The following is a 57,671-nucleotide window of genomic DNA, read 5'->3' on the forward strand; positions in this document are numbered from 1 at the left end:
CTCCGACGCCCACGTCGGGCCCCGACGCCTGGTCCCCACGGCCCCCGCAGCCACCGCGGTCCCAGCGGCCCCCGCGGCCCCCGCGCGCCGGCTATGCCACGAACGCCCGCTGCGCCTCGACGCCCGCTCCCGCGCCCGACTCCACCAGCCGGGCCGCGGCCGCCAGCCGGGCCGCCGCCTCCTCGGCGACGGGGCCGCCGACGGTGAAGGGCAGGCGGATGTACCCCTCGAAGGCACCGTCCACACCGAAGCGCGGACCGGAGGGGACCCGCACCCCCACCCGCTCTCCGACCTCCGCGATCCGCGAGCCCGACAGGCCGCCCGTGCGGACCCAGAGCGTCAGACCACCGCGGGGGACGTCGAACTCCCACTCGGGAAGCTCGGCGCGCACCGCCGCCACCAGCGCGTCGCGGTTCTCCCGGGCCTGAGCGCGGCGGATCGAGACGGCCTGCTCCCAGCCGCCGGTCCGCATCAGCCAGTCGACACCGAGCTGCTCCAGGACCGGGGTTCCGAGGTCCGCGTAGGCCCGCGCCGCCACCAGCGAGCGGATCACGTCGGGCGCGGCCCGGACCCAGCCGATCCGCATGCCCGCCCAGAACGCCTTGCTCGCCGAGCCGACCGTGAGCACCGTGGAGCCCGCCGGGTCGAAGGCACAGACCGGGCGGGGCATCCGCAGGTCGTCCTCCAGATAGAGCTCCGACATGGTCTCGTCGACGACGAGGACCGTGCCGGCCGAACGGGCCGCGTCCACCAGCTGCCGCCGCTGGTCCTCGTCGGCCAGGGCGCCGGTCGGGTTGTGGAAGTCGGCGACGACGTACGCGAGGCGCGGAGCGGCGTCCCGCAGCACCTGCCGCCAGAGGTTCAGGTCCCAGCCGGCCAGGCCCTCGGCCATCGCGATCGGTACGAGCCGGGCGCCCGCCGCCCGCATGAGCTGGAGGATGTTGGCGTACGACGGCGACTCGACGGCGATCCGCTCGCCGCGCCCCGCGAAGAGGTGACAGATGGCGTCGATGGCGCCCATCGCGCCGGTGGTGACCATGATCTGTTCGGGCATGGTCGGGATGCCGCGCTCGGTGTACCGGTCGGCGAGCATCTGCCGCAGCGCGGGCAGGCCGGCCGGGTAGTCCCCGTGCGTATGGGCGTACGGCGGGAGCTCCTCCAGGGCGCCCTGGACGCCGCGGGTCAGCCATGGCTCGGGAGCGGGCAGGGCGGCGCAGCCGAGGTCGATCATGGAGCCGAGCGACTCCGGCGGCAGCGGTTCGAGTCCGCGTGAGGGCAGCGGGTTCCCCGCGGGTACGGCCGTCCAGCTGCCGGCTCCGCGCCGCGACTCCAGGAAGCCCTCGGCGCGTAGCGCCTCGTAGGCGGCGGCCACCGTCGTACGGCTCACGGTGAGCGCCACGGCGAGCTCGCGCTCGGCGGGCAGCCGGGCGGCGACGGGGACCCGGCCCTCCAGGACGAGGAGACGGATGCCGTCGGCCAGCGCGCGGTAGGCGGGCGGCTTGCGCGCGCCCGGCCCGGCGGGGCGGGGCTGCTGCGCCTTGAGTTGGCGGGCCAGCTGCGCCGGCCCGACGGCCGAAGTCCACTGAGCCATGGAATTCAGTCCACCTTCCTCGAATTGGCCATGGTTGGCATCCGATCCCCCGCCACAGAGTGTCATGAGTCAGTCCACCACCACCACACAGGGGGCAGTCCTTTGTCCATGGCCTCCGGTCTTCGCGGCCGGCATCTGACCCGTCGGCTCGCTCAGCTCTATATCGGTCTCGCGCTGTACGGGATCAGTTCGGCGCTGCTGGTACGCGGCGGGCTCGGTCTCGAGCCCTGGGGTGTTCTCCACCAGGGTCTCGCCGAGAAGACCGGACTGACCATCGGAGTGGTCTCGATCGTCGTCGGCGCGGTCGTGCTGCTGCTGTGGATCCCGATCCGGCAGCGGCCCGGCCTGGGCACGGTCTCGAACGTCTTCGTCATCGGCGTGGCCATGGACGGGACGCTGGCCGTGGTCCCCGACGCCCACGGGCTGCTCGCGCGGAGCGCGCTGCTCGTCCTCGGCATCGTCCTGAACGGGATGGCGACCGGTCTGTACATCGCCGCCCGGTTCGGCCCGGGCCCGCGCGACGGGCTGATGACGGGTCTGCACCGGCTCACCGGCCGCTCGATCCGCCTGGTCCGTACGGGCATCGAGGTCGCCGTGGTCGCCGCCGGCTTCCTCCTGGGCGGCACGGTCGGCGTGGGCACGGTGCTGTACGCGCTGGCCATCGGGCCGCTCGCGCAGTTCTTCCTGCGCCGGTTCGCCGTCCCGGAGCGGGCCGAAGGCAGCACCGTGGTCGCCTCCGCGACACCGGAGCAGGCCATACTGCGGCGGTGAATCGCGTACGCCACCCCTATCTGGACCACCCCTCCCCCATCCCGTTCGCCCATCGGGGCGGCACGGCGGACGGCCTGGAGAACACGGCGGCGGCCTTCCGGGCCGCCGCCGCGGCCGGTTACCGCTACTTCGAGACCGATGTGCACACCACCGCGGACGGCGTTCTGGTCGCCTTCCACGACTCCACGCTCGACCGGGTCACGGACGCCACCGGCCGGATCCGCGATCTGCCGTGGGACGCCGTCCGTGAGGCGCGGGTGGCCGGCAAGGAGCCGCTGCCGCTCTTCGAGGAGCTCCTGGAGGAGTTCCCGCGGGCCCGCTGGAACGTGGACCTGAAGGCGGAGTCGTCGCTGGTCCCGCTCGTCGACCTGATCCGAAGGACCGGAGCGTGGGACCGGATCTGCGTCGGATCCTTCACCGAGGGCCGGGTGGCCCGCGCCCAGCGTCTGGCGGGGGCGCGCCTGGCCACCTCGTACGGCGTGAAGGGCGTCCTCGGGCTGCGGCTGCGCTCGCTCGGCATACCGGCGGCGCTGCGCGCGGGGGCGGTGGCGGCGCAGGTCCCGGAGAGCCAGGGCGGCATCCCGGTGGTCGACCGCCGCTTCGTGAGGGAGGCCCATGCGCGCGGGCTGCAGGTCCATGTGTGGACGGTGAACGATCCGGAGCGGATGAACTCTCTCCTCGACCTGGGGGTGGATGGCATCATGACCGATCATCTGGAGACGCTGCGTACGGTGCTGACCGACCGGGGAGTGTGGGTCTGAGCGCGCGTCCCGCCACGGGGACCAACGAGGGGGCCGCGGCCTTGACCGCCAACACTGCCGAGCCGGAGGAGCACACCGCCGATCCCGCCGACCGCCGTCGCGAACAGCGCGGCTGGTACTTCTACGACTTCGCCTGCTCGGTCTACTCGACGAGCGTGCTGACGGTGTTCCTCGGGCCCTATCTGACGTCGGTGGCCAAGGCGGCGGCGGACGCGGAGGGGTTCGTCCACCCCCTGGGCATCCCCGTGCGGGCGGGTTCCCTGTTCGCCTACTCCGTCTCGGTCTCGATCGTGGTGGCGGTCGTGGTGATGCCGCTGGTGGGCGCGGCCGCGGACCGTACGGGCCGGAAGAAGCCCCTGCTCGCCGTCTCCGCGTACATCGGCGCCGCGGCCACGGCGGGGATGTTCTTCCTCAGCGGTGACCGGTACCTGCTCGGGGCGTTCCTGCTCATCGTGGCGAACGCCTCGCTGGCGGTCTCGATGGTGCTCTACAACGCCTATCTGCCGCAGATCGCCGAGCCCGACGAGCGGGACGCGGTCTCCTCGCGCGGCTGGGCCTTCGGCTACGGCTCCGGCGCCCTCGTCCTGGTCCTCAATCTGGTCCTGTACTCGGGCCACGACTCCTTCGGACTCTCGGAGGGGGCTGCGGTGCGGATCTGTCTGGCCTCGGCGGGGCTGTGGTGGGGCGCGTTCACGCTCGTACCGCTGCGGCGGCTGCGCGACCGCCGGGTCCCGCCGCACGGCGAGGGGTCCGTCGGCAGCGGCTGGCGGCAGTTGCGGGCGACGCTGCGGGACATGCGCCGCCATCCGCTGACGCTCTCCTTCCTGCTGGCCTATCTCGTCTACAACGACGGGGTGCAGACGGTGATCTCACAGGCGTCGATCTACGGCTCGGAGGAGCTGGGCCTGGAACAGACGACGCTGATCACGGCGGTGCTCCTGGTCCAGGTCCTCGCGGTCGTGGGAGCTCTGGGCATGGGGCGGATGGCCCGTTCGTACGGTGCCAAGCGGACGATCCTGGCGTCCCTGGCCGTCTGGACGCTGATCCTGGCCGCCGGGTACTTCCTGCCGGCCGGCGCGCCGGTGGCGTTCTTCTGTCTGGCGGCGGCGATCGGTCTCGTCCTCGGCGGCAGCCAGGCGCTGTCGCGTTCGCTGTTCTCACATCTGGTGCCGCGGGGCAAGGAGGCGGAGTACTTCTCGGCCTACGAGATGAGCGACCGGGGTCTGAGCTGGCTGGGGCCATTGGTGTTCGGTCTCGCCTATCAGCTGACCGGCAGCTATCGGGATGCCATCATCTCTCTGGTGATCTTCTTCGCGGTGGGTTTCGTGCTTCTCGCGCGGGTGCCGGTCCGGGCCGCTGTGGCCGCCGCGGGCAACCCGGTTCCGGACCGGATTTAGACGCGGAAGTGAAAGGCCGGTAGTGTACGCCTTTGGCCTGCCAGGCGGACCGTTACTGCGTGCTGCTTTGGTGAAAACGCTGGGTGACATCTGCTGTCAGATGTGACAAACCGGGCACTGGTGGGTAGAACAAGGGCGGCACGACGGGCGACGCATGACCCGGAACGGGAATCTTTACCGCCGACCGGACGTTGACCGGATGACGACGACAGCGACACCTGTCCTGTGGGCGACAAGCCCGGGAGGCACGATTCATGAGTGAGCGAGCTCTTCGCGGCACGCGCCTCGTGGTGACCAGCTACGAGACCGACCGCGGCATCGATCTGGCCCCGCGCCAGGCCGTGGAGTACGCATGCGAGAAGGGCCATCGTTTTGAGATGCCCTTCTCTGTGGAAGCGGAAATTCCGCCGGAGTGGGAGTGCAAGGTCTGCGGAAGCCAGGCTCTGCTGGTGGACGGGGACGGCCCCGAGGAGAAGAAGGGCAAGCCGGCGCGTACGCACTGGGACATGCTGATGGAGCGGCGTACGCGTGAGGAGCTGGAGGAGGTGCTGGCCGAGAGGCTGGCGGTCCTGCGGTCCGGCGCCATGAACATCGCCGTACATCCGCGAGACAGCCGCAAGTCCGCGTAGCGGACACAGCGGCCCTACAACGCCGCGGGGCCCGGTACACCTTGTGTGTACCGGGCCCCGCGGCGTTGTCACGTCAGCGCGACGCCGCCGCACGGCGTCGCGCCGTGGCTCACGGCGTCAGCGGCGGGCGAGGGTCCTGGGGGTCCCGCGGGCCACGGGGCGCGTCCTCCCGCACGACCTCACCCTGCACGACCTTGCCGTCCGGCCGGTGCATACGAGCTTGCTGGAAGGCGTCCTGGAGGCTTCCCCGAGGGGCGGCGCTCATCCGGCGCTCCACGGCCTTCTCCGCGTACCGTCCGAGCATCGAGCGGACGGGCGGCACGAGCAGCAGCAGACCCAGCGCGTCGGAGACGAGGCCCGGGAGCATCAGCAGCAGCCCGCCGAGCATCAGGAAGCCGTTGCGGTCCTCCGCGCCGATCCGGTCGGCGGGGGCCGGCGCGACGCCGGACTGCGCCGCCGCCTGCGCCTGCTGGAAGGTCTCCGTGAGGTTCCTGAAGGCCCGTCGGCCCGCCCGCTTGATCACCACGGCACCGAGGACGGCGCCGCCGACCAGCAGGCCGAGGACGGTCAGTCCGCCGGCCGCGCCCGCCACCACCGTGAGCAGCCAGATCTCGAGGACCAGCCAGGCGACGAGGGCCAGGGGGAGGAACGTGCGCGCGCGGGAGCGCTTGGGGGCGAGGGGAGGCGGTGCGCCGGTCGTCATGCCCACCAGTGTGCCTGCCGCCCCGCAGGAACGTCGTAAAGGACGGATCAGTTCGCGGGCCTGCGGCCGAGCAGCTTGCCGACCTTGTGCGCACGGGCCGTCAGACCCCAGCCCGTGACCCGCCACAGTGCCTCGACGAGGATGTCCCTGCTCATCTTGGAGTCGCCGACCTCTCGCTCCACGAAGGTGATGGGGACCTCCACGACGTGGAAGCCGGCCGCGACCGCGCGGCGGGCGAGGTCGACCTGGAAGCAGTAGCCGGCCGAGGCCACGTCGTCCAGGCCCAGGCCCTCCAGGGTCTCCTTGCGGAAGGCCCGGTAGCCGCCGGTGACGTCACGGATCGGTACGTCCAGCAGGAGGCGCGAGTACAGGCTGCCGCCGCGGGAGATGAACTCGCGCGACCTGGGCCAGTTCACGATCCGGCCGCCGGGGACCCAGCGGGAGCCGAGCACCAGGTCGGCGCCCTTGAGCGCGGTCAGCAGCCGGGGCAGCTCCTCGGGCTGGTGGGAGCCGTCGGCGTCCATCTCCACGAGGACGTCGTAGCCGTGCTCGACACCCCAGCGGAAGCCGGCGAGGTAGGCGGCGCCGAGCCCTTCCTTGCCCGCGCGGTGCAGGACGTGGACGTGGTCGTCCCCGGCGGAGAGCTCGTCGGCGAACTTGCCCGTACCGTCGGGACTGTTGTCGTCGGCGACCAGGATGTGCGCCTCGGGCACGGCTTTCCGTACGCGCGAGACGATCGGCTTGATGTTCTCCGCCTCGTTGTAGGTCGGGATGATCACCAAGGCACTGCCGAGCGGGCCGTACCGCCTCTGGCCACCGTCGTTCACTACTGCCCCTTCGGATGCCTGCGCGGACCCCCACCATAGCGAGCCGGCGGTGCGGATCGGGGCCCGGCGCCCTTCGGGCCGACCTGGAACCCGCTGGCTGCGGGTCGACCGAGAGCCGTTGTCTACTGAACGTCCGGGCCCCACCCGGGTCGCACCCTCCGCCGGAAAAAACCTTCCCTCGCCCCCGAGGCGCGGGCGCTGAACCTGGTTCCCGGTGATGGTGAGCCGGTGCGGCACACCATTGCCTGACCCAGCGGCGTTCGACGACTGCGTGGAGGTTTGCCTACCGGTCGGACGTCCTTGGTGGACGCGCCGAACCTACCGGCCGGTGGCGGCTCGCTGTCAATACCCCTTTGACCTGCGGAGATGACCGATACTGCCAGGTCAGTGGGGAAGATCCGCAGGTCGCGAACAAGCCGGTTGATCATCGATCGGCGGTACGGAATGCCCCTACGTCACTCGCCTGGCCGTACGAAGACCGTTTGTCCGAATACCACCGTCCGCAGGCAGACGGGGAGTTCACGCCCCGGGGTCAGATCGGGCAGACCGGGCGTTCCGGAGCGCGGGTCGGTCGACCAGCGGGCCACCCGGTCGTCGGGCGCCTGGACCACCAGCTCGTCGGTGCGCCAGACCGCGTAGTCGGCGGGGGCGCCGGGCACGAGCGTGCCGGCGTCGTCGCGGCCGGCGGCCCGCCAGCCGCCCCGGGTGTGCGCGGTGAAGGCGGCACGGACGGAGATCCGGTGCTCGGGGGTGCGGTGGAAGGCGGCGGCGCGGACCGTGCCCCAGGGGTCGAGCGGGGTGACCGGGCTGTCCGAGCCGAAGGCCAGCGGCACTCCGGCCCGGAGCAGGGCGGCGTACGGGTTGAGGGTGCGGGCGCGCTCGGCGCCGAGGCGTTCCGCGTACATGCCCTCCTCGCCGCCCCAGGCCGCGTCGAAGGCGGGCTGGACGGAGGCGGTGAGGCCGAGTTCGGCGAAGGCCGCGATCGTCTCGGGGGTGAGCATCTCGGCGTGCTCGACGCGGTGTCGGGCGGCCCGGATCCGGGCGAGGCCGAGCTTCTCGGATGCGGCCCGGACGCCGTCGATGACGGCGGTGACGGCCGCGTCGCCGATGGCGTGGAAGCCGGCCTGGAGTCCGGCCTCGGTGCAGGCGACGACATGGCTCGCCACGGTCGGGGCGTCGAGGTGGGCGACTCCGGTGTGCGCGGCGTCGGCGTGGTCGGCGTAGGCCTCGTGGAGGCAGGCGGTGTGCGAGCCGAGGGAGCCGTCGGCGAAGAGGTCGCCGGCCGCGCCCACCGCGCCGAGCGCGCGGGCGCGTGCGACGTCGAGGTCGGCCCAGTAGCCGACGACGCGCGGGCCGGGCTCCTCGCGGGCGAGGTCGAGCAGGCCGGTGAAGTCGTCCTCGGAGGAGATCTCGGGCCCGCCGCACTCGTGGAGCGTGCCGATGCCGAGCGACGCGGCCCTGGCGCGGGCCGCGCGCTGGGCCTCGGTGCGCTGCGCGGGCGAGATCGCCGCGTAGGCGGCGGCGCGGACGGCGTGGTGCGCGTCGCCGGTCAGCGGTTCGCCGTCACGGAAACCGGCGAGGTCCCGGACGCCCGGCACGAGGTCGAGCAGCGCGGTGGTGACGACGGCCGAGTGGACGTCGATCCGGGTGAGGTAGAGGGGGCGGCCGCCGGTCAGCGCGTCCAGTTCGTCGCGGCGCGGAGCGCGGCGCTCGGGCCAGCGGGAGGCGTCCCAGCCGTGCCCGATCAGGATCCGGTCGTCGGGGCGGGCGGCGGCGTGGGCGCGGATCCGCTCCGCCGCCTCGGCGAGCGAGGCGGCGGCGGAGAGGTCGAGGCCGGTCAGGGCGAGTCCGGTCGCGGTGGTGTGCACATGCGCGTCGACGAACGCGGGGGTGACCAGGGCCCCTTCGAGGTCGATCACCTCGTCCACACCGGAGGCGAAGGCGTCGGCCGCTCCCTCCGAACCCACCCAGGCGACATGCCCGCGCTCCACCACCATGGCGGTGGCGAAGGGGTCGGCGGGGCTGTGGACGTCTCCACCGCGCAGCAGCACGGTGCGGTGTTCGTACTCGGTGGTCATGGTGACCAGCCTAGATACGCGGCGGCCGGGCTTCGTACGGGGTCGACAGGACGACCGTGGTCCGGCTGGAGACGCCCGCCTGCGAGCGGATGCGGCTGAGCAGGTGCTCCAGCTCCAGCGGGGTGGCGACGCGGACCTTGAGGATGTAGTTCTCGTCGCCGGCGACGCTGTGGCAGGCCTCGATCTCCGGGATGTCCGCGAGCCGGTCCGGGGTGTCGTCCGGGGCGCTGGGATCGAAGGGTTTGACCGAGATGAAGGCGGTCAGCGGCAACCCGACGGCCTCCGGGTCGACGACGGCGGCATAGCCGCGGATGACCCCGCGCTGCTCCAGACGGCGGACGCGCTGATGCACCGCCGACGTGGACAGGCCGGTGGCCTTGCCCAGGTCGGTGTAGCTCATGCGCCCGTCCCTGACGAGCAACTCGACGATCTGACGATCCAGCTCCTCCATGCGGTCAACCTATTGCCCAGGAGGTCCATCGGCACAGCCGGGAAGCGGCCTCTTTGGGCGTCTATGGTCATCCTCGGGGCACCTGCGAACGGCATGTGACGAACGCCACAGGTTTGCGGCAAGGGTCGAACGAGACCTCACGGTTATACGGCGGGCCGTATGGGAATTGCTTGCTGTGGTCGACGCCATACGTATTCGGCCGACCCACCCGAGGGGGAGATTCTCCATGCAGGAGCCTGTTGATTCGGTCGAGACGGCCGACGAGCTCGACGCCTACGACACTTTCGAGATGTACCGGGTGATCTGCCCGGACTGCGTGCAGCCGATCGCGCTGCTCGCCGACGAGGACGTACTGCCGGAGCACGCGCTGTGCCCGACCCCGTGGAACCCGTTCGTCCTCACGGTCTGCCCCGGCACCGGCCGGGCGGCCTCCGACGCGAGCCCGGCGGACGCGACCCTGGAGGTACAGGAGCAGGACACCGCGCTCCTGCTGACCCTGCCTCAGGGCCTCGACTGGCGGACGCAGCCCTTCTCGCACGTCGGCGGCCCGGGCTCGCGTCCGATCAAGGTGCCGCAGATGCGGCGCGCCGCGTAAGGCCCCGGCTACCAGTACTCCCCCCGCACCATCGCCGCGAGCGTGGCGTGGTGCAGGATCAGGCTGTCCGGGTTCGCCGGCACCTCGACCTCTCCGAAATGCGCCTGGCGGTACGCGACCCTGAGCATCACGATCGCGTGCCGCAGCGCCGCGTAGAGGGTGTGGAACTCCATGTCGCGCGGCGTGTGCCCGGTGAGGGCGGCGTAGCGCCGCTCGACCGCGTCGCGGCGGAGGAAACGGGGCAGCCCGGGCTGGCCGAAGCTCACCGTCAGGTCCTGGAAGAAGCGGTGCAGGTAGACGGTCCAGCCGAGGTCGACCTCGCGCGGTGCGTACGCGGCCATCTCCCAGTCGAGGACGGCCGCGGGTTCGAATCCGTCGTAGACGATGTTTCCGATGCGCGCGTCGCCCCAGGTGAGGACGGCGGGCCCTTCGTCCGTGGGCCAGTGGGCCGCCAGCCACTCGAAGGCGGACTCGATCAGCGGCGAGGGCGCGAACCCCTTCACCACCCAGGCGTAGTAGGCACGTTGGGCGTCGACATGGCGGCGCAGGGGGCTGCCCGTCCCCTCGGGGAGAAAAAACTCGGCCTCCTTCGGCGGGAACTGGTCGTGCAGCCGGGCGAGTACGGAGACGGACGCGGCCTCCAGACGGGCGCGTTGGGCGTCGGTGGCGGCGTGCAGCCAGTTCCCCTCGTACGTGTAGGGCATGACGTCCGGGGGGACGCGGCCCTCGGCGCGGGCCATCACGAAGAAGGGCGCGCCGAGCGGTGCGGGGTCGCGCTCCAGCCACAGGACGCGGGGGACGGGGATGTCGGTGTGCTCCCCGACGAGGCTCATGACCCGGTGCTGCCGCTCCATGTCGTAGACGGGGAAGATCGTGTACGCCGCGGGGTCGGCGGCCAGCCGTAGGGCGCAGCCGCGCACGGGCGCCTCGGGGTGGTCGATGTCGAAGAGCAGGGTCTCGCTGGACATGCCGTTGGAGGCGGGGACGGCGAGGTCGGTGACGCGCGCGCCGGGCAGGCGGGTGTCGAGCCAGCCGGTCAGGCGCCGGCCGAGCTCCTCGGGGTCGCGGGTGGAGGTGCGGGGGCGGGGCGCGGTGGCCATGACGCTCCTCGTCAGTCGGCGGTGGAGGTGTGGTCGGCGAAGCCGCTCGGGTCGTGGCGGCCGAAGGAGCCGTGCTCGAAGATCCCGTAGCCGGTGCGGCCGTCGAGGGTGAAGCGGGCGGCGTGGTCGGTGACGCCGTAGGCGGCCATGGGGTGGGCAGCGGGGTCCGAGAGGTCGTAGACCCGGCGGTCGGTCCAGTCCCGGCCCTGCCAGGTGCCGTGCTGCCAGTCGGTGGCGGGCGGGTAGCCGGCGCCGACGGCGAGCGGGGAGGAGGCGAGGATCTCGACGCCGACCTCCAGGGGCTTTCCGGCCGGGTCGGTGAGGTGGACGACGGCCCGCTCGGGCCTGCGGGTGCCGGGGGCGTAGGTGATGTCGGTGCGGGGCCAGCCGAGCTGGGTGTCGCGCCGCCCGTTCCGTACGAGCAGGGCCTCGTTGAGGGTGCGGTAGCCGTCGGCGTCCTCCTGGGTGACGACCATGAGGAAGCGGTCGTCGAAGCGCATCGGTATCCAGAGCCAGTGGAAGCCCTCGGGCCGGAACTCCTCGCCACGGCCGGGCTCTTCGCCCGGGAGGGGGCGCACGCCCCAGCTGCGGTCGCGGGTGCCGGTCCACTCCCCCGTGGTCACGGCGAACCTCGCCGCCGGCGCGGATCGTGCCGGTGCACCGCCCGGCCTGGACGAACCGGCGCCCCTCGAGGGTGAGCCGGTCGCCGCGGCGCTGGATGTGGTGCGGTTCCCAGACGGCGGGGAAGTCCCCGGTCCAGGTGAGGTCGAAGGAGAGCCCGGCGGGGTCGTGGGGGTCGGGGTCGCAGTGCAGGGTGAGCGATTTCAGGGGGGTGTCGACGGTGATGCGCAGGGGTCCGACGGCGAGGTTCGTCCGGTCGTCGCCGAGGGCGTCGGAGGCCCGGACGGCGTGGAGCCGGTCGCCGGTGCGCAGGGTGGCGTAGGCGTCGATGACGCCGGTGTTGGGGTACACGCCGAGCCCGGCGATCAGCAGGGCGCGACCGTGGTGGTCGAAGACGTGGAAGATGCAGCGGTCGTAGACGTTGCGGTCTCCGCTGACGTGGTGCTTCATCGAGAGCGGTGCCTGGTGCACGGGGTATTCGTCCAGCGCGACGGGCCGGTCGTCGACGTGCCGATCTGCGGACATGGCTGACCTCCTGGTCGTCGAACGGGTCGTCGAACCGCTCGACGGACCTCGGCGAACGGAAGGTGACGGTACGTCAGAAACGGCGCGGGAGACCAGAGCCGTGCGAGGACACCCGGGGCGTCCCGTGCCGGCGGCCGCCGCCGAGCCGGTCGGCGCACGGACCGGGGCGGGACCGGGCACGGACGGCCGCCTCCGGGTAGCCCTCGAACTCCCGCTCGAATCCGTCCGGCGGTGACCCTCCCCCGGCGGGGCGCGTTGGAGGAGGCATGACCTCGCTGTACACCACCCCCATCGGCAGCGGACGGCGACGGCTCGCCGAACCGCGGCTTGAAGAATCGGTTCCGCACCAGGCGCCGCCGCCCCACCCCGCCGACCCGCCCATCTACAAGGCGCTGCTCAGCCAGTGGGCGAGCCACGGCCGGTTCCTGCCCGGCCGCAGCGACCACGAGTGGAACCGCCTGTCCGCGGCCCCCGTGTGGGCCGACCGCACCGTACGGGTGAGCGGCGTCAGCGGGACTCTGGTCCGACAAGGTGGCGAGCGATGACCATGCGCTGGATCTGATTGGTGCCCTCGACGATCTGCAGCATCTTCGCCTCGCGCATGTAGCGTTCGACGGGGAAGTCCGCGGTGTACCCGTATCCGCCGAGCACCTGGACCGCGTCCGTCGTGATCTGCATGGCCGCGTCCGTGCAGAAGAGCTTCGCCATCGCCGCCTGCCGCCCGAACGGCCGGCCCTCGTCGCGCAGTCGCGCCGCCTCCAGGTACAGCGCACGGCCCGCCTCGATCCGGGTCGCCATGTCCGCGAGCAGGAAGCGCAGCCCCTGGAAGTCGGCGATCGGCCGTCCGAACTGGCGACGCTCACGGGCGTATCCGACGGCCTGGTCCAGGGCCGCCTGCGCGAGCCCCACCGCGCACGCCGCGATCCCGAGCCGCCCGGAGTCCAGGGCGGAGAGCGCGATGGCGAACCCCTGCCCCTCCTCACCGATGCGGCGCGTGTCGGGGGTCCGGACCCCGTCGAAGTGGAGTTGTGCGGTGGGCGAGCCTTTCATGCCCATCTTCCGCTCGGGCGCGGCCGCGCTCAGGCCCGGCGCGTCTCCCGGGACGAGGAAGGCGGTGATCCCCTTGGCTCCTTCGCCGCCCGTCCGGGCCATGACCGTGCAGAAGTCGGCGATGCCGCCGTGCGTGATCCACGCCTTGGTGCCGGTGAGCACCCATGCGTCGCCCTCCCGCACCGCCTTCGTGCGCAGCGAGGCCGCGTCGGATCCGGCGGCCGGTTCGGAGAGGCAGTAGGCGCCGAGGAGGCCGCCGCCCAGCATCGCCGGCAGATGGGCAGCCCGCTGCTCCTTGGTCCCGAAGCCGGCCAGCGCGTGGCAGGACAGCGTGTGGACGCTGACCCCGAGGCCGACGGTGAGGCGGGCGGCGGCGAGTTCTTCGAGGACCTGGAGGTAGACGGCGTAGGGCTGGTCGCCGCCGCCGTACTCGGAGTCGTACGGCAGGCCGAGCAGACCGGAGGAGGAGAGCAGCGAGAACAGTTCGCGGGGGAAGCGGCCCGCGTCCTCCTCCTCGGCGGCGCGGGGGGCGATCTCCCGCTCGGCGATGTCGCGGACCAGGGCGAGCAGTTCCCCGGCCTCCTCGGTGGGCAGCCGGCGTTCCACGGTCTGCGGGGCGCGGTCGGGCATGGCGGCGCACTCCTTCCCTGTCGGGCGCTGCGGCGGCGCGCGCGAGGGGTCGGACGGCACCGCCGGTACTCACACGCTGCGCCGATGCTCCCCCGGCGGATCACGCGAGGGGGCGCCCGGCGCCCGTGGCGCAAGGAGTATGCCCATTCGGCGGGCCCCGGTCACACGTCCGCCGGTCAGGGGGCGGGGACCCGCCGCCCGGTCAGGTGTCCTGCGCCTTCGGGGCCGGACAGTCCGAGCCGGTCATGCTCGGTATCCGGTTCGTGGCGTCGGAGTACGCGACTGGTCCGGGGCATCGGGGGCGGATCGACATACTCGGGCTGGACGAGAACGGCAGCCCGGTCGTGATCGAGTTCAAGAAGGGCTCCGACAGCGGGGTGCTGTCGCAGGCCGTCTCATATCTGTCCTGGCTGCGTTCGGCGCAGCACGAGTTCGAGGCGCTCGTCCGGAAGGTGTTGGGCGCGGAGGTCGCCGAGTCGATCGACTGGCGCCGTCCGCGGATGGTCTGCATCGCGGCCGGCTTCTCCCACCACGACCGTGTGGCCGTGCAGTGGCTGCCCGAGCGGATCGACCTGGTGCGCTACCGGGTCTTCGAGGGAGGCCTGCTGAGTCTGCTGCTCGTTGATTCCTCGCCAGGCTCAGCGAGCGCCGCTTCGTCTCGGCGGAGCCGGGAGCGGGACGCGGTGGTCGGCAGCGCGCCGGCAGCGCCGGCTACACCTTCGCCGACGGGTGCCGGCCTCGTGCCGGAGTGCTTGCGGGACCTGTATGCGGAGCTGGACGAGGCGCTCACGGCGTGGGGCGAGGTCGAGGTGGCGCCGCTTCGGCACTACATCGTCTATAGGCGTCTGGTGAACGTCGCGTCGGTGATCTTCCGTCCGAAGCACGAGGCGATCCTGGTCTATCTCAGACTCGACCCGGACACGGTCGCGCTAGAGGAGGGCTTCACCCGGGACATGCGCGGCGTCAGGCACCTTGGGACCGGGGACCTGGAGGTACGTCTCGCCTCGGCGGCCGATCTTGAGAAGGCGGCGCCGTTGATCCGGCGGGCGTTCGAGGCAGCCTGACGCAACGAGAAGGGCGGCTGGAGCATCGGATTCTCGATGCACCAGCCGCCCTTCGGCGTCTGCGGCCCGCCGGCTCCGGGTCCTTCGTTCTCATGATCAGTTCTCCGGTCCGGCCAGGTCGAAGTCGTCCTTTGTCAGCTCGGCGCGGAGCCGCTGCTCGGCCACGTCGGCGTAGTGCGAGGACAGCTCGACGCCCACGAAGCGCCGTCCCTCGCGAAGGGCCGCGACACCCGTGGAGCCGCTGCCGGTGAACGGGTCGAGGACGGTGCCGCCCTCGGGGCAGACCTGGACGAGCTGCTGCATGATCTCGACGGGCTTCTGGGTGATGTGCACCCGGTCCTTGCGCGGCTGGGAGGCGATGTAGTTGCCGGGCAGGTAGAGGTCGCGGGTGTTGTCGAGGGATCCCTTGACGCCCCAGATGATGAACTCGGAGCCCTGCTTCGGCCCGCCCTTGCGGGGCCGGCTGGCGGGCTTGATCCACGGGATGGTGCCGCTCCAGGTCCACCCGGCCATCTGCAGGGCGTCGGGCGTTGCCGGTTCCTGGCGCCAGTCGGAGAAGACCATGGCCACCGCGTGCTCGGTCGAGGCTCGGTACGCCTCGGTGAGCAGTTCGGTCAGCCAGGAGCGGTAGGAGCGCTGGTCGCGGTTCTCGCCGGGGAAGTTGGCGAGGTCGTGGGCGCTGTTGCTGGTGACGTACTTGGCGCGCGGTCCGGGCGGTGCGTTCCGAGCTCGTACGGCCGCCGGAGTTGTACGGCGGGTCGGTGATCACGGCGTTGACGCTCTCGTCCGGAAGGGACTTCAGCACGGTCAGGGCGTCGCCTCGGTGCAGCGTGTAGCTCATGGGAAGGGCCTCTCTCAGGGCATGGCGGGGCTGGGCCCGCTCCAGGCAGCGCTCAACGGCGTTCTTCCGGGGCGGGTTGTGCTGGACGTTAGTGGCGATCTCCGGCCGTACCTAACGAGCGGGCCCTGCTGCGGGCCCCGATCCGGGAGCCGTTTGGTGCGGCCGGAATCCCGGTCCTGACCGACGGACAGCGGGTCTTCGTCAAGCAGTACCGGGTCTCCGCCGACTTGGAACACGCCCAAGCGTCGTGGGACATGTCGGCGTACTGCCGTACGGCCCGGGTTCCCGTCCCCCGGGTCTGGACCGACCGACAGGGGGCCACCCTCACCCGGTTCGAGGACGCGGCCTGGGTGGTGATGGACGAGGCACCCGGACGGGTCGCTACCGCCCCGTTGACGGTGCCCCGCGCACAGCACACCGGTTTGCTGCTTGGCCGTATGCACCGCGTCCTGGCCTCTTACCCACGGCCCACACGTGTCCGTCAGACCCGGTGGCGTACCGCGGACGCCGACGAGGTGGCGGCCACGACCGAGACGGTGCTCGCTCGCGCCTCCGCGCAGGGGGACCCGCGGCTGGAACACCTTCACATCGAGCTCGCGCAACGTCGGGAAGACCTGCACACTCACGCGGCTCGGCTGCGTGCCGGACTGCCCGATCACCTCGTTGCCCAAGCCGGGCATGCGGACTTCACCCGCACCAACCTGCTGGTCCAAGAGGACGTGATCACCGCGATCCTGGACTTCCAGGGGGAGACGTGCCTGCAGGCTTGGGAGCTGGGGCGAGCGGCCTTCGACCCCCGCACGGTGGCGAACAGCCCGTCCTGGATGTCGTGCGCCCTTCGCCTGATCGACGCCTACCGCGCCGAGAACCCCGGACTGCCACTCACCGACGTACGGGCCAGCGCTCGGATCGCGCTGCTGTCATGCTGTTCAGCTTCTACGGCGCCACGACCGCTGAGTACGGACTTCCTGCGGCAGCAGCAGCCGACCTGCGGCAGCTCTGGATCGAGCGCCAGGTAGCCATCCGCCGACTGCTCAGCAGCCTCGACGAACTCGAATCGGCTCTCGACGCGATCGGGCGGAGTCATTGATCGACCAGGTGTCGCCCCTCAGGCGTCCCGGCGAACAACGTAAAGGACAGAGGAGATCGTCTGTGGCATCGAAGCCGCTGTTCCGATTCGGTACGTACAACCTGTTGGACCTGGAGATACCCAAGACCGCCGAGCACAAGCAGCGGTACGACCGCCTGGTGGCCGGCATCACCGCCACCTACAGGGGCCGCACCGGCATGCTCGGCGTGCAGGAGCTGCTCGGCGACACCAGGCAGGACGCGAGGCGACTGCTGCGGATGCTCGCCGAGGACACCGGCATGCGCTGCGAAGCCACTCCGGCCGGGCGTGAGAAGCCGGTGCCGGCGCTCGCCAGCCAGGCACTCGGGGCGAGCGTGCACCGCTACCACGTCGGGCTGCTGTGGACCGAGGATGTCGAACCGATCGCTGGCACCATGCGCGCCTACGAGGGTGGAACCGACTTCTGGCACGCCATGGTCAGCCTCGATGTCTGCACCGACGGCGTGGAACGCTCGCGGTGGTGCTCCTACCATGGCAACCCCTTCAGTCCCGACCGGCGTCTTCACGAGGCGTACCGTGTCCTGGGCGTGTTTCAGGACCCGAAGGTTCCGGGTGGCGTGGCCGCGGACTGGAACGCCTTGTCCGCCGCTCGCCGCGCGGACGGTTCGTACTACGACGCCGAGCCGTACCTGGATCAACACCACCGAAAGGTGCGCTACCAGGCCGTGTTCGACCTGGACCGTCCGAACGCACCGCAGCTCGCCGACCGGCGGTCTTCCGAGTTCCTGCAGCGCGGCCCCGGCGGGCTGATGGACCCCGTCGCCGCCCTCGACGCGCCCTGGGAAGCCTCGTGCGGGTATTGGGTCAACGGGCAGGGGCGAAGCGATGACTTCGGTCTGCGGCGCATCGATGTCCCCAAGGTCACCGAGGATCTCGTGCGTACCTGCGGACCTGCGCAACGCACAGTGGGCCGGAAGCAGACCTCGCCTCCGACCACCGGATGGTCACCTGCGACATGGTTCTGGAGGAATGGGGCACCGCGTCGTGAGGCAGTTCATGCACCCCGGGCGGTTGTGGGGCACGACCGACGGCCTGGCCGAGGACTGGGTCCGCCCCCACGTGCTGTGGCTGCCGCACGACCAACCGCACGTGCTCGCCTACCTCCGGCAGGTCGCGAACATCGTCGCCCCGTACGACGACATCGTGGCGCCGGTCGCCGAGGCCGACTGGCACTGGACCGTCCAGGCCATCCGTTCCCACGACGCGGGTAGACGGCGTGTGGACCGCGGGCAGCTGGACGAGGCCGCAAGGCAGATCCAGCGTCGGCTGCAGGAGCTGGAGCCGTTCGAGGTCGCGATCGGTCCGGTCGCCGCCAGCCGCTCGGCGGTGATCACGCGGATCCTTCCCGTCGACACCTCTCGGGACGTCGACCCGGCGACCATGCTCAACCGCCACGTACGCGTAGGGGCGGAGGCCGCGGGGCTCAGCATGCCGCCGGCCGCGGAGACCCACTGGGCTCACCACAGTGCCGCGTACGGCCGGATCGACACAGACGCCCCTGGGCTCGCTGCCCGCTCGGACAACCTGGCCTCGGCGTTGATCCATCTGGCCGGCCATCACATCACTGCCGTCGTCTCCTCTGTATGGCTTGTCTGGGAGCAGCAGCATCCCGAGCGCGGCACGTACACCTTCGAGCGCGTCCAGCAGCTGTATCTCGCAGGGGCCGCACTCCGTCCACGGCCGGCTCGAGCATGCGGTCCTGACAGTCCCGAACAGCTCGCCCGACACTGCCGCCCAGCTCCCCGTCAGTGCATGGTCGCGCTGTCGGGGAGGTGGTGCGTCTCCAGGACGCCGGTTGCCCATTCCGCTCCCCATTCCATCTGAGTGCCGCTTCGTGGTTGCTCGAAGGAGGGGAGTTCCAGGGGGCTGACCGGGTCCGCTCCGTGTTTCACGGTGCAGCCGTGAAAGAGCCGGCTGAGTCGGTCTTCGGAATCCGTCAGGTCGTGCCCTCGCTGCGGGAGCCCCGCACGGATCACGTCTTCGGCTCGTCGTCCCGGATGCCGCGAACGCAGGGTGGCGATCAGCTCTTCGATCGGGACGTCTCTGGGCGTGGACTGGAAGTGGAGGTCAGTGGGCTCGACGTAGAGGAGCAACGCAAGGGTCGGCAGGGCGAAGGTGAACGGGCCGGACGACCAGTGCTTCGGCCAGCCCGGTTCGAGAAGGTGCGCGGCGAGCCTCAACGCCTCATGCCAGCGGTTGTCTAACGGCGAGTTGCCGTCAGGTACGTAGTGCGCCATCCGCCCAGCCGCCCACCACAGTTCCCGTGCGTCGCTCATGCCAACAGACTAGGGCCGCCCCACCCCGGTGTTCAGAGGAATCGACCCGGCGACCGGTTCACACCTGGTCGGGTTCACTACAACTCCTCCGTGCCGAGCCAGGCCGGAGGCGTTCTCGGCGGTGGGCTCGGCCACGAGGTTCGCTGACAGTCCTCCAAGCGCACCGAATGAACACGCCCCTCCTCCACAAGGTCGAGCCGAGGCGGCGGCAGAGGAAGATCCCTGGGCCTGCCCTGCAGGGCGGCCACGCAGAGGCGCCACCAACACGACCACCCGAGCAACAAGGAGGGAAAGAGCTCCACCGGTGCGCCGACCGTGTCTGCGGCCATCATGACGAGGAAGCCGCGCCCGTACCCGCTGATCCCCGCTCGTTCCCGAAGCCCGACGCGGCACGTCCGGTGATCCACGATGGCGCCGGCGGCCTTCGCGGAGGGAAGGCTGATCATGAGGCGGTCTACGACCAAGTCCGGCACTTCGTCAGGTCGCATCCAGGCGGCGACCGCCGCTGAGGACTGCGAGGAGCGGAAGAACTGTGGGAAGTTGTCGGCATGAGGCCCGCCGTCACGATGAGTAATTCTCACGCTAAGCGGTGGCTCCGACGTCTCCCCTCCGTCGGCGTGCACCTCGATGACCGCGGTACCGACACACGGACGTCCATCGCGAGGAGCTCCCTGCGCCATCCCTGGCTGCGCATCATCCTGGCTCTGATGCCGCCAACCGCCAGCACTTCTCCTCCAGCGGACCACAAGCCGCGCAGCCGAATAGGGCTCGTGGCGCAAACGGTCGCACCGTTCCACGAGGGAGCTTAGCGGCACGGCAAAGGGTCCACTGCTCATCCGCAGGGGTGGTCGCACTGCCGCTTCTAGGCGGCGCGCAAGCTGCCCGGGCTCAACCGAGCGCGACCAGATTTCCACAGAAGCCGACGACCACCCCTACGAACAACGCGACAGGCCCCCAATAGCTAACCGTTGCCGACTGCAATCCCCCTTCCAGGTACTCGCTGACCTCCATGAGCCGCGCCTGCACGGACCGCCGCGTGGCATCGAGGTCACCTTGGAGACGGGCATCCAGACGAGCCGTCACTTCGCGGTCGCGACGACTGAGTTCCTCGGGAACCCCGACCTTCCACTTCTCCAGGTCCTCCACGCGCCGCTCGAGCGTCTTCGGCTCGCTCGTGACGACGCTGGCGTTGTACGCCTCGGCAGCGACTGCCGCGTTCGAGGCATACACGTGGACGGGGCGCCTGATGTAGTCGCGCAAGTGCTGGCGCGCAGCACGGATGTCCCAAACTGTCTTGATGATGCCGCCCACTTCCAGCACCGCCGACACCACGTAGAGGGTCGCTGCCGCAGACATGCCCGGAGGGTACTGCGCACGATAGGGGTGGAATCCCCGTCGCGGGCTCATGTTGGGTGGGAGTTCAACCATCCGGAGGCTCCGGCTTCGGCAGCGAGGCCTCCGTCTACCGCCGCGGGGAAGAGCAGGCAGAGTAGGCCTCCACGGCCCGGCGCCGTCACCCGGGATGTCTTGGTCCCGTGTAAGCCCTGGTGGTCACGCTTCTTGGTGTCGTTGGTGTGTTACTGGTTGTCGATGACGCGGTCGCCGCTGAAGTCGGCGCACCGCATGCTGGAAGCGGTCGCCGTCGGCCGCCGGTCGGCAGCGAGCCGGCGGCCCGCCAGCTAGCGCCTTGGGGCTCCAACCGATTCATCCAGGCACTCGTTCCCATGTTGAGAACACCTTTCGGCACATGAGCATCGCCTTGGGCGACGGGCAGTCGATCTTCTATCCGGTCGTTGGGCTTCCGAAGCGCAAGATCGCGGACACGCATTCCTGCCCTGTCACTCGTTCCGGTGAGCAGAATCCTTCAGTCACGCGATAGACCGCCGCTGTGAGGTTCATGCTGGGTCTCACCGCACCACCACCTGGTCCAACGCTGTACACATCCTTGGAGACAGAGCACGTGGCATCCGTGGAGACCCAAGATGTGGTCGAGGGCGTCGTCGATCACCTGCTGCACATCAACTACGACGAGACCACAGTGCTCCGGCTGACCACGGCCGACGCCGCAGAAGCCATCACCGCACTCGGCAAGGCCCTCTTCGGTGTGCGGCCAGGGGAGAGCCTGCGTCTGCGCGGTTCGTGGACCCAGCACCCCCGCCACGGAAGACAGCTCAGGGTCGAGCAATGCGAACGGACCATGCCCGCCGACGAACGGGCGATTCGCCTCTATCTCGCCTCCGGCATGATCCGCGGCATCGGCCCGGCCCTCGCCTCCGCGATCGTGGACACGTTCCGCGAGCACACACTGAAGGTCATCGACTCCGAGCCGACACGGCTGCTGGAGGTGCACAACATCGGCGCGATCCGGCTCGGAAGGATCACGGCCGCCTGGCAGGAACAGAAGACCATCGCCGAGATCATGCTGTTCCTGCAGAACCTAGGAATCACCCCACGTCTCGCGGTGAAGATCTACACGACGTACGTCGACACCGACGACGATCCGATCGACATCGTGCGCCGCACCCCCTACCAGCTGTGCCGGGACGTGCACGGCGTCGGGTTCCACAACGCTGACAGGATCGCGCTCGCCGTGGGCGTGCCCAAGCACAGCGCCGAACGCCTCCAAGCCGCGCTCCTTCACGAGCTCGACAAGGCCGGCGGCCAAGGCCACTGCCACCTGCCCGTACGCGTGCTGCTCGCCCACACCCGGCACCTGCTGTCCGACGACGACCCCGCCACCGCCGAAATCATCGACGACGTGGTCCTACGGCATGCCTTGGATACGCTGCGCGAGCAGGGGGATGTGGTCACCGAGACACTTCCACTGGCCGTGATGGACGGCACCGACGCAGTGGCGGACACTGAGATCGCTCAGCTCGCGCGCTGCCATCGCGATGAGACCCAGCTTGCCTGGCACGTACGCCGACTACTCGCCTCCTCGCCCGCGCTGGCCGAACTCGCTCCGTGGGACGAACGGTTGACCGCACTCGCCTCGACGGAGACGGCAGGGCTGACCGGCGAACAGCGCCAGGCGATCCACAACGCGCTGACCCAGCCTCTGTCCATCCTGACGGGCGGTCCGGGCTGCGGAAAGACCCACACCCTGCGCACCCTGGTCGAGATCGCCGACCAGGCCGGTGCCGCCGTCGCGCTTGCCGCACCGACGGGCAAGGCGGCCAAGCGCATGGAGGAGACCTGCGGACAGGAGGCGATGACCGTTCACCGCCTGATCCGTCCGCCCGACGGTGACTCCCTCTTCGACCACGCCGGCGTGCTGGAAACAGCGGACGTGGTGGTCATCGACGAGGCGTCCATGATCGACCTCTCACTCGCCCGCAGACTCCTCGCCGCTGTCCGCGACGGCTGTCATCTCCTGCTGGTCGGAGATGTCGACCAACTGCCCAGTGTCGGCCCTGGTCGCGTCCTGCGCGATCTGCTGGACGTCGAGGACATCCCACGCACCCGGCTCACCAAGGTCTTCCGCCAGCACGACGACAGCGCCGCGATCGTGACCAACGCCCACCGCATCCTGCATGGCGAACTGCCACGTGACGACCCCAGAGCATTCTGGAACCGGTGTGTCCCCACCCCTGAGGACATCGCCCAGCGCGTGGTCGAGCTGGTCTGCGAGCTCATGCCCAAGCACTTCGAAGCCCACCCGGAAGACGTCCAGGTCCTGTGCCCGGGCAAGAAGAACATCGCCGGCATGAGCGATCTCAACCTGCGCCTTCAGGAGCGTCTCAACCCGCCGGCGCCGGACAAGCCGCAGCACTACCACGATGGAAAGGCCTTCCGGCTCGGTGACCGCGTACAGCAGGTCCGCAACAACCCCCATCGAGGCGAGTCGGGGGTCTTCAACGGCAGCAGTGGCACAGTCACCGCTGTCGATGGCGAGGCCCACCAGCTCACGGTCACCTTCACGGACGCGGAGACGGCCGCGTACCCCTTCGCCGATCTCGACGAACTCGTCCATGCATACGCGCTGACCGTCCACCGCTCCCAGGGCAGCGAGTACCCGTACGTCGTCGTCCCCGTGATCAACGCGGCCGGGATGATGCTGCTGCAACGGAACCTGCTGTACACCGCCGTCACCCGCGCCCGCCGGGGTGTCATGCTCATCGGCCAGACCGAGGCTGTCGAGCGAGCGGTCTCCAACAACCGGACCCAGCGCCGCAACACAGCTCTGCCCCACCGCATCACACACCCGACGTCCGCCGTACCGATCCCGCGAGGCCAGGCACCCACCGGGCAGCTCACCTTGGGTTGAGGGGTCCCCCCTCTCCCGTCAGTGTGACGATGGCGCCTCGCGTGCCTGAGCCACCTCGTGGGCGGCACACAGCATCTCCTGTTGCTCCTGGTCCAGGCTCCGCGGTTGGTAACTGCGCGGCCCGACGGCGAAGAAGGAGATGGCGCCGAAGAACGGACCGTCGTGGCAGCCCAGCAACCGGAGCATCTCCGTGGCCACCGGATTGGCGTTCTCCCGCGTCGTGGGCACCATTTCGCCGACATAGGCGTGCACCGTACGCGGCTCGTCGAGGATGATCCGGTCCACCAGACCCGCCCCGGCCGCGCCCACGTTCTCCCGCATGTCCTCGGGGCTCTCTGAGCGGAACTCCAGGGATCCGTCCGAGACCACCAACGCGTACGTGAGCGGGGGCGACGGCTCACGGACCCGTGCATCGCTACGCAGGTCCGCGAGGTACTCGCAGAACGACGAGTCCTTCGTCGTCGCTCCACCGCTGTCCGCCGCCTCGGCGAGGTCTCCGTCAAGCTCAAGAGCTTCCAGGTCCCGAGAGCCGAGGCGCTGTTGCAGGGACCGGAACCGGAGCAGGGCCTCGCTCTCGGCCCTGTGTTGCTCCAACAGCCGCAGCAAGGTCGCTCGTGTCGCCGGAGGTGTCACCCAGTTCGGCAGGTCGTACTCGGGTACCGGACGATCCTTGGCGTAACCGAGGCGCCGGCCCAGGTTGGTCACTGCGGCCGAGGACACGCTCCCAGGCTTGAGCCCGGGGGTGCGCTGTCCCCAAGCCACGGAACTGGCCGTGGCACTCCAGGCGACCGCGAGGAGCTGACCAAGGGTGAAGCCACCGCGCAGCCCCTCCCGGAACGTGTCGTACGCCTCCTGCATCCGGTGCTCGGGGACCGGCTCCTCCGCGTACTTCCGCGTCAAGAGGTTGTCCAGGTACATCAGGGCGGTCACCGCATCGAGGTCCTGCCCGATCTCTTTCAGCTCAGGCGCACGATCGAGCAGAATCCGCCGCGTGTCATCGGCAGTGTCCCGGCGAGCCTGCGGCGCCTCAGCACCAAGGCTGTGGGCGAGCCGCCACGGCACCTGATCGACGTACACGCCGCGGACCGCGTCGTCGCCGTTGAATGCGAAGTCCCCGATCGTCGCAGGCAAGGTGGGCGCGATCCACCGCTGCCGGTGCAGGTTCTTCAGCGTCTCCACGTCGGCGCTTACTGACGTGCCAAGGAGATAGTCGACCTTCTTGAGCGGCCCGAACGACTCACTGTCCTTGCGCTCCATGATGTCGATCACTGTGAGCAGTGCGAGGGCGTCCTGGACCGACGGTGGCTCCTCAGGGAGCGGGTGGCCGCTGTGATCGGCGACCCACGCGCTGGCGTTCGACGCCTGCGTCTCGGACTTCCTGCGGCGCTCCTCGCCGGCACGCTGTTCTGCCTGCCGACGCGCCTCGGCAGCGACCTCACGGCAGGCGTCGCAGGGCACCTTGGCGTTCTGTTCCTCGATGGGAAAGACTTCCGGCCGCCACCGCCCCGTGCTCGCAAGATCGGAACGGGTCCTCACCGTGATCGGGCTAGCGCATTGCGGGCACAGCAGCGTCAGCACACTGGCGTGACAGGACTCCTTCACGATCCGCAGGACCAGAGTGCTGGAGCCGAGGTCGGCGACCTTCCGGCTCCACGTGCCCGGCTCGTAGAACTCCCAGTACGCCAGGCACAGCGCCTTGTGCTCCTCGGACACCCCGTCCTCGAAGCACACCTCCAACAGTGGCCTCTGCGCACTGGGAAACAGATACCGGCGTACTGCCGACCGCTGCTGCTTGCGCCCGTTCCGCTGCTGACGTTGGCGTCGACGCTGACGCTTACCCATGGAGCCCCCTCGGTATCTGGGCCCCCAACGCTAGGCCAGTGCGGTGACGGCGTCACGCCCAGCAGACTTCCGGCCACGCAGAGTTGACGTCCACGGTGCGAATCACCACTTGGTCACTTGGCGGGTCATCGAGAGCTGTGGACGTGCCGGATTCGCTCTTGCGAGCGAACGCTCGACCCTGCTGAGTGTGTTGATCACACGCCGAGAGGCAGGTGCCTATGGCCGCGCCGAAGCACAGAGTTTCGGCCAGACATGTGCCGAGCGTAAGGCCGGTGGCGTGAATCGCCCGCTCGGCTTGAGGACCGCTGCCTATCATCGTTGTCACGTGTGCAGAGTTGCGGGGGGAATCGGTCATGGATCCTGAAGTGTTGGCGCAGACCGCGGGAACCACCGTCGTCGCGCTGATGGCCACTGACGCATGGCAGCGGACACGCGAGGGCGTCGTATCGCTGTGGCGGCGGGTGCGCCCGCTACAGGCGGACGAGGTCGACACTGCTTTGGAGGAGACCCGTGAGGAGATCCTCGTGGCTCACCGCGAGGGCGACTCGGCCGGCGCCGAGGATCTGGCGCGGGACTGGCGCCGCAGGTTGACGCGTCTGTTGGCCTCCGATCCCTCCATCGCCCAGGAGTTGGAGGAGGTCCTGGCCGAGGCACGCGCCTCTCTGCCCGAGGCCGAGCGCCCCCTTGCTCCTTCGGTCCACATGCACGCTCACGCGTCTGGGCACGCGCGGGTCTACCAGGCCGGCCGCGACCAGCACATCGTGGAGCGATGAGAGGACAGGCCGGTCCTCCTCACGGAGATCACGTGCTGCGGGCTTTCGCGGACGGACACAGCCGCGTATACCAAGCAGCCGGTGACCAGATCATCGTGGAGTACGCCGTCCAGCAGTCCGAACCGCCTGTTCCAGGGGCCGGTCTGGGGTGGGCGAGTCCGGAGTCGGTCCGTACTCCTCTGGTCGCACCGCTGAGTTCGCCGCTGCGCGACCGGCTCGATATCCGTGCCGTCCTTCTGGAGGCCGTCCGCGATCCGGCCGCCGCGGCGAACGGCGTACACGTCGTCCACGGCATGGCAGGCAGCGGCAAGACCGCGCTTGCCCAGACAGTGTTCGACGAGGCAGTGGCCGGCCATGGAGTCGTCGGGCTCTGGGTCAACGCCTCCGACCGTTCGTCGTTCCGTTCCGGGATGCTGGCCGTGGCTCACGATCGCGGGGCCACGCAGCGGGAGGTCGACGCCGCTCGGGAGGGCCGCCGCGCGGAAGCGGACTTCGTCTGGCAGTACCTGGAGCGGTCGCCGGAGCCCTGGCTACTCGTCCTGGACAACGCGGACGATCCGTCGGTGTTCGGGCACGGCGCCTGGCTGCGGTCGAGCAGTCGCGGCATCGTCCTGATCACGAGCCGGCTCCGGGACGCCGTCGCGTGGCGTCGGGCCGCCAGACATCCGCTGGACGTCCTCGACCTCACCTACGCCGTCGACGTGCTGCGCGACCTGGCGGTCAGCAACGAGGACGTCGCCAAGCTGGAGCTGCTGGCGCGGCGGCTTGGCTGTCACCCGTTGGCGCTGTCACACGCCGGCGCCTACCTCGGCCGACAATTTCTGGAGCCGGTCTCCGTGGACGAATACCTGAGGCGCCTTGACGCCGACCCGTCGCTGCTCGACCGCGGTGCTGCGCCTGGGGAGCAGGAACTGCGGCGGCTGATCACCGGTACCTGGCAGATCTCCCTGGACGCCCTCACCGAAGAGGGCGTTCCCGAGGCGACGACACTGCTCAGGCTGCTGTCGTGCTTCGCCAGCGCGCCGCTGCCCGTCGGAGTCCTCGCTCCGACGGGGCTCGACGGCACCGGACTGCTCCACGCGGATCCGCCACTCATCGGCGAACGCGCCAACCTCGCCCTCGAAGGGCTGATGACCCACTCCCTGGTCTCGCTCATCGAGGCGTCCGCCGGCGCCGAGCGTGCCGCCGTGCGCAGCGTGCAGGCGCACCCGCTACTCCTTGAAACGGTGGCATCCCGCGTGCCGGTCGCCCAGCGGGCGCTGCTGCTTGAATCCGCCGCCGGCCTTCTGCGCCGGCTCCTGTCGACGGACTCGGGCCGCTACGTCGACCCGCACACCCTGCGGCTGTTCACGCCCCACGCCTCGGCCCTGCTGGGGCAGGCCGCCGCGCACCGCGCCGAGGCGGCGACCGTATCGGCGCTGGCGGTCGTACGTGATCTGCGCGACCAGTCGTACGCGCGCGGCGACTACGCCACGACGCGGGCGCTCGCGGACGACGCTGCCCACGTCACCCAAGGGCAGGGCTCCGCTGAGGCCCTAGCCGACCGGCACGAGCGCGGCCGGGCACTGACAGCCCTGGGTTTCTTCGACGAGGCCGCCTCGGTGCACGAGTCCACGCTGGAGGCCCGCGAGGCGCTGCTCGGCCCTGAGCACCCGGACACGCTCGCCAGCGCCCATGCCCTCGGCATCTCCCTGTACGGTCTCGGCCGCTGGGCGGAGGACGAGCGGTGCATGCGCCGGGCCGCCGAAGGGCGCGTACGCGTCCTGGGCGCCACGCATCCGGACGCGATCGACAGCCGGGGCCGGCTCGCCGAGGCCATCGGGCAGCAGCGGCGCTGGGACGAGGCACGCGAACTGGCGGCCGACAACCTGGTGGTGAGCGAGCAGGCCCTCGGCGATGACCACCCGCACACCCTCCTGAGCCGCATCGCCCTCGCCTGGGTTCTCGCCGGCATCGGGGAGTGGGAAGAGGCCGCCGTCCACACCCGTGCCACGCTGGAGGGCAGCGAGCGGGTGCTCGGCATGGACCATCCGCGGACGCTCGCCGCGCGGCAGCGCCTGGCGGACGTGTCGTCCCGTATCGGTCAATGGGAACAGGCGCTGGAGGCCGCCGAGGCCGTGCGTACCACCCGACAGCGTGTCCTCGGTCCAGAGCATCCGCACACGCTGTCCATCGAGATCATGCTGGCCCGCATCCTGCGCGGCCTCGGACGCGATGCGGAGGCCCGGGAGACGGCCGCGCGCACGCTCGAGCTCTGCGCGCGCGTCCTTGGTGATCACCATCCGGATACCCTGGCATGCCGCGCCGAGCACGAGGCCGCGCTCGGCACCGCCGAATGAACGCCGGTTTATCGCAGAGAAGTTGACGAGGAGGACTGCACGTCGTGACCGAGCCGATACGGGTGTGGCGGAAGAGCAGCTACAGCGGCGCCGACAACGGGTGCGTGGAACTACTCACCCCCCCCCCGCTGCCCAGGGTCCCGATTCGCGACTCAAAGCTCGCGCACGGGCCGGTGATCAACTTCTCGGACCGTTCCTGGGAGCCCTTCGTCCACGCCGTGCAGCAAGGTGAATTCGCCAATCATGACTTCCACTGACAGGCCCATGCACAGCCGTTCACGATGCTCGGGCGCAACGCCGGGCGCGGCGGCACGGCGGTAGCCCCCATGGCGGACATGCCTACGCCGTCACCGACAGGCCCGGTCGGTGCTGACGTCTCCGTACGGGATCACGCCCGCTGGGTCAGCGCCGAGCGGGACCAGTACATCGTGGAGATCGGCCAGTACGTCGCCCAGCACAGCGCGAGTCCCGCTCGCGACGCGTCGGAGCGCTCAGGACCGGACTCGGTCCGTGTGCCACTCGCCGCGCGGTCCCCGTCGCCTGTTCGGGACCGGTATGACGTGCGGCGCGACCTGCTGCACGCCATCGGCCATCCCGAGGCGTCCCCGCACGTTCCGTTTCGGTCTCTATCGCTGCGCCGGTCTCGGTCTTGGGCAGCGTCGGGGCTCATCCAAGTCAGGCACGCATTGCGGCGTATTCTCCGATCCACCCTGCCGCCAGCCTGTCACCGCGGGTGAAGACGGCCGCGCCGCGGCGCCCCGCCGACGAGTCGGCCGGGTCGGCGCGCGGCAGGAGCAACGTGGTCTCCTCGCCGTGGGCGACGTGCAGAGTGGTGGTCGCACCGTTCCACAGGCGGATCACGGCTCCTGGCGGGGCCCATACGTGGACCGCGTCGTCCTGGAGGGTGAGGCGTGTGCCGGTGGCGCGCTCCGCGAGGAGGGCGCGGTAGCGGTCGGGGGTCAAGGCGCAGTCGCTCGGCGGGGTCGTGCCATTCCAGTCGGGCGCGTCGATGCCGCGTGCCCGTGCCGCATTCCACATACGTGGGACGAGCCCGGGCGCGAGCGGGGCGGTGGCCATGCGCTCGCACATCCAGAGCAGTCGTCCGGCCCCTCGGCCGGCCCCCAGGGTGCGCCAGCGGATGCGCAGCGCGAGGTCGCCGGCGACGACGGCCACCCAGGGATGAACCGTGCCGAGGGGGCCCTGCGCGCCGAGCCAGGCCAGATAGCGCTGGGCCTCCTCCAGGATGCCGGTCATGGAGTCCACGGGGATACCGAGGACGTAAGCGGGGCGGCCACGGAAGAGGCGCGAACGAGTCGCCGCAAGGAGCAGGACCGCGCGGGCCAGGTCTCCGGCCTGTGGCCGCTGCCCGTCGTCCTGCGCCGCCTCCTCCGCCGGACCAAGGCCCCAGGGGTCCTCCTGCTCGTCGTCCGCGTGCTCGGTCTCACGCAGGACCCGGCGCAGGGCAGCCTTCGCCCGCTCGGTGAACGGCGCCTGTTCGAGTACGGGAAGGCGGGTACTGAGCAGGGCCGCGAGCAACTGCTCGGCGGCGAGCGGGTCTTCGGGTACCGGGGCCTGCCGCAGCGCCGTCGCCAGGTCGTCGGCGAGCGTGGCATCGACCATGAAGCGACTGGTGAGCCGGCCCAAAGCACTGGGCTCCAGGCGGTCCTCGTCGGCGGCAGGCCGCAGACAGCCCACGTCGGCGAGGAACTGTGCAGCCTCGTGCAGCGGCTCGACGCTGTCATGGCCCTGATAGGCCGCGAACGTTCCGGCCCACCAGCGCTCCGCCTCCTCCAGGGTCGACAGCCGCTCCTGCACGGCCTCGGCGAGGAGGTGGTCGGCCAGGTGCTCGTCCAGACGCGACCGTACGGTGTACCCGGCGGCCAACCGGGCCTGCCAGTGGGCCCGTTCCGCCGGGTCGGTGAGCAGGAACGCCCAGCCCTCGCGCTCTCCGGCACCGATCCGCCCGGCACGGCCGAACATCTGCTGGACCATCGACACCTCGATACGGTCCAGGCCGATGGTGGTGTCGCCGACGATCACAGCGCGGGCGGGCAGGTTGACGCCGGCCGCCACGGTGGACGTCGCGACCAGGATCTCCGCCTCGCGGGCGCGGAAGGCCTGCTCGGCCTCCCGCTTGTACGGCCAGTCCCGGTAGTGCAGCCGTACCCCGGCCTTGGTGCACAGCCGCTCCACGGCTTCGGCATCGTCGGCGTCCACACCGGCGGTGGGCACGCCCCGATCGGCGGCCAGGGCGAGCGCCGTGGACCGCACCCGGCGTTTGCTGCCGCAGAAGACGAGGACGCTGCCGCCGTCCTCGGTGACCTGCCGGGCGATGCGGACGGCGGCCTCTGTGCGGACGGCGGCCCGCTTCGACCAGTCTGACTCGTCGACCGGGGGCAGCAGGGGCAGTTGCCAGGTGAGCCGCGTGGGCCGCCAGGTGGTGCGGATCAGGCGGGCGCCCAGCCACTGGGCGACCTCGTCGGCGTTGGCGACCGTCGCGGACAGGCCGACGATCCGGGTGGCCGCGCTGTCCTCCCGTACGCGGGCGAGCAGCGCCTCCAGTACGGCTCCGCGCGTCGGGTCGCCGAGCAGATGGATCTCGTCGACCACCAGGCAGCCGACCTCCGCGAGCGCGTCCCGCAGCGAGCCCGCACGGCAGATCGCCTCGAACTTCTCGGTGGTGGCCACCCACACGTCCGCCGACCGGATCAGCTCCGTGTCCACCGCGGCCTCACCGGTCAGGCGCACCACCCGCAGCCCGCGGCGGCGCCACAGCTGGAGCTCGCGGTCGAGTTCGTCGGTGAGCGAGCGCTGCGGCACCAGCCAGGCCGCCTTCCGTCCGCGTGCGTGCGCCTCCAGCGCCGCGACCATCCCGATCGGAGTCTTCCCCGCCCCTGTCGGCGCCACCACGACCAGATGCCCGGAGCCTTCAAGCACCCCCGGAACGGCGGCGGCCTGCACCGGGTTGAACGACGGGTGCGGCAGCAACCCGGCCCACTCGGCAGGCACCAGCTCGCCGACGGGCACGTAGGTGTCCCCGTCGCCGTCCGGCAGCTCCTCCAACGCGTCCCACTGGGCGGCGAAGGCGTCCCGGGCCGCCACCGCCCAGGGCCCGGCGGCAGCGGCCGCGCCATCCGGACCGACCGCGAGCAGCTCCATACGGCCGCCGGTGTCGTTGACCGTGCCGACCTGTCCGGGCTCCTCCCAGTAGCGGCTGACGCGGTACGGGACGTCCCGCTCCTGTAGCCAGGTCCGCAGCGCCTCGTACTCCGGGGCTTCGGGGAGGATCACCCGCACGTCCTCGGCAGCCGTGAGCGCCGCGTCGGCCGGGCGCCATGCGGGATCGACCACCTTGCACCACAACAACGCGCGCTGCTCGGTCTCGTCGGGCACGGCCAGGTCATCCGGCCACGCCGGGCCACGGCCCGCGCCCACCCCCGGACGCGGCTGCGCTGGCACCCTGACAATCGCGGTCACGGTGATCCCCGGCCCGTCCGGGCACGCCCCGAGCGTCACGGGTGCCGGACGGTCCCGGGTCGCCTGGCCGGTGACCTGGCGGGGCACGGCGTCGGTCAGCTGGTCGTATCGCTTCACCCCGAGATCCGCGAGCGTGAAGGCGGTGGGACAGGCAGGGCAGACGAGCGCCGTGTACTGATAGGTCCGGCCCTGGGACTCGTACGGTCTGCGCAGGGCGTGCAGTTCGCCGCCGCACGCGGGACAACGGCGGCCGACGCTCTCCTCATAGTTCCACCCCGGCTCCGCGAACCGCGCCGGGAACTCTCCACCGAGCGTGACTCCCCACCGCTCCCGTGCCAGGTCGGTGACGGATCCCTGCACGTCGGCCTCGTCACTACGCATGACCCGACTGTGGCATCCCGTGATCACCGCGCGCATGCGATTCGCACGGTTTTCCCCCGATGAAGCGGCCCCCGCCGGTGGAGTGGTCGCGGCAGGCGGCGGACGTCGCCGCGCCGCCGTACCGCCTTCACCACACGAGTGCCATGTACGCGGTTGGCGCGCTATGACGTCCTCAACGCAGTCTCTGGGCGGTACGGGCAGGGCGCCATGAGCTGGTTGTAGCGCTTGGCGAAGCGGGTGTGCGGTGAGGCTGCGGCGACGAGCGCGGCGTCGACGTCCCTCAACTCAGGAAGCGTGCGAACGCGCAGGCCGGCGCTGGTCAAACGCTCGTACTGCACGGTCATGGTGTCCGCGGTGGGCAGGGGGACGTCGCGCAGGACGCGTGGGTCGGAGCGTGCAAGCCCCAGGGACCAGAAGCCGCCGTCGGTGGCCGGCCCGGTCCAGGCGTCGCAGTCGGTCCACGCGCCTGGGGCGAGGGCGGGCGCGAGGATGTCCGTGGTGACCTGGGGAGTGTCCATTCCCATCGCAAGGACGGGGCCAGGGCCAAGGTCGTAGGCGGCGGCGATGCGCTCGGCCGGTGTGTCGGACAGGCTTGGTATCACTTCGGCGCCGGGCGGCAGCCAGGAGCCGATGTCTCCGTTGAGGAGGAGAACGTGCCGCTCGGCTGGCGCGGCGGGATCGCGATCTGGGTGTCGTGCAGGCACGCTTCGGCGAGGCTGGCAGCCTCGGCCGGGGTGAAGGGTGGTGTCAGCCGGGTTTTGACCCGGCCGGCGACAGGTGCAAGGACGAGCAGTGCGGTCACAGGACTGGGGTCTCTCCGTTCAGCGGCGGTGGTGAGGCAGGTCGCTTCGCCGCATCGCGGGTCCCGTTCGCATACACCTCTCGCTCAGGCGATCTGATGGCCGAGACGGGTCACTCGCGCGGGCTGACCGCAGAGTGCGGCGGAGTAACGCCTGACACCGCGTGCAGACTCACGTCTTGCCCCTTCCTTCGTGTCATCGCCGAGGAGGGAGGCGCATCTGCACGCCGCGTGGGACTCGACCCCACAGCCAACTGATTAGCAGCCTTGAGGAAGCAGATCGGCGTCAGCCGCCCGAGCCCCTCCTTCTTGACTTCCTCCACGCGCTCTTGGAGACGGCCCCTGATTCGGGGGCCCTGCTCATGCAACACCTCGGCGCACTCACCGCTCGGCCGCATGCGATGACGCGAGTCGTCAAATCTTCACGTGCTGAGAAATTTGGCGCGGCCGGAAACATCGACTACAACACCACCCACACCGAAAAACACGGCCAACGACCGTGTGAGCAGAGATGGGTGAACAGGTTGGCTCAAATCATCGACAACGGTTCTGCCGCGTCGGGCAAGCGGTGGACCGTCCGCTACAGGGGGCCAGGCGGACGCACCGGGCGTCAGCGGGAGAAATCGTTCGCCCGGAAGAAGGACGCGGTCGACTTCGCACCAAGATGGAAGGCGACAAACGCGAGAACATCTACGTCGACCCCGACGCCGGCAAGGTGTCGCTCCGCCGGTACGCGGACGACTGGCTCGCGAAGAAGACCGCTTCCGCCGGCACCCTCGAGTCGTACGAGCGCATCGTCCGCCTCCACGTGGTCCCCCACCTGGGGAGCAAGATGATCTCGCAGGTCACCGCAGCGGACATCGAGGGTCTGTACGCACGCTGGCGCCGGGATGGGGCGGCCCTCAACACCATCGAGTCCCGGCACATAGCCCTCTCGGCGCTGTTCTCCCACGCTGTGCGCCACAGGCGGATTCCCGTGAATCCCATGACGCAGGCCGAGAAGCTGGAGAACCCTGTCATTCCTGTCGACGACAGGAAACTTCCCAGCTTCGACGAGATAACCGCCATCGCCAAGGAGATCGGACCTCGCCTGTCTCCGGCGATATGGCTCATGACGTGTTGCGGACTTCGTATAGGGGAATCTCTGGGAGTCTTCCCGGAAGACATGCGCGACGGCACCCTGCGAATCCGGCGGCAGGTGATTCGCTACAAGGACACCTCCGGAAAGTACACGCCGAAATACGCCCCGTTGAAGCATCGGAAAGAAGGCGAGTGGCGCGACATACCCGTGCCTGCTTCCCTTGAGACATTCATCGACCGGCTTCCGATCCGCAATGCAAGCGGCGGGATGCCGTATCCCGATCTTCTACGCAAGTCGTGGGACCGCGCCATCAGGCGGCTGGAGCTTCCCGCATACAACCCGCACGACTTCCGGCATAAATGGACCACCGTGGCCCTGACCAACGGAGTGTCCATTCACGAGGTGTCTCGCTGACTCGGACATCGTTCGATCAAGGTCACGGTGGACCGGTACGGCCACCTCACGCAGGACGGCCAGGAGCGCTGCCGTCAGGTCGTCGAGACGGCCGTCGGGCCGCACATGCTCACACCAGGCCGAGCGACCTCAGCGCGCGGTGCTGACTTGGTGCTGACTTGACCGGCCAGAAGATGTAGCAGACACCGCCCGTACCGCTTCTGACCTTGCCGTTCGCGTCGTACCTCTTCGTGCGCAGCCAGATGTTCTCCCACTCACGCCGCTGATAGACCCGGCGCACGGCCTCGTTGCTGGGCGAGGCCGGGTCGTTGGCGATCACGTCGCCGTCCGCGGTGAGGCCGATGACGGTCATCAGATGGCCGGAAGTGCCGTAGCCCGCGCCGGTCAGCTCCTCCTTGCGGAAGGACTGGGACGTTATGGCCGGAATGCCCGCGCGGATCAGGGTCTCCAGCTCCGTGAGCGAGCGCAGCCGGGTGACGACCGCGTTCATGTCCGGGTACGTGGCGGCGTAGGCGGCGTTGAACGGCCAGTTGCCACAGCCTTCGTACTGGTAGTCGAAGGTGAAGCGGGCGGCGTGGCAGACCTGGGGGTCGGCGAAGGCCGGATTCACCCAGGCCAGCTCCTCGGCGCTCGGCCGGCGGCCCCAGTACTCGACGATCATCTGGGTGGAGGTCGGGCTGCACCACGCCTCGCCGCCGTTGTCGTACTCCGGGTACTGGCCGACATGGGTGTTCTGCGAGTAGCGCGGGACGGTCAGCTCACGGTCGAGCCCGGGCGTCGAGGCGGGGACCGTGAATCGGTCCGGGATGTCGGACGCCATCGCGCCGAGCCGCCACACCGTCGGGGTGAGATCGGTGCCGGGGGCCCGGTAGAGGGTCAACCGCAGCTGGTACGAGAGGAGACGCAGCCCCCCGGCGGTGTCGTCGACGGAGAGGGTGTCGGTCCAGATGGAGCTCTTGCCGTCGCTCTGGTCGTCGACCGAGGTGCGGCGGATGTCGCCGTCCCCGGCCGCCCAGCGTCCCATGACGAACCAGGGGGTGGCGGTGGCGTCGTTGTAGGTCCCGCGCAGTTCGATCTGGATCCAGGTGCCGGCCGGGGTGTCGGCGTTCCAGGAGGCGATGACCTCGGTGGCGGGCACGGTGGAGGTGTGGACCGGGGAGGTCCAGCTCGCGTACTCCCAGGTGGAGGTGCGGCCGGTGTGCGGGTCGGCGTAGTCGAGGCGGCCGGCGGGGGCGGCGATCACGAGTCCGGGCCGGTGGCCGGCGACGGCCCGGGTCCCGGCGGCGGTGCCGCAGCGCCAGTCGGTGTACGAGGTCCAGAAGCGGTTGTCGACGAGACCGGGCGCGGCGGCGGGGGCCGCGCCCGCTTCCGCGTCGGCCCGGGGCCGGGCGGTCGCCGGAGCGCCGGAGACCGCGGCCGTACCGGCGGCGGCCGCGAGGGCGGCGGCGAGAACGGTTCTGCGCGGGGTGGAACTGGTCATGGGCGGTGACCCCCAGTCGAGAACGGTTGAGACCTACGGGCGGGGCTGTGCGGGGCGCGGCTGTTCGGTGCGGGGCTGAGCGGTGCGCGGGCGGGCAGAGCGGTGCCCGGGCGTGCACCCTGCGTGCCCGGGCGTGCCCACTATTGCGGCTCGTGGAGCGCTTCTGCCAGCGATTCGACCCGCGTCGAGCGACCAATATTGGTCTCGACCAGTGACACCCCCCTCCGGCTGACCTGCGGCCGCCGGCCGCCCTTCGGGGCCGCGGGCTCTGTCCCCAGCGGGGGCCTCACCAGGCACCCTCTAGGCTGGAAGCCATGCACTCCCTCGACCGCGCCGCCGACGCGCTGCGCCGGCGGCCGCCCTCCTGCGGGCCCGTGCGGCTGATCGCGGTGGACGGGCACGCGGGCTCGGGGAAGTCGACCTTCGCCGGGCGGCTCGCCGCTCGGCTGGACGCGCCTGTCCTTCATCTCGACGACCTCGCCTCGCACGAGGAGCTGTTCGCCTGGACGGAGCGGATGCGCGAGCAGGTGATCGAGCCCCTCGCGCGGGGCGAGGTCGCGCGCTATCACCCGTACGACTGGAATCTGCGGAGCTTCGGTCCGCCCAGGGAGCTGCCTCCGGCGCCGGTCGTGCTCGTCGAGGGGGTGGGGGCGGGGCGCCGGGCGCTGCGTCCGCGTCTCGCCGCGCTGCTCTGGATGGAGCGGGGGCCCGAGGAGTCCTGGGCGCGCGGGCGGCACCGGGACGGACCGGCCCAGGCGGCCTTCTGGGACGGTTGGACGGTGGCGGAGACTCGCCATTTCGCCGCGGACCCCTCGCGTCCCTTCGCCGACGCCCTGGTGCGTGAGTGCCCGGAGGGGTACGAGTGGCTTCCTGGGCCGTCAGTGACAGCAGGCCCGAACCAGATCATCACGGACCGTGACGACGATCGACGCCGGATCTGAGCTGCCGAAAGTCGACCTCCGCAAGTGCCTCAACTCCGCTTGACCCAAGGGGCGTACAGGTCTTACGTTCTCAATGTGCGGCTTTTCGGAGCCGCCGCGGACACGAAGCCCCCGGTTGTTCCCCCGTGATCGGGGGCTTCGTTCTGCCCCGATCACCCCCTTCACCGGCCCCTCGCGGATCCCGATGCTCACCCAGGGTCACCGCCGCCGGATCATGCGCTTCTCCTTCGTCGCGCCCCCTCTGCGCAGGTACGATGCCCCTCGGTGGGGTCATATCCCGTCCACGAGAAGGCGGTTCTGTACGGCTTCCGTCGGGCGCCCGCCCGCCGGGACAGCAACGGGGGCACGTTTTGTGGGGGACCCGATGGACATCGGCACGCAGGGCGGACAGGCCCCTGCCGAACTCGCCTGGCTGCGGGGAGTGGACGCCTACACGATGGGCGCCTATCCGCAGGCGGAGGAAGAGTTCCGGACGGCGGTACGCATCGATCCCGGTATGGCGGACGCCTGGCTCGGGCTCCACGCGCTGCGGGTGGACACCACCACCGCGCTGCTGCGGATGTACCGCAACCGCGATCGGTTCGGCGAACAGCGCGCCCGGCACCGACGGACGCTGAACTCCTGGTACTGGCTGGGCTGGTGGGTCCAGCCCGTGCTCGAGAGCCCGCGCGATCTGCTCCTCGCGCACGCGTCGCACTGGCTGGACGGCCGCCATGTGCCGGAGCTGGACCGGGCGTTGGCGGGGCTGCCGCCGGTCGACACCGATCCGCAGGTCCGCTTTCTACACGCCTGCCGGTCGTATCTCGTCAAGGACTGGGACCAGCTGGTACGCCACACGGAGCCGCTGGTCGACGATCCGCTCCTCGGGATCGAGGCCGGGCTCTTCGGCGGGATGGCCCGCGTCCGACTGGAGATGTACGGCCAGGCCGAGCCGCTGCTCTCGGCGGCGCTGATGCGCTGCCGCAGCGAACAACCGCAGCGCAAGGAACTGCGCTACTGGCTGGCCAGGGCCCACGAGGGCACCGGGCGGAGCGCCGCCGCCCTGCCGCTCTACCGGGCGGTCCACCGGATCGACCCGGCGTTCATGGACACGGCCGCCCGACTGGCGGCGATCACCGAGTACGACGGGTTCGAGGGGCCTGACGACCCGGTCGGGCTCGCCTCGGTCGCCCTCGGCGGGGCGGGCCAGGACACCGCCGACGCGGCGCAGGGCGATCTCGAAGGCCCGGCGGTCGACAGTGTGCGGCTGGGCACGGAGCCCCCGCCGCCCACCGCGCCCGCCGGCCCTCCCGAGCCACCGGACGCGGTACGGCAGAAGGCGTCCATCCCCCTCCAGCCCGCTCCCCCGCACTTCCCCGCCAGCCCCACGGACCCGGCCCTGCTCGCGCAGGCGCTCGCCGAACTGGAGCGCATGGTCGGGATGGAACCCGTGAAACGCCAGGTCAAGGCGTTGTCGGCGCAGCTGGAGATGGCCCGGCTGCGGGCGGGGCAGGGCCTTCCCGTTCAGCCGCCGAAACGTCATTTCGTCTTCTCCGGTCCCTCCGGCACCGGGAAGACCACCGTCGCCCGGATCCTCGGCCGGGTCTTCTACGCACTCGGCCTGCTCGGCGGCGACCATCTCGTCGAGGCCCAACGGGCCGACCTGGTGGGCGAGTTCCTCGGCCAGACCGCGGTCAAGGCGAACGAGCTGATCGACTCGGCGATCGGCGGCGTCCTCTTCGTGGACGAGGCGTACTCCCTCTCCAACACCGGCTACAGCAAGGGCGACGCGTACGGCGACGAGGCGCTCCAGGTGCTGCTCAAGCGGGCGGAGGACAACCGGGACCACCTGGTGGTGATCCTGGCCGGCTATCCGGAGGGCATGGACCGGCTGCTCGCCGCCAACCCCGGGCTCTCCTCCCGTTTCACGACCCGGGTCGACTTCCCCTCGTACCGTCCGCTGGAGCTCACCGCGATCGGCGAGGTGCTCGCGGCGGCGAACGGGGACGGCTGGGACGAGGAGGCGCTGGAGGAGCTGCGCTCGATCAGCGGCCATGTCGTCGACCAGGGCTGGATCGACGAGCTCGGCAACGGCCGTTTCTTACGCACGCTGTACGAGAAGTCCTGTGCCTACCGGGATCTCCGCCTCTCCGGCTACCCCGGCACTCCCACGCGGGAGGACCTGGCCACGCTCCGCCTCGCCGACCTCATGCAGGCCTACGGCGAGGTGCTCTCCGGCCGTGGCCCGTCCGCCCGCGGCCCCCAGGAACCACCGGGACTCTGACACCGGACCGCCGGGCCCCGCAGGGATCGATCCTCCTCCGCGGGTCCCGCCCGGTCCGCCGCGGGGCCCGGGCGGGACCGGTCAGCGGGCCAGGGCCTGAGCCGCCTGCCCGGGGCGCTGCTCGCCCAGCGGCAGAGCCTCACCGACCGGTACGGCCTCGCCGGCCGGTACGGCGGTGAGCGCGCCGGCGCGGTGCGCCGGGTCACGGACCTCGCCGACCAGCGTCTCCAGGACGTCCTCCAGCGCGACCAGACCGAGGACGCGCCCCGAGGCGTCCGCCACCTGGGCGAGGTGGGTGGCCGCGCGGCGCATCACGGTGAGGGCGTCGTCGAGCGGCAGCTCCGCGCGGAGCGTCGCCATGGGGCGCCAGATCTGCTGCGGCACCGCCCGTTCCCGCTCCTCCAGATCCAGGACGTCCTTGACGTGCACGAAGCCCATGAACGTCCCGTTCCCCTCGGCGCACACCGGGAAGCGGGAGTAGCCGGTGCGGACCGTGAGCTCCTCGATCTCGCGCGGGGTGACGGCCGGCGTGACCGTCACCAGCGCCGCCGGGCCTATGAGGACGTCCGTCACCGGGCGGCTGCCCAGTTCGAGGACGTCCTCCAGGCGCTCCTGCTCGCCGGGGTCGAGCAGTCCCGCCTGGCCCGCGTCCTCGACGAGGCGGCCGAGCTGGGCGCTGGTGAAGACCGCCTCCACCTCGTCCTTCGGCTCGACCTTGAAGGCTCGCAGCACCAGTCGGGCGCAGGCGCCCAGGGCGGTGGTCACGGGCCGGCAGAGCCGGGCGAAGCGGACCAGACCGGGGCCCAGCAACAGCGCGGTGCGCTCCGGCGCCGCCATGGCGAGGTTCTTCGGGACCATCTCGCCGATGACGAGATGCAGGAAGACGACCGCGGCCAGGGCCACGACGTACCCGAGCGGATGGATCAGGCCCTCCGGCACCCGCACGGCATGGAAGACCGGTTCGAGGAGGTGGGCGACGGTGGGCTCGGCGACCGCGCCCAGCGTCAACGAGCAGACGGTGATGCCGAATTGGGCCGCCGCCATCATCTGCGGCAGGTGTTCGAGGCCGTACAGCACCTGCGTGGCGCGCCGGGTACCGAGCGGTTCGATCTGGCTGCGGCGTACGGAGACGAGCGCGAACTCGGCCCCGACGAAGAAGCCGTTGGCCACCACGAGCAGGACGGCGAACAGCAGGGGGAGCAGGCTCATCGGACGGCCTCCGCCGTGAGGGACGGCTCGGGCGTCCGCACGATCCGTACGCGTTCGGCGCGGTAGCGGTCCACCTGCCGGACCGACAGCCGCCAGCCGGGGAGTTCGGCCCGGTCCCCGGGCGCCGGGATGCGTCCCAGGAGGTCGGCGACGAGCCCGGCGACCGTCTCGTACGGGCCGTCGGGCACGTCGAGTCCTATCCGGTGCAGGGTGTGCACCCGGCAGGAGCCGTCGGCATCCCAGGCGGGGTTGCCGTCCTCGGCGGCCACGGCGGCCAGCTCGGGGCGTTCGTCGGCGGCGGTGTCGTGCTCGTCGCGGACCTCGCCGACGAGCTCCTCCACGATGTCCTCCAGGGTGACGACCCCGGCCGTGCCGCCGTACTCGTCGACGACGACGGCGATCGGCTGCTCGCGCCGCAGCCGCTCCAGGAGCGCCTGGGCCGGCAGGGTCTCGGGGACGAGCAGCGGCGGGACGGCGATGCGCCCGACGGGCGTGCGCAGCCGCTCGTGCGCGGGCACGGCGAGCGCGTCCTTGAGGTGGACCATGCCGACGATCTCGTCGATGCGGTCGCGGTACACGGGGAAGCGCGAGAGGCCGGTCGCGCGGGTCAGGTTGAGCACGTCGGCCGCGGTGGCGTCCGACTGGAGGGCGCTCACCTTCACCCGCGGTGTCATGACGTGCTGCGCGGTGAGCCCGCCCAGGGTCAGGGACCGGACGAACAGGTCGGCCGTGTCCTGTTCCAGTGCGCCGGCCCGGGCCGAGTGCCGGGCCAGGGAGACCAGCTCGCCGGGGGTACGGACGGAGTCCAGCTCCTCGGTGGGCTCGACGCCCAGGAGCCGTACCAGCCGGTTGGCGACGGTGTTCAGCAGGGCGATCACCGGCCGGAAGACGGTGGAGAACAGGTGCTGCGGGCCGGCGACGAAGCGGGCCACCTGGAGGGGCCGGGAGATCGCCCAGTTCTTGGGGACGAGTTCGCCGATCACCATCTGGACGGCGGAGGCGAGGAGCATCCCGATCACCACGGAGATCCCGGAGACTGCGCCGTCGGGCAGGCCGGTGGCGGTCAGCGGTCCGTCCAGGAGCTGGGCGAGCGCGGGTTCGGCGAGCATGCCGACGACGAGCGAGGTGAGGGTGATGCCGAGTTGGGTGCCGGAGAGCTGGAAGGACAGCTCGCGCAGGGCCTTGACGACCGTACGGGCGCGTCGGTCGCCGGCGGCCGCGGCCCTCTCGGCATCGGGGCGTTCCACGGTGACCAGACCGAACTCGGCCGCCACGAAGAAGCCGTTGGCGAGGATCAGCAGGAAGGCCGCGGCGAGCAGCAGAAGAGGGATGATCATGCCGCCGCCTCCGTGGAGGGGGCGGCGCAGGTACTACCGGACGATCCGTCCATTGCTGGAGGGAGTCACTCCTCGGGTCGCAGGGTGGCCCCGCGGGCCGCCGCGGCGGCCCTGCACATGCGAGGCGGTGGTGCCGCTCGGCACCACCGTCTCCAGAGTAATCACGCCGACCCGGCGCGGGGCAGGGGGTCGGCCCCGTATGGGGGACTCAGCCGGCGTCGGGGCCGGTGCCGCGGCTCTCGGCGAGGGCCCGTAGGGCGCGGGCGTCGCGGATGGCCTGCTGCTTGGCGATGCCGGGCTGGATGCCGAGCGCGGGCATGCTGGTGCCGTCGCTCAGGTCGAGGAAGACCCAGGGGTCGCCGGGCCGCAGGTTGACCCGCAGGATCTCCGCCCACGCCAGTCGGCGTGTCCGGGTGATGTTGACGACGGTGACTCCGTCCTCGTCGGCGACGACCTTGGGGCGGCTGAGCATCGCGAGGACACCGAGGAAGAGCGCCGCCGTGAAGATGAAGCTGGCGCGCTCCCCGGGGCCGAGCTTCTCCAGCATCAGCGCGACGGCGGTGATGACGGCGAACATGACCGCCCCCGCGGTGAGCAGGACCGCCCGGGTGCGGCCCGGCCGGAAGGTGACCGGAAGGGCGGGCATCGGTGACTCGGACATGCTGTTCCTCTGTGCCTCTGTGGACCGCGTATGGCCTACGTGTACCGCGTGTGCCGTTGGCGCCGTCAGAGACGGCAGGCGTGGATGGCCGTCGTCAGGATGGCGCGGGCACCCAGTTCGTACAGGTCGTCCATGATCCGCTGCGCGTCCTTGGCCGGGACCATCGCCCGGACCGCGACCCAGCCCTCGTTGTGGAGGGGCGAGATCGTGGGCGACTCCAGGCCCGGGGTGAGGGCGACGGCCTGCTCCAGGTGCTCGGCGCGGCAGTCGTAGTCCATCATCACGTAGCTGCGGGCCACCAGGACGCCCTGGAGGCGGCGCAGGAAGGTCTGGACGCCGGCGTCGTCGACGCCGGCCCCGGCGCGCCGGACGACGACGGCCTCGGACTTGAGGATCGGCTCGCCGATGACCTCCAGGCCGGCGTTGCGCAGGCTGGTGCCGGTCTCGACGACGTCCGCGATGATCTGGGCGACGCCGAGCTGGATCGCGGTCTCGACCGCGCCGTCGAGGTGGACGACGGAGGCGTCGATGCCCTGGTCGGCGAGGTGCTTGGCGACGATTCCCTCGTACGAGGTCGCGATCGTCATGCCGCCGAAGTCCTCCGGGCCCTTGGCGATGCCCGGGCGGGTGGCGTAGCGGAAGGTCGAGCGGCCGAAGTTCAGCGGGAGGATCTCCTCGGCGTTGGCGCCGGAGTCCAGCAGCAGGTCCCGGCCGGTGATGCCGATGTCGAGCTTCCCGGACGCCACGTAGATCGCGATGTCCTTGGGGCGCAGGTAGAAGAACTCGACCTCGTTCTCGGGGTCGATGACCACGAGCTCCTTGGACTCCTTGCGCTGGCGGTAGCCGGCCTCATGGAGCATCGCCGACGCAGGTCCGGACAGTGAACCCTTGTTGGGGACGGCGATGCGCAGCATGGGATGAGCTTCCTTTGCGTGGGAGTTCTGGAGAGTGGGCGGGTGCGACGTGCGCTCAGAGGTGGGCGTAGACGTCGTCGAGCGAGATCCCGCGGGCGACCATCATCACCTGGACGTGGTACAGCAGCTGCGAGATCTCCTCGGCGGCGGCTTCCTTGCCCTCGTACTCGGCGGCCATCCAGACTTCGGCGGCCTCCTCGACGACCTTCTTGCCGATGGCATGGACTCCCTTGTCCACCAGTTCCGCGGTGCGGGAGGTGGCCGGGTCGCCGTTCTCGGCCTTGAGCTTGAGCTCGGCGAAGAGCTCTTCGAAGGTTTTGTTCGCCATGATGGTCCTAAGAGTACGGGGTGAGGATCGCGTACCTAGCGCCAGGGTTCGCTGACCGTCCGCAACGTGGTCGCGGTGGCGACGGCGGCGGTGACGGCCTCGTGGCCCTTGTCCTCGCTGGAGCCTTCGAGGCCGGCCCGGTCCAGGGCCTGCTCCTCGTTGTCGACGGTCAGGACGCCGAAGCCGACGGGTACGCCGGTGTCGATCGAGACCTGGGTGAGGCCGTGGGTGACGCCCTGGCACACGTACTCGAAGTGCGGGGTTCCGCCGCGGATGACGACGCCGAGCGCGACGATGGCATCGTAGCCGCGACCGGCCAGTACCTTCGCCACCACCGGCAGCTCGAAGCTGCCGGGGACGCGCAGCAGCGTCGGCTCGTCGATGCCGAGCTCGTGCAGGGCCCGCAGCGCGCCGTCGACGAGTCCGTCCATGATCTTCTCGTGCCACTGCGCCGCGATCACCGCGACCCGGAGGTCGCCGCAGTTCTTCACGCTGAGGACGGGTGCGCCCTTGCCGCTCATGTCTCTCCTTGCGAGTTACGGGTGACTTGCTGCTGAGTTACTGGTTGCCGCAGGTGGAGGCGGGGACGCCGTCCAGCCACGGGAGGTCGTGCCCCATCCGGTCCCGCTTGGTGCGCAGGTAGCGGAGGTTGTGCTCGCCCGCCTGGACCGGCATGGGCTCGCGGCCCTCGACCTGGAGGCCGTGCCGGGTGAGGGCGGAGATCTTGTCGGGGTTGTTGGTCATCAGCCGCAGGCTGCGGACGCCGAGGTCGACGAGGATCTGCGCGCCGGCCGCGTAGTCGCGGGCGTCGGCGGGCAGGCCCAGCTCCAGGTTGGCGTCGAGGGTGTCGCGGCCGCGCTCCTGGAGCTCGTAGGCGCGCAGCTTGGACAGCAGCCCGATGCCGCGGCCCTCGTGGCCGCGGAGATAGACGACGACTCCCCGGCCGGCCTCGGTGATCCGGTCCATGGACGCCTGCAGCTGGGGGCCGCAGTCGCAGCGCAGCGAGTGGAAGATGTCGCCGGTCAGGCACTCGGAGTGGACCCGGACCAGGACGTCCTCGCCCTCGCCGATCTCGCCGTGGACGAGCGCGACGTGTTCCACTCCGTCGACGGTGGAGCGGTAGCCGTACGCGGTGAAGTCGCCGTGCGCGGTCGGCAGCCGGACCTCGGCCTCGCGGCGGACGGTGGGCTCGGCGGAGCGGCGGTACGCGACGAGGTCCTCGATCGAGATGATCGTGAGGCCGTGCTTGCGGGCGAACGGGACGAGCTCGGGCAGGCGCAGCATCACACCGTCCTCGCCGGCGATCTCGACGATGGCGCCGGCCGGGCGGAGCCCCGCGAGCCGGGCCAGGTCGACGGCGGCCTCGGTGTGGCCGTTGCGGACGAGGACGCCGCCGGGCTTGGCGCGCAGCGGGAAGATGTGGCCGGGGCGGACGAAGTCGGACGGCTCGTACGCGCCGCTCGCGAGCATCCGCAGGGTGGCGGCGCGGTCGGCGGCGGAGATGCCGGTGGTGACGCCGTGGACGGGCGCCGCGTCGACGGAGACGGTGAAGGCCGTGCGCATCGACTCCGTGTTGTGCTCGACCATCTGCGGGAGCTGGAGGCGCTCCAGCTCCTCGCCCTCCATGGGGGCGCAGATCAGGCCGCGGCACTCGCTCATCATGAAGGCGACGACCTCGGGGGTGGCCTTCTCGGCGGCGATGACGAGGTCGCCCTCGTTCTCGCGGTCCTCGTCGTCGACGACGACGACGGGGCGGCCGGCGGCGATGTCGCGGATGGCCTGCTCGATGGGGTCCAGGGACAGGTCGGTCGCGTCCCACAGCGGAAGCGCGCTCATGCGGTGGCTCCTTCCAGAGCGGTGGCGGTACGCGTCCGGAGCCACCAGTCGCGCATGCCCCAGATGACGAGGGCGAAGTAGATCACGTAGACCAGGCCGGAGAAGGCGAGGCCGCTGTTGAAGGCGAGGGGTACGCCGACGAGGTCGACGAGGAGCCAGGCGAACCAGAACTCGACCAGACCACGGGCCTGGGCGACCATCGCGACGAGCGTGCCGACGAAGATGTACGCGTCGGCCCACGGGCTCCAGGAGAGCGACGGGTAGAGCGTGAAGAGGCCGCCGACCGCGAGGGTGCCGAGGACCGCGCCGGCGAGGAGCAGGCCGCGCTCCTTCCAGGTGGCGAAGCGGACGGCGATGGAGCTGTCCTGGGCCTGCTGTCGGCCGCGATTCCACTGCCACCAGCCCCAGGCGGCGACGCCGATGACCAGGAGCTGCTTGCCGACGCCGCCGCTGAGGTGGGCGGAGACATAGGCGCCGACGAGGATGACGCCGGAGAGCAGCTGCGCCGGCCAGGTGAGTATGGAGCGCCGCCAGCCGAGGGCGAGGGCGATCAGGCCGATCGTGTTGCCGACCATGTCGGACCACATGATGTGCTGCCCGAAGGCGCTGAAGGCCTCGGAGTTGAGCCAGTTCACTTGACGTTCTCCTGGGCGTTCGGGCCGAGCAGCCGCTCGACGTACTTGGCGATGACGTCGACCTCGAGGTTGACCGGGTCCCCGGGCTCCTTGATGCCCAGGGTGGTCAGGGCGAGGGTGGTGGGGATGAGGCTGATGGTGAACCAGTCGTCCGCGGCCTCGACGACGGTGAGGCTGACGCCGTCGACCGTGATCGAGCCCTTCTCGACGACGTAGCGGGAGAGCGGGGCGGGCAGGGCGATCTTGACGATCTCCCAGTGCTCGGACGGGGTCCGGTCCAGGATGGAGCCGGTGCCGTCGACGTGGCCCTGGACGATGTGTCCGCCGAGGCGGTCTCCGACGGCCATGGGGCGCTCCAGGTTGACCCGGGAGCCGACGTCGAGGGCGCCGAGGCTGGACCGCTTGAGGGTCTCGGCCATCACGTCGGCCGTGAACTCGCCGTCGCCGAACTCGACGACCGTGAGACAGACACCGTTGACGGCGATGGAGTCGCCGTGCTTGGCGCCTTCCGTGACCAGGGGGCCGCGGAGTCGGAAGCGGGACGCGTCGTCCAGCTTCTCGACGGCGGTGACCTCACCCAGTTCTTCGACGATTCCGGTGAACACGCTCAGGCTCCCTTGGGGGTGGCGGTGATACGAAGGTCGGGTCCGATGCGGACGGCCTCGCTGATGTCGAGGCGCAACGCACCGGAGATGTTCTTGATTCCGGCGTCGGCGAGAGCGGTGGGGCCCTCGCCGAGGAACGCCGGCGCGAGGTAGCCGATGACCCGGTCGACGGCCCCGCCCCGGACGAAGGCGCCCGCGAGCGTGGGGCCGCCTTCGAGCAGCACGGAGCGCACCCCGCGGGCGTGGAGCCGGTCGAGCAGGTCGTGCACGCCGATGCGACCGTCCCGCAGGGGCAGCCGGAGCAGCTCGGCACCGGGCAGGTGCCGGGTGTCGGCGTCCTCGCCGACGACGAGCAGGGTGGGCGCGGCGTCGTCGAGGATGCGGGCGGTCGGCAGGATCGAGGCGTGGGTGTCGAGCGCGATCCGCAGCGGCTGGGTCGCGCCCTCGATGCCGCGGACGGCGAGGTGCGGGTCGTCCTGGCGCAGGGTTCCGCCGCCGACCAGTACGGCGTCGGTCTCGGCGCGCAGCCGGTGGACGTCGGCGCGGGACTCGGCGGAGGTGATCCAGCGGGAGGTGCCGTCGGCGGCGGCGATCCGGCCGTCGAGGGTGGCGGCGTACTTCCACGTCACGTGGGGCCGTCCGAGGCGTACGGAGGTGAGCCAGGCGATGTTGCCCGCCTCGGCCTCGTCCTCCAGGAGGCCCTTCGAGACCTCCACGCCCGCTGCCGCCAGGGTGTCGGCACCGCCCGTGGCCTGCGGGTTCGGGTCACCAACGGCGTAGACGACCCGGCTGATCCCGGCCTCGATCAGGGCCTGGGCGCAGGGGCCGGTGCGGCCGGTGTGGTTGCAGGGTTCGAGGGTGACGTACGCGGTGCCGCCGCGGGCGAGGACGCCGGCCGCGCGCAGGGCGTGGATCTCGGCGTGCGGTCCGCCGGCGCGCTGGTGCCAGCCCTCGCCGACCTGGTGGCCGGAGGCGTCGAGGATGACGCAGCCGACGACCGGGTTGGGGCTGGTGGAGCCGAGTCCGCGGGCGGCGAGCTCGAGGGCTCGGCGCATGGCGGTGATGTCGGCTGGCGTTGCCACCGGGTCCTCCTGCCTCTTCGGGCACGGACTCCGGGGCCTGTCGATGACGACAGAGAGCGGGAACGACACCTCACGGGGGACACCGAGGCCGAATACGCCGATCGTCGCGATCGCCGGCGGGACCGGCTGTCGCGACCAGCGGAATACGGCCGGCGCACCTGTGAAGGGTCACCCGCCGCGCACTGCCTCCCATCCGGACTTTCACCGTCGGTCCAGGAATCTCACCTGGTCAACCGGCCGCTGGCTGCGGACGGGTCGCGGACTATACCGCCGGTTCGGAATTACACCGACCCCGGAGTGCGCTGCTGCTGATACAGGGCCAGTCTGCCACGGCTGATCGTCACCCATGCGGGTGAGGCCCTGTGGGCTGGCTCACAGATGCCGAGATCACCCCGCGATGGTCCAGACCTATTGACGCACTGGTCTAGTCCTCTTAATCTCCGTGTCACCTCCGAGGTACGGCCCGCCGGCGTGCGCACTCCACGAACCCAACACAACCCACCCCCTTGTTCGTTGTGTGCCGCCCGACCTCTCAGGAGGAATCCGATCGTGTTCTCCCCCACGAAGGCGAGAGCCTCGCTGCTCGCGTCCGGCGCCGCCGTCGCCGCTCTGCTGCTCAGCTCGCTCTCCGGCGGTGTCTCGTACGCGGCCGACAACGAGAGCTGTCGCCCGGACGGGCTGTACAGGACTCCCGGCGTCGACGTTCCGTACTGCTCGGTCTACGACACCCAGGGCCGCGAGAAGATGGGCGCGGACCACCAGCGCCGGGTCATCGGTTATTTCACCGGCTGGCGCACCGGCAAGAACGGCGAGCCCGCCTATCTCGCGAACAACATCCCGTGGGACAAGATCACCCACATCAACTACGCCTTCGGACACATCGGCTCCGACAACAGACTGTCGGTGGGCGCCGACGGCCCGAACAACGCGGCGACCGGGATGACCTGGCCCGGTGTCGCCGGCGCCGAGATGGACCCGGCGTACGCCTACAAGGGCCACTTCAACCTGCTCAACAAGTTCAAGAAGCAGCACCCCGACGTCAAGACGCTGATCTCGGTCGGCGGCTGGGCGGAGACCGGCGGCTACTTCGACGACAACGGAAACCGCGTGAACTCGGGCGGCTTCTACTCGATGGCCACCAACGCCGACGGCTCGGTCAATCAGGCCGGGATCGACACGTTCGCGGACTCTGCCGTCGCCTTCATCAAGAAGTACGGCTTCAACGGCGTCGACATCGACTACGAGTACCCGACGACGATGAAGGACGCGGGCAATCCGCTCGACTGGCAGCTCTCCAACGCCCGTCGCGCGGGCCTGGTGAAGGGCTACGACGCCCTGATGAAGTCGCTGCGCGAGAAGCTCGACCGGGCCGGCGCCGCCGACGGCAGGCACTACCTGCTGACCGTCGCCGCGCCCTCCTCCGGCTACCTGCTGCGCGGCATGGAGACCTTCCAGATGCAGAAGTATCTGGACTACGTCAACATCATGTCCTACGACCTGCACGGTGCGTGGAACGAGTACGTCGGCCCCAACGCCTCGCTCTTCGACGACGGCAAGGACGCCGAGCTGGCCGCCGCCAACGTCTACGGCTCCTCGCAGTACGGCTCCATCGGCTACCTCAACACCGACTGGGCGTACCACTACTTCCGCGGCTCGATGCCGGCCGGCCGGATCAACATCGGCCTGCCCTACTACACCCGTGGCCACAAGAACGTGCAGGGCGGTACGGACGGGCTGTGGGGCAAGGCCGCGGCCACCACCTGCCCGGCGGGCGCGGGTCTGACCAAGTGCGGTGACGGCGCCGTCGGCATCGACAACCTGTGGCACGACAAGGACACCAACGGCGTCGAGTCCCCGGCCGGCTCCAACCCGATGTGGCACGCCAAGAACCTCGAGAAGGGGATCGTCGGCGACTACGTCACCCGGTACGGCTTCCCGGCGAACACCACCCTGACCGGCACCTACGCCCGCAAGTACGACGCGACGCTGGTCGCGCCGTGGCTGTGGAACGCGCAGAAGAAGGTCTTCCTCTCGACGGAGGACGAACAGTCGGTGGCGGCCAAGTCCGACTACGTGGTGAACCGCGGCATCGGCGGCACCATGGTCTGGGAGATGGCCGGCGACTACGCCTGGAACGCCGCCAAGGGCCAGTACGAGATGGGCTCGACGCTCACCTCGCTGATGTACGACAAGTTCAAGACGGCCACCCCGTACGGCGCGAAGAAGTCGAACGCCACGCTGCCGACGAAGGCCGTGAACGTGGGCGTGGAGTTCACCGACTTCAAGCTGGGCGACTCCAACTACCCGATCACCCCGAAGATCAAGATCACGAACAACACGAAGACCGCGCTGCCGGGCGGCACGGAGTTCCAGTTCGACTACGCGACGGCCGCTCCGAACAACGCCTCCGACCAGTCCGGTTTCGGTACGAAGGTGATCAGCAGCGACCACACGGGCAGCAACGTGGGCGGCCTGAAGGGCGACTTCCACCGCGTGTCGCTCAAGCTCCCGGCCTGGCAGTCGCTGGCTCCGGGCGCGACCGTGGACCTGTCGTTCAACTACTACCTGCCGGTCTCGACGCCGTCGAACTGGACGGTGAACATCAACGGCACGGCGTACGCCCTCGCCGGTGACCTGGCGCGCGGGACGACGGTGGTGGAGCCGGGCGGCTCGACCCCGACCCCGACCCCGACGCCCACGCCGACCAGCCCCACTCCGACCCCGACGCCGACGGGTCCGACGCCGACGGGTCCGACGCCGACGGGTCCGACGCCGACGCCGACCAACCCGGGCGGCACCTGCACCGCCCCGGCGTACGTGGCCGGCACGGTCTACAACGCGGGCAACGAGGTCTCCCACAAGGGCCACAAGTGGAAGGCCCAGTGGTGGACCCAGAACGAGGAACCCGGCACGACCGGCGAGTGGGGCGTCTGGAAGGACCTCGGTACCTGCTGATGCGCTGAACCCCCCAGAACACCCGGCGGCGGTTCTCACGGCCCTTGCCGCCGCCGGGTCCTCCTCCCCGCTCCTCCCCCGCCTTCGCCGCGGCCCGCCACCCGCGGGTCGCGGCGAAGGCACGGGGACTGCGGCACGGCGGCCACCTCACGCCCGAGTTCGCGGTGGGCCGGGTGACCTTCGAGAATTCCTCGCGGCGCGGTTCGGGGTGGGGCGCACGACGGCTGACGGCACACGGCCACGGCCACCCGTCAGCCGCGCGCCGAGGGGCCGAAGAGGTCGTCCTGGGCCGCGTCGCGGGCTGCCAGCAGGGCGCCGCGCAGGACCGCCGTGTCGCCGAGGGCGGTCGGGCGGACCTCGGTCCGCAGCGGGGAGAGCCGGGTCAGGCGCTCCGCCACCCGGGCGGCGAGGGCGGCGCCACCGGCGTGGCCGATCTCCCCCGCGAGGACCAGGCATCCCGGGTCGAGGACGGAGACGACGGCCGCGGCGCCGACGGACAGCCGGTCGGCGAGGGCGTCGAGGAAGGGGCCGTCGCCCGAGGCCAGCGCGGTGCGGGGGTCCAGGCCGTGCCGGACGGCCAGCGCGTCGACGGCCGCGACGCAGGCCAGCTCGTGGAAGCCGCCCGCGCAGTCGGTCGCCGAGGGCAGTCCCGAGGTGCCCGGCACCGGCAGGAAGCCGATCTCGCCCGCGCCGCCCGAGGCGCCGCGGCGCAGGCGGCCGTCCAGGACTACGGCCGCGCCGACGCCCTGGCCGAGCCAGAGCAGGACGAAGGTGTCGCAGTCCCGTGCCGCCCCGACCCGCTGTTCGGCCACGGCCGCGAGGTTGGTCTCGTTCTCGACGAGTACGGTCGCCGGCACGCGCTCCTGCAGGACCGGAACCAGGCGCCGGTGCCAGGCGGGCAGCCCGGAGGAGTCGTTGAGCTCCCCGGTCGCCGGGTCGATGAGCCCGGGCGCGCCGATGCCGATGCTGTGCAGCGCCGTGACACCCGCCTCCTTCGCGGTGCGTTCGAGCAGGGCGACCGCCTGCTCGACGGCCGGTTCGGTGGCCGTCGCGTCCCCGATGGGCAGCGACGCCTCGGCGAGGGTGGTGCCGAGCAGGTCGGCGACGACGACGGAGACGGAGCGCGTGCGCACGTCCAGGGCGGCGAGATGGGCGCGGCCCGCGACGATCCCGTACAGCTTGGCGTTAGGTCCGCGCCGCTCGGCGCCGGCCTCCCCGACGACCTCGACGAGGCCCGAGCCCTGCAGCCGTTCGACGAGGTCGGCCACGGTGGGACGGGAGAGTCCGGTCAGCGTCTTCAGCTGAGTCGCCGTCAACGGGCCCTCGTCCTGGAGCAGTCGCAGGGCGAGCCGGTCGTTGATGGCCCGGGCGGTGCTCGGAGATGCGGGCATGCCGGGATCCTCTCAGACTCTCGTTCGGGCTCCCCCCGCACCACACTATTTATCAGGCAGGGTTCCTGATAGTTTACGCCCCAACCACGACGAGGGAGGGCACATGACGGATGGGACCGTCTCCGGCACCGAGCGTTCGGACACTGGACGTTCCGGCGCCGGGCGTTTCGGCACGGAGCGGCTGCGTCGGGCCCGCTTCGCCGTCGCCGCCGTCTTCTGCGTCCACGGCGCGGTGACCGGCAGTCTCGCCACCCGCATCCCCTGGATCCAGGACCACGCCGATGTCAGCGCGGGACAGCTCGGCCTCGCCCTCGCCTTCCCCGCCCTCGGCGCCTCGCTCGCGATGCCGCTGGCCGGCGCGATCAGCCACCGCTTCGGGGCCCGCACCGCGCTGCGCGGACTGCTCGCCCTGTGGACGCTCTCCCTCACCCTGCCGTCGCTCGCCCCGAACATCTACGGGCTGTGCGCGGCGCTCTTCGTCTACGGCGCCACGGCCGGCATGTCCGACGTGGCGATGAACGCGCTCGGCGTCGAGGTCGAGAACCGACTCGGCAAGTCGATCATGTCCAGCCTGCACGGGATGTGGAGCGTGGGCGCGCTCATCGGCTCCGCCGCGGGCACCGTCGCCGCCCACCTCGGCGGCGACGCCCGCCTCCACCACCTGATCGCCTCGCTCGTCCTGACCGCTCTCGGCCTCGTCTTCTGCCAGGGCGTGCTCGACCTGCAGAGCGCCCCCGACGAGGAGCCGCCGCCGCGCTTCTCGCTGCCGCCGAAGTCGGCCCTGGTCATCGGCGCCATCGGTTTCTGTGGGGTGTTCGCCGAGGGGGCGAGCCTGGACTGGTCGGCGGTCTACCTGCGGGACGAGCTCGGGTCGTCGGCCGGCGTCGCCGCGGCCTCCACCACCGCCTTCGCGCTGACCATGGCCGTCGCCCGGCTGGTGGGCGACCGGGTCGTCGACCGGTTCGGAGCCGTACGGACGGTACGGGTCGGGGGCGTCGCCGCGACCCTCGGCGGGCTGCTCGTCGTCCTCGCCCCGCACGCCGCCCTGGCGATGGCCGGTTTCGGCCTCATCGGCCTCGGCGTCGCCGTCGTCGTACCGCTCGCCTTCGCCGCGGCGGGTCGCAGCGGCCCCAATCCGAGCCAGGCCATCGCGGGCGTCGCCACCATCACGTACACCTCGGGGCTCCTCGCCCCCTCCGCGATCGGCGGTATCGCCGACGCCACCTCGCTGATGGTCTCCTTCGGTCTGGTCACGCTGCTGACCTTCGGTCTGGTGCTCGGCGCCGGAGTGCTCCGCCCCGGTTCCCGGGCGACGGCGAAGTCGACGAACACAAGCCGCACGGCGAGCTCCGGGAAGGTCTCCTGACGATCGCGACAGACCCCGGTGACCTGCGGCGCATTACCATGTGGCTGATCTTTCGCGGCCACGACACGGCCGTCTGAACCGGAGAACTGGAGCGACCCCATGAACCTCGGCGTGCGCTGGACCCTGCACGGCGACGGACGAACACCCGCTCCAGGAGCCGTCGTCCGGCCGGACGAACGGCTCTCCTGGCCCCGTACGGCCGGCCTCGGCGCCCAGCACGTGGTGGCGATGTTCGGCGCGTCCTTCGTCGCCCCCGTGCTGATGGGTCTCGACCCCAACCTCGCGATCATGATGTCCGGTGTCGCGACGGTGATCTTCCTGCTCGCGACCCGGGGCACGGTCCCCAGCTACCTGGGCTGCTCGCTCTCCTTCGTCGGTGTCGCCGCGGCCATCCGGGCCTCCGGCGGCACCAGCGCGACCGTCACCGGCGCGGTGCTCGTCGTCGGCGCGGTGCTCTTCCTCGCGGGACTCGCGGTACGGAAGTTCGGCGCGCGGATCATCCACGCGGCGATGCCGCCGATCGTCACCGGCGCCGTCGTGATGCTGATCGGCTTCAACCTCGCCCCGGTCACCGCCGCCACCTACTGGCCGCAGGACCAGTGGACGGCGCTGCTCGTGATGCTGTTCACCGGGCTCGCCGTGGTCTGTCTGCGCGGTTTCTGGTCACGCATCGCGATCTTCCTCGGCCTCATCTTCGGCTACGGCATCTCCTGGGTCTTCGACCTGGTCTTCGGCACGATCCACTCGATGTCCCCGAGCGGCCAGGTCACCGACCACTGGCGCCTCGACCTCTCCGGCGTCGCCAAGGCCGACTGGATCGGCCTGCCGTCGTTCCACGGCCCCAGCTTCGAATGGTCCGCGATCCTGGTCGCGCTGCCCGTCGTGATCGCCCTGATCGCTGAGAACGCCGGCCACGTCAAGGCGGTCGGCGAGATGACCGGCGACCCGCTGGACGACAAGCTGGGCACCGCGATCGCGGCGGACGGCGCCGCCTCGATGCTCTCCACCGCCGTGGGCGGGCCGCCCAACACCACGTACTCCGAGAACATCGGCGTCATGGCCGCCACCCGCGTCTACTCCACCGCCGCCTACTGGGCCGCGGCCGGCTTCGCGCTGCTCTTCGGCCTCTGCCCCAAGTTCGGCGCCGTCGTCGCCGCCATCCCGGGCGGTGTGCTCGGCGGCATCACCGTGATCCTCTACGGCATGATCGGCCTGCTCGGCGCCCAGATCTGGATCAACGCCAAGGTGGACCTGCGCAACCCGCTGAACCTGGTGCCGGCCGCGGCGGGCATCATCATCGGCGTCGGCGGGGTGAAGCTGACCTTCACCGACACCTTCGAGCTGGGCGGGATCGCGCTCGGCACCCTCGTCGTGATCACCGGCTACCACGTGCTGCGGGCCTTCGCCCCCGCCCACATGAAGCAGCAGGAGCCGCTGCGGGCCTCCGGAACCAGCTCGTACGAGGGCACGAAGGACGAGAGCCCGAAGGACGAGGGCACGCGGGACGACGGCACGCGGAGCACGAAGGCCGGGAGCACCGCAGGCGAGGAGCCCGCCACCAAGCCGTAGGCGGATTCGCCCGATCTGGGGAAGCCGGGCCGGAGGAGTTCCCTCCCGGGCCCGGCTCCTGGGACGCTGCCCCCATGGCGCAGACCCAGGAGCTCGGGACCCAGCAGATCGGGCAGTTCACGGCGGTCGACCCGGTGGTGGAACGGATGCGGACCATCCGCTCGGCCTGGCATCCCGCCGACGGGGTCGCCGTCTTCAACCGGGTCTATCTCACGGTGACGGAGGAGATCGGCCACGCCATCGAGGCGGGCACCTTCGCCGACCGGCGGGCCGCCGCGACCCTCGACGTCCGCTTCGCCGAGCGCTATCTCTCGGTGGTCGACGCCGTCGCCGGCGGCCGTCCCGCGCCGGCCTGCTGGCGGCCGCTCTTCACGTACCGGCGCCGCCCCGACGTACGGCCGCTGCAGTTCGCGCTGGCCGGCATCAACGCCCACATCGGCCACGATCTGGCCCTGGCGGTGGTCGACAGCTGCCGGGAGCTGGAGTGCTCACCCGCGGAGCTCGAGGACGAGTTCGACCGCGTCGGCGACATCCTCGTCCTGCTCGAGGAGCGCATCCGCGAGGAGCTGATGCCGGGTCCGGACCTGCTGGAGATCGCGGACCCGCTGACGCATCTGCTCGGCTGCTGGAGCCTGGAGCGGGCCCGCGACGGGGCCTGGCTCGCCGCCCGCTCGCTGTGGCAGCTGCGGGGGCTGCCCGACCTGGCCGAGGAGTTCTCCGAACGCCTCGACCGGTCGGTGGGTCTGGTGGGGCGGATGCTGCTGACGCCGCTCGCACGGTGCGGCTGACCGCTCTCGCGGCCGCTCGCGCACCGATGCTGTCCGCCCCACTCCCCCAACGGGGTCAGTCCTCCGGAAGTTCCACCGGGGCGATCTCGTCGTACACGTCACCCGGGCCCGGGTTGGTGGCGTCGGTCGAGCCGCCGAAGTGGTGCATCACGCCCCACACCGCGTTCAGCGCGGTCTGCACGGCACCCTCGGCCCAGCCGGCGGTCCAGGAGATGTCGTCGCCCGCGAGGAAGATGCCCCGCTTGTCCTCCGGCAGCCGGTCCTGCATGAAGTGCGTGAACAGGCGGCGCTGGTAGCGGTAGTGCCCCGGCAGGTTCGCCTTGAAGGCGCCCATGAAGTAGGGCTCGTTCTCCCAGGAGACCGTCACCGGGTTGCCGATGATGTGCTTGCGGATGTCGACCTTGGGGTAGATCTCGCCGAGCGACTTCAGCATGACCTCCATCCGCTCGTTCGCGGACAGCGGCAGCCACTTCAGGCTGTCGTCGCACCAGGTGTACGACAGGCAGATGACGGCCGGCTTGTCCGGCCCGTCGTCCAGGAGGTACGTGCCGCGGGTCATCCGGTCGGTCAGCGTCATCGACATGACGTCCCGGCCGGTCGGATTTCCCCTGTCGTCGACGGCCTTGTCCAGCCAGAACGGCCGGTCGACCGGGACGAAGAGCTTCGAGCTCTCCATGTAGTGGGTGCGCTCGATCGCCGTCCAGTGGTCGATCGGGAAGAGCGAGTCGTCGCAGGCGATCTTGGAGAGCAGCATCCAGGACTGGGCGGTGAAGATCGCCGCCTGGTACGTACGGATGTCACCGGAGGCGTCCGTGACCGTGATGCGGTTCCCGGCGGTACGGGTCAGCCGGGTCACGGCCGGCTTCGGCTCGCCACCGTGCAGCGAGGACAGCGAGGTGCCCTGCGCCCAGTGGACGATCTTCTCCGGCTCGCGCTCCCACAGGCGCAGCGGAAGCTGCTGCGAGCCGCCCACGATGCCGCGGTGGTGGTCGTCGGCCTCGGTGTAGACGACGCGGAGGATCTCCAGGATGGAGTTGGGGAAGTCGGTGTCCCAGCCGCCGGTGCCGAAGCCGACCTGGCCGAAGATCTCCCGGTGGCGGAAGGACTTGAACGCCTCCGACTCGCACAGGAAGCCGTAGAAGGTCTGGTTGTCGAGCTTCTCGACGAGCTCGGCCCAGATCTCACGGATGCGCGGGACGTCGCGCTCGCGCATCGCCTGGTTCATGTCGGAGAAGTCGGCGCCCTCCTCCAGGCAGGCGTTCCACGCGTTCATCACGTCGCGGTAGACCTGCGGGAGGTCGTCGACGGTCTGCGCGTAGTGCGACTCGCCCTTGAGGTCGACGACGGTCGACGGGGTCGACTCGGCGAGCGGGTTCGGGAACGGCTGCGTCTCCAGTCCCACCAGGTCGATGTAGTGCTGGAACGCGGTGGAGGAGGGCGGGAAGCGCATGGCGCCCATCTCGGCGGTCAGCCCTTCGGTGCCGGTGCCCTCGAAGCCGACGGTGCGCAGCCGGCCGCCGATCTGGTCGGCCTCGTAGACGACGGGCTTGAGGCCCATCTTCATCAGCTCGTACGCGGCGATGATGCCGGAGAGCCCGCCGCCGATGACGGCGACCTCGGTGCCGTGCGCGGTCGCGGGTATCTGGCCGAGCCCGGCCGGGTGGGCCAGGTAGTCGTCGTAGGCGTACGGGAAGTCCGGACCGAACATGGTGATCGGCGGCTGGGCGTCGGTGTGCTGGACGGCGGTGGGCACCGTGGACGTCATGGGGTACGGACTCCTTGCACGGAAAAGACTGGGGAGGGGGCGGGAAGGCGGGGAGGGACGGCTCAGAGGAGGGAGCCGTAGAGGCCGGGACGGCGGTCCCGCAGGTAGGGGTTGTTCTCGCGGGAGGCCGCAAG

At 70.8% G+C, this 57,671-nt stretch carries 45 protein-coding genes, 3 pseudogenes and 1 riboswitch (1 of these 49 running past the window's edge); of the genes and pseudogenes, 20 read left to right on the forward strand and 28 right to left on the reverse strand.

Annotated elements, in window-relative coordinates; all coding sequences use genetic code 11:
* Positions 1-91: 91 nt before the first annotated feature.
* Complete coding sequence (locus J7E93_RS23380; protein WP_215071906.1) at positions 92-1,591, reverse strand: PLP-dependent aminotransferase family protein; 1,500 nt, start codon at positions 1,589-1,591, stop codon at positions 92-94.
* A 102-nt stretch (positions 1,592-1,693) separates the two neighbouring features.
* On the opposite strand from J7E93_RS23380, the gene J7E93_RS23385 reads away from it, so the two are divergent.
* From J7E93_RS23385 to J7E93_RS23400, 4 genes are all read left to right on the forward strand, one after another.
* A complete protein-coding gene (locus J7E93_RS23385) occupies positions 1,694-2,362 on the forward strand; it encodes a YitT family protein (RefSeq protein WP_215071907.1) in 669 nt (222 codons plus the stop codon).
* Complete coding sequence (locus tag J7E93_RS23390; protein WP_215071908.1) at positions 2,359-3,123, forward strand: glycerophosphodiester phosphodiesterase family protein; 765 nt, start codon at positions 2,359-2,361, stop codon at positions 3,121-3,123. Before J7E93_RS23385 ends, J7E93_RS23390 begins: the two co-directional genes overlap by 4 nt.
* A 41-nt stretch (positions 3,124-3,164) precedes the next feature.
* Positions 3,165-4,520: an MFS transporter gene (locus J7E93_RS23395; protein ID WP_215071909.1), complete on the forward strand. Its 1,356-nt coding sequence runs from the start codon at positions 3,165-3,167 to the stop codon at positions 4,518-4,520.
* A 254-nt stretch (positions 4,521-4,774) separates the two neighbouring features.
* A complete protein-coding gene (locus J7E93_RS23400; RefSeq protein WP_026278069.1) occupies positions 4,775-5,149 on the forward strand; it encodes an RNA polymerase-binding protein RbpA in 375 nt (124 codons plus the stop codon).
* A 109-nt stretch (positions 5,150-5,258) separates the two neighbouring features.
* Here J7E93_RS23400 and fxsA read toward each other — a convergent pair whose 3' ends face one another.
* From fxsA to J7E93_RS23420, 4 genes are all read right to left on the reverse strand, one after another.
* Positions 5,259-5,852: an FxsA family membrane protein gene (fxsA, locus tag J7E93_RS23405; protein WP_215071910.1), complete on the reverse strand. Its 594-nt coding sequence runs from the start codon at positions 5,850-5,852 to the stop codon at positions 5,259-5,261.
* Positions 5,853-5,899: 47 nt separating this feature from the next.
* Complete coding sequence (locus tag J7E93_RS23410) at positions 5,900-6,679, reverse strand: polyprenol monophosphomannose synthase (protein WP_215071911.1); 780 nt, start codon at positions 6,677-6,679, stop codon at positions 5,900-5,902.
* Between the two features lie 455 nt (positions 6,680-7,134).
* A complete protein-coding gene (locus J7E93_RS23415; protein ID WP_215071912.1) occupies positions 7,135-8,757 on the reverse strand; it encodes an amidohydrolase in 1,623 nt (540 codons plus the stop codon).
* A gap of 10 nt (positions 8,758-8,767) precedes the next feature.
* A complete protein-coding gene (locus tag J7E93_RS23420; protein WP_215071913.1) occupies positions 8,768-9,208 on the reverse strand; it encodes an Lrp/AsnC family transcriptional regulator in 441 nt (146 codons plus the stop codon).
* Positions 9,209-9,434: 226 nt separating this feature from the next.
* Here J7E93_RS23420 and J7E93_RS23425 point away from each other — a divergent pair, with 226 nt between their 5' ends.
* On the forward strand, positions 9,435-9,803 hold the full coding sequence (locus J7E93_RS23425) for a hypothetical protein (RefSeq protein ID WP_215071914.1): 369 nt from the start codon (positions 9,435-9,437) through the stop codon (positions 9,801-9,803).
* A gap of 8 nt (positions 9,804-9,811) precedes the next feature.
* Here J7E93_RS23425 and J7E93_RS23430 read toward each other — a convergent pair whose 3' ends face one another.
* Entirely contained in the window at positions 9,812-10,903 is a 1,092-nt protein-coding gene (locus tag J7E93_RS23430) for a phosphotransferase family protein (RefSeq protein WP_215071915.1), read from the reverse strand.
* An 11-nt stretch (positions 10,904-10,914) separates the two neighbouring features.
* Positions 10,915-12,049: pseudogene (locus J7E93_RS23435) on the reverse strand (hypothetical protein).
* Positions 12,050-12,315: 266 nt separating this feature from the next.
* On the opposite strand from J7E93_RS23435, the gene J7E93_RS23440 reads away from it, so the two are divergent.
* Positions 12,316-12,594 (forward strand): hypothetical protein, encoded by a 279-nt coding sequence (locus tag J7E93_RS23440; protein WP_215071971.1) that lies wholly within the window; start codon positions 12,316-12,318, stop codon positions 12,592-12,594.
* Here the strand turns inward: J7E93_RS23440 and J7E93_RS23445 are convergent.
* Positions 12,557-13,729 carry an acyl-CoA dehydrogenase family protein gene (locus J7E93_RS23445; RefSeq protein WP_215071916.1) on the reverse strand — a complete coding sequence of 391 codons (1,173 nt, stop codon included), beginning with the start codon at positions 13,727-13,729 and terminating at the stop codon, positions 12,557-12,559. The two genes, J7E93_RS23440 and J7E93_RS23445, sit on opposite strands and share 38 nt — an antisense overlap.
* A gap of 245 nt (positions 13,730-13,974) precedes the next feature.
* Here J7E93_RS23445 and J7E93_RS23450 point away from each other — a divergent pair, with 245 nt between their 5' ends.
* Positions 13,975-14,793, forward strand: a complete 819-nt coding sequence (locus J7E93_RS23450; RefSeq protein WP_215071917.1) for an endonuclease NucS domain-containing protein — start codon at positions 13,975-13,977, stop codon at positions 14,791-14,793.
* Between the two features lie 96 nt (positions 14,794-14,889).
* Here J7E93_RS23450 and J7E93_RS23455 read toward each other — a convergent pair.
* Positions 14,890-15,634 (reverse strand): annotated as a pseudogene (locus tag J7E93_RS23455) (site-specific DNA-methyltransferase).
* 227 nt (positions 15,635-15,861) lie between these two features.
* Between J7E93_RS23455 and J7E93_RS23460 the strand changes: the two are divergent.
* Together J7E93_RS23460 and J7E93_RS23465 are read left to right on the forward strand one after the other, a co-directional pair.
* Positions 15,862-16,653, forward strand: a complete 792-nt coding sequence (locus tag J7E93_RS23460; protein WP_251066968.1) for a phosphotransferase enzyme family protein — start codon at positions 15,862-15,864, stop codon at positions 16,651-16,653.
* A 133-nt stretch (positions 16,654-16,786) separates the two neighbouring features.
* A complete protein-coding gene (locus J7E93_RS23465) occupies positions 16,787-17,974 on the forward strand; it encodes a hypothetical protein (RefSeq protein ID WP_215071918.1) in 1,188 nt (395 codons plus the stop codon).
* A 534-nt stretch (positions 17,975-18,508) separates the two neighbouring features.
* On the opposite strand, the gene J7E93_RS23470 is transcribed toward J7E93_RS23465, so the two are convergent.
* Positions 18,509-19,039 carry a hypothetical protein gene (locus J7E93_RS23470; RefSeq protein WP_215071919.1) on the reverse strand — a complete coding sequence of 177 codons (531 nt, stop codon included), beginning with the start codon at positions 19,037-19,039 and terminating at the stop codon, positions 18,509-18,511.
* 888 nt (positions 19,040-19,927) lie between these two features.
* Positions 19,928-20,395, reverse strand: a complete 468-nt coding sequence (locus J7E93_RS23475) for a hypothetical protein (protein WP_215071920.1) — start codon at positions 20,393-20,395, stop codon at positions 19,928-19,930.
* Positions 20,396-20,999: 604 nt separating this feature from the next.
* Here J7E93_RS23475 and J7E93_RS23480 point away from each other — a divergent pair.
* A complete protein-coding gene (locus J7E93_RS23480) occupies positions 21,000-23,306 on the forward strand; it encodes an ATP-dependent RecD-like DNA helicase (RefSeq protein ID WP_215071921.1) in 2,307 nt (768 codons plus the stop codon).
* 18 nt (positions 23,307-23,324) lie between these two features.
* Here J7E93_RS23480 and J7E93_RS23485 read toward each other — a convergent pair whose 3' ends face one another.
* On the reverse strand, positions 23,325-25,019 hold the full coding sequence (locus tag J7E93_RS23485) for a hypothetical protein (protein WP_215071922.1): 1,695 nt from the start codon (positions 25,017-25,019) through the stop codon (positions 23,325-23,327).
* A 482-nt stretch (positions 25,020-25,501) separates the two neighbouring features.
* Between J7E93_RS23485 and J7E93_RS23490 the strand changes: the two genes are divergently transcribed.
* From J7E93_RS23490 to J7E93_RS23500, 3 genes are read left to right on the forward strand one after another with little or no spacing between them, the layout of a single operon-like run.
* Entirely contained in the window at positions 25,502-25,921 is a 420-nt protein-coding gene (locus tag J7E93_RS23490) for a hypothetical protein (protein ID WP_215071923.1), read from the forward strand.
* 32 nt (positions 25,922-25,953) lie between these two features.
* On the forward strand, positions 25,954-28,260 hold the full coding sequence (locus J7E93_RS23495; protein WP_215071924.1) for a tetratricopeptide repeat protein: 2,307 nt from the start codon (positions 25,954-25,956) through the stop codon (positions 28,258-28,260).
* 44 nt (positions 28,261-28,304) lie between these two features.
* On the forward strand, positions 28,305-28,517 hold the full coding sequence (locus tag J7E93_RS23500; RefSeq protein ID WP_308368759.1) for a DUF397 domain-containing protein: 213 nt from the start codon (positions 28,305-28,307) through the stop codon (positions 28,515-28,517).
* Positions 28,518-28,935: 418 nt separating this feature from the next.
* On the opposite strand, the gene J7E93_RS23505 is transcribed toward J7E93_RS23500, so the two are convergent.
* Together J7E93_RS23505 and J7E93_RS23510 are read right to left on the reverse strand one after the other, a co-directional pair.
* Positions 28,936-32,118, reverse strand: a complete 3,183-nt coding sequence (locus J7E93_RS23505) for a DEAD/DEAH box helicase (protein WP_251066969.1) — start codon at positions 32,116-32,118, stop codon at positions 28,936-28,938.
* Positions 32,119-32,279: 161 nt separating this feature from the next.
* Positions 32,280-32,920, reverse strand: a pseudogene (locus J7E93_RS23510) (DUF2064 domain-containing protein).
* A gap of 661 nt (positions 32,921-33,581) precedes the next feature.
* Between J7E93_RS23510 and J7E93_RS23515 the strand changes: the two are divergent.
* On the forward strand, positions 33,582-34,412 hold the full coding sequence (locus tag J7E93_RS23515; RefSeq protein ID WP_215071925.1) for a hypothetical protein: 831 nt from the start codon (positions 33,582-33,584) through the stop codon (positions 34,410-34,412).
* A gap of 109 nt (positions 34,413-34,521) precedes the next feature.
* Here the strand turns inward: J7E93_RS23515 and J7E93_RS23520 are convergent, their stop codons facing one another.
* Positions 34,522-35,892 (reverse strand): peptidase C39 family protein, encoded by a 1,371-nt coding sequence (locus tag J7E93_RS23520; protein ID WP_215071926.1) that lies wholly within the window; start codon positions 35,890-35,892, stop codon positions 34,522-34,524.
* Between the two features lie 314 nt (positions 35,893-36,206).
* Between J7E93_RS23520 and J7E93_RS23525 the strand changes: the two genes are divergently transcribed.
* Positions 36,207-36,833 (forward strand): uridine kinase, encoded by a 627-nt coding sequence (locus tag J7E93_RS23525; protein WP_215071927.1) that lies wholly within the window; start codon positions 36,207-36,209, stop codon positions 36,831-36,833.
* Positions 36,834-37,197: 364 nt separating this feature from the next.
* Positions 37,198-39,096 (forward strand): AAA family ATPase, encoded by a 1,899-nt coding sequence (locus J7E93_RS23530; RefSeq protein WP_215071928.1) that lies wholly within the window; start codon positions 37,198-37,200, stop codon positions 39,094-39,096.
* Between the two features lie 81 nt (positions 39,097-39,177).
* On the opposite strand, the gene J7E93_RS23535 is transcribed toward J7E93_RS23530, so the two are convergent.
* The 10 genes from J7E93_RS23535 to ribD form a co-directional block, all read right to left on the reverse strand.
* Positions 39,178-40,305 carry a hemolysin family protein gene (locus J7E93_RS23535; protein ID WP_251066970.1) on the reverse strand — a complete coding sequence of 376 codons (1,128 nt, stop codon included), beginning with the start codon at positions 40,303-40,305 and terminating at the stop codon, positions 39,178-39,180.
* Entirely contained in the window at positions 40,302-41,642 is a 1,341-nt protein-coding gene (locus J7E93_RS23540) for a hemolysin family protein (RefSeq protein ID WP_215071929.1), read from the reverse strand. Before J7E93_RS23540 ends, J7E93_RS23535 begins: the two co-directional genes overlap by 4 nt.
* A gap of 208 nt (positions 41,643-41,850) precedes the next feature.
* Positions 41,851-42,303 (reverse strand): PH domain-containing protein, encoded by a 453-nt coding sequence (locus J7E93_RS23545; protein ID WP_215071930.1) that lies wholly within the window; start codon positions 42,301-42,303, stop codon positions 41,851-41,853.
* 65 nt (positions 42,304-42,368) lie between these two features.
* Positions 42,369-43,217, reverse strand: a complete 849-nt coding sequence (gene hisG / locus J7E93_RS23550; RefSeq protein ID WP_215071931.1) for an ATP phosphoribosyltransferase — start codon at positions 43,215-43,217, stop codon at positions 42,369-42,371.
* A 55-nt stretch (positions 43,218-43,272) separates the two neighbouring features.
* A complete protein-coding gene (locus tag J7E93_RS23555; RefSeq protein WP_053643769.1) occupies positions 43,273-43,545 on the reverse strand; it encodes a phosphoribosyl-ATP diphosphatase in 273 nt (90 codons plus the stop codon).
* 35 nt (positions 43,546-43,580) lie between these two features.
* Positions 43,581-44,066 (reverse strand): 6,7-dimethyl-8-ribityllumazine synthase, encoded by a 486-nt coding sequence (gene ribH / locus J7E93_RS23560; RefSeq protein ID WP_215071932.1) that lies wholly within the window; start codon positions 44,064-44,066, stop codon positions 43,581-43,583.
* A 37-nt stretch (positions 44,067-44,103) separates the two neighbouring features.
* Complete coding sequence (locus tag J7E93_RS23565) at positions 44,104-45,381, reverse strand: bifunctional 3,4-dihydroxy-2-butanone-4-phosphate synthase/GTP cyclohydrolase II (protein WP_215071933.1); 1,278 nt, start codon at positions 45,379-45,381, stop codon at positions 44,104-44,106.
* Positions 45,378-45,968 (reverse strand): nicotinamide mononucleotide transporter family protein, encoded by a 591-nt coding sequence (locus J7E93_RS23570; protein WP_215071968.1) that lies wholly within the window; start codon positions 45,966-45,968, stop codon positions 45,378-45,380. Before J7E93_RS23570 ends, J7E93_RS23565 begins: the two co-directional genes overlap by 4 nt.
* 44 nt (positions 45,969-46,012) lie before the next feature.
* Positions 46,013-46,621: a riboflavin synthase gene (locus J7E93_RS23575; protein WP_215071934.1), complete on the reverse strand. Its 609-nt coding sequence runs from the start codon at positions 46,619-46,621 to the stop codon at positions 46,013-46,015.
* 2 nt (positions 46,622-46,623) lie between these two features.
* The gene (gene ribD / locus J7E93_RS23580) at positions 46,624-47,703 is read right to left on the reverse strand and encodes a bifunctional diaminohydroxyphosphoribosylaminopyrimidine deaminase/5-amino-6-(5-phosphoribosylamino)uracil reductase RibD (protein WP_215071935.1); all 1,080 of its coding nucleotides are present in this window, start codon (positions 47,701-47,703) and stop codon (positions 46,624-46,626) included.
* 175 nt (positions 47,704-47,878) lie between these two features.
* Positions 47,879-48,008, reverse strand: a riboswitch (FMN riboswitch).
* 244 nt (positions 48,009-48,252) lie between these two features.
* Between ribD and J7E93_RS23585 the strand changes: the two genes are divergently transcribed.
* Positions 48,253-50,658, forward strand: a complete 2,406-nt coding sequence (locus tag J7E93_RS23585) for a chitinase C-terminal domain-containing protein (protein ID WP_215071936.1) — start codon at positions 48,253-48,255, stop codon at positions 50,656-50,658.
* Positions 50,659-50,909: 251 nt separating this feature from the next.
* Here the strand turns inward: J7E93_RS23585 and J7E93_RS23590 are convergent, their stop codons facing one another.
* Positions 50,910-52,049 (reverse strand): ROK family transcriptional regulator, encoded by a 1,140-nt coding sequence (locus J7E93_RS23590; protein WP_215071937.1) that lies wholly within the window; start codon positions 52,047-52,049, stop codon positions 50,910-50,912.
* A gap of 103 nt (positions 52,050-52,152) precedes the next feature.
* Between J7E93_RS23590 and J7E93_RS23595 the strand changes: the two genes are divergently transcribed.
* From J7E93_RS23595 to J7E93_RS23605, 3 genes are all read left to right on the forward strand, one after another.
* Positions 52,153-53,415, forward strand: a complete 1,263-nt coding sequence (locus tag J7E93_RS23595; protein ID WP_251066972.1) for an MFS transporter — start codon at positions 52,153-52,155, stop codon at positions 53,413-53,415.
* Between the two features lie 99 nt (positions 53,416-53,514).
* Complete coding sequence (locus tag J7E93_RS23600) at positions 53,515-54,984, forward strand: uracil-xanthine permease family protein (protein ID WP_251066973.1); 1,470 nt, start codon at positions 53,515-53,517, stop codon at positions 54,982-54,984.
* A gap of 74 nt (positions 54,985-55,058) precedes the next feature.
* Positions 55,059-55,772: a DUF5995 family protein gene (locus J7E93_RS23605; protein ID WP_215071938.1), complete on the forward strand. Its 714-nt coding sequence runs from the start codon at positions 55,059-55,061 to the stop codon at positions 55,770-55,772.
* Positions 55,773-55,827: 55 nt separating this feature from the next.
* Here J7E93_RS23605 and J7E93_RS23610 read toward each other — a convergent pair whose 3' ends face one another.
* Entirely contained in the window at positions 55,828-57,537 is a 1,710-nt protein-coding gene (locus J7E93_RS23610; RefSeq protein ID WP_215071939.1) for an NAD(P)/FAD-dependent oxidoreductase, read from the reverse strand.
* A gap of 62 nt (positions 57,538-57,599) precedes the next feature.
* A protein-coding gene (locus J7E93_RS23615) for a carbon-nitrogen hydrolase family protein (RefSeq protein WP_215071940.1) crosses the window boundary here: on the reverse strand, positions 57,600-57,671 show its 3' portion. Its footprint extends 735 nt past the window's final position; the window shows 72 of its 807 coding nt (coding positions 736-807); its start codon lies beyond the right edge, outside the window; its stop codon occupies positions 57,600-57,602.

The organism is Streptomyces sp. ISL-36, from assembly GCF_018614205.1.
Classification (GTDB): domain Bacteria; phylum Actinomycetota; class Actinomycetes; order Streptomycetales; family Streptomycetaceae; genus Streptomyces.

Coding starts and splice junctions, on each gene's coding strand:
- J7E93_RS23380 (WP_215071906.1), bottom strand. CDS start 1,591: ATGGCTCAGTGGACTTCGGCCGTCGGGCCGGCGCAGCTGGCCCGCCAA.
- J7E93_RS23400 (WP_026278069.1), top strand. CDS start 4,775: ATGAGTGAGCGAGCTCTTCGCGGCACGCGCCTCGTGGTGACCAGCTAC.
- fxsA (WP_215071910.1), bottom strand. CDS start 5,852: ATGACGACCGGCGCACCGCCTCCCCTCGCCCCCAAGCGCTCCCGCGCG.
- J7E93_RS23415 (WP_215071912.1), bottom strand. CDS start 8,757: ATGACCACCGAGTACGAACACCGCACCGTGCTGCTGCGCGGTGGAGAC.
- J7E93_RS23420 (WP_215071913.1), bottom strand. CDS start 9,208: ATGGAGGAGCTGGATCGTCAGATCGTCGAGTTGCTCGTCAGGGACGGG.
- J7E93_RS23425 (WP_215071914.1), top strand. CDS start 9,435: ATGCAGGAGCCTGTTGATTCGGTCGAGACGGCCGACGAGCTCGACGCC.
- J7E93_RS23430 (WP_215071915.1), bottom strand. CDS start 10,903: ATGGCCACCGCGCCCCGCCCCCGCACCTCCACCCGCGACCCCGAGGAG.
- J7E93_RS23440 (WP_215071971.1), top strand. CDS start 12,316: ATGACCTCGCTGTACACCACCCCCATCGGCAGCGGACGGCGACGGCTC.
- J7E93_RS23445 (WP_215071916.1), bottom strand. CDS start 13,729: ATGCCCGACCGCGCCCCGCAGACCGTGGAACGCCGGCTGCCCACCGAG.
- J7E93_RS23450 (WP_215071917.1), top strand. CDS start 13,975: ATGCTCGGTATCCGGTTCGTGGCGTCGGAGTACGCGACTGGTCCGGGG.
- J7E93_RS23470 (WP_215071919.1), bottom strand. CDS start 19,039: ATGAGCGACGCACGGGAACTGTGGTGGGCGGCTGGGCGGATGGCGCAC.
- J7E93_RS23475 (WP_215071920.1), bottom strand. CDS start 20,395: ATGTCTGCGGCAGCGACCCTCTACGTGGTGTCGGCGGTGCTGGAAGTG.
- J7E93_RS23490 (WP_215071923.1), top strand. CDS start 25,502: ATGGATCCTGAAGTGTTGGCGCAGACCGCGGGAACCACCGTCGTCGCG.
- J7E93_RS23505 (WP_251066969.1), bottom strand. CDS start 32,118: ATGCGTAGTGACGAGGCCGACGTGCAGGGATCCGTCACCGACCTGGCA.
- J7E93_RS23515 (WP_215071925.1), top strand. CDS start 33,582: ATGGAAGGCGACAAACGCGAGAACATCTACGTCGACCCCGACGCCGGC.
- J7E93_RS23520 (WP_215071926.1), bottom strand. CDS start 35,892: ATGACCAGTTCCACCCCGCGCAGAACCGTTCTCGCCGCCGCCCTCGCG.
- J7E93_RS23525 (WP_215071927.1), top strand. CDS start 36,207: ATGCACTCCCTCGACCGCGCCGCCGACGCGCTGCGCCGGCGGCCGCCC.
- J7E93_RS23530 (WP_215071928.1), top strand. CDS start 37,198: ATGGACATCGGCACGCAGGGCGGACAGGCCCCTGCCGAACTCGCCTGG.
- J7E93_RS23535 (WP_251066970.1), bottom strand. CDS start 40,305: ATGAGCCTGCTCCCCCTGCTGTTCGCCGTCCTGCTCGTGGTGGCCAAC.
- J7E93_RS23540 (WP_215071929.1), bottom strand. CDS start 41,642: ATGATCATCCCTCTTCTGCTGCTCGCCGCGGCCTTCCTGCTGATCCTC.
- J7E93_RS23545 (WP_215071930.1), bottom strand. CDS start 42,303: ATGTCCGAGTCACCGATGCCCGCCCTTCCGGTCACCTTCCGGCCGGGC.
- hisG (WP_215071931.1), bottom strand. CDS start 43,217: ATGCTGCGCATCGCCGTCCCCAACAAGGGTTCACTGTCCGGACCTGCG.
- J7E93_RS23555 (WP_053643769.1), bottom strand. CDS start 43,545: ATGGCGAACAAAACCTTCGAAGAGCTCTTCGCCGAGCTCAAGCTCAAG.
- ribH (WP_215071932.1), bottom strand. CDS start 44,066: ATGAGCGGCAAGGGCGCACCCGTCCTCAGCGTGAAGAACTGCGGCGAC.
- J7E93_RS23565 (WP_215071933.1), bottom strand. CDS start 45,381: ATGAGCGCGCTTCCGCTGTGGGACGCGACCGACCTGTCCCTGGACCCC.
- J7E93_RS23570 (WP_215071968.1), bottom strand. CDS start 45,968: ATGTGGTCCGACATGGTCGGCAACACGATCGGCCTGATCGCCCTCGCC.
- J7E93_RS23590 (WP_215071937.1), bottom strand. CDS start 52,049: ATGCCCGCATCTCCGAGCACCGCCCGGGCCATCAACGACCGGCTCGCC.
- J7E93_RS23595 (WP_251066972.1), top strand. CDS start 52,153: ATGACGGATGGGACCGTCTCCGGCACCGAGCGTTCGGACACTGGACGT.
- J7E93_RS23600 (WP_251066973.1), top strand. CDS start 53,515: ATGAACCTCGGCGTGCGCTGGACCCTGCACGGCGACGGACGAACACCC.
- J7E93_RS23605 (WP_215071938.1), top strand. CDS start 55,059: ATGGCGCAGACCCAGGAGCTCGGGACCCAGCAGATCGGGCAGTTCACG.
- J7E93_RS23610 (WP_215071939.1), bottom strand. CDS start 57,537: ATGACGTCCACGGTGCCCACCGCCGTCCAGCACACCGACGCCCAGCCG.